This window comes from Hymenobacter sediminicola, assembly GCF_014250515.1.
In the GTDB taxonomy this organism is placed as follows: Bacteria; Bacteroidota; Bacteroidia; order Cytophagales; family Hymenobacteraceae; genus Hymenobacter; species Hymenobacter sediminicola.
Genome location: NZ_CP060202.1, coordinates 2,085,046 through 2,141,521 on the forward strand (window position 1 = coordinate 2,085,046; position 56,476 = coordinate 2,141,521).

The 56,476-nt window shown below is 58.0% G+C and carries 54 protein-coding genes and 1 pseudogene (2 of these 55 running past the window's edge); 26 read left to right on the forward strand and 29 right to left on the reverse strand.

The annotated features are described in order from the left end of the window. Positions 1-171, forward strand: partial view of a MiaE family protein gene (locus tag H4317_RS08815; protein WP_185889751.1) — the end only. The gene continues 438 nt to the left of window position 1, outside the view; 171 of the gene's 609 nt are visible here — the last part of the coding sequence; the start codon falls outside the window, past its left edge; its stop codon occupies positions 169-171. Positions 172-251: 80 nt separating this feature from the next. After that, positions 252-713: a hypothetical protein gene (locus H4317_RS08820; protein WP_185889752.1), complete on the forward strand. Its 462-nt coding sequence runs from the start codon at positions 252-254 to the stop codon at positions 711-713. Between the two features lie 21 nt (positions 714-734). Here H4317_RS08820 and H4317_RS08825 read toward each other — a convergent pair whose 3' ends face one another. After that, entirely contained in the window at positions 735-2,564 is a 1,830-nt protein-coding gene (locus H4317_RS08825) for a glycoside hydrolase family 2 protein (protein WP_185889753.1), read from the reverse strand. A gap of 212 nt (positions 2,565-2,776) precedes the next feature. Continuing rightward, complete coding sequence (locus tag H4317_RS08830) at positions 2,777-4,060, reverse strand: asparagine synthetase B (protein ID WP_185889754.1); 1,284 nt, start codon at positions 4,058-4,060, stop codon at positions 2,777-2,779. A gap of 245 nt (positions 4,061-4,305) precedes the next feature. Here H4317_RS08830 and H4317_RS08835 point away from each other — a divergent pair, with 245 nt between their 5' ends. Both H4317_RS08835 and H4317_RS08840 read left to right on the forward strand, forming a co-directional pair. Then, on the forward strand, positions 4,306-5,544 hold the full coding sequence (locus H4317_RS08835) for an ABC transporter permease (RefSeq protein ID WP_185889755.1): 1,239 nt from the start codon (positions 4,306-4,308) through the stop codon (positions 5,542-5,544). 817 nt (positions 5,545-6,361) lie between these two features. Continuing rightward, entirely contained in the window at positions 6,362-6,991 is a 630-nt protein-coding gene (locus tag H4317_RS08840) for a hypothetical protein (RefSeq protein WP_185889756.1), read from the forward strand. Between the two features lie 100 nt (positions 6,992-7,091). Here H4317_RS08840 and mtaB read toward each other — a convergent pair whose 3' ends face one another. From mtaB to H4317_RS08855, 3 genes are all read right to left on the reverse strand, one after another. Further along, on the reverse strand, positions 7,092-8,432 hold the full coding sequence (gene mtaB / locus H4317_RS08845) for a tRNA (N(6)-L-threonylcarbamoyladenosine(37)-C(2))-methylthiotransferase MtaB (protein ID WP_185889757.1): 1,341 nt from the start codon (positions 8,430-8,432) through the stop codon (positions 7,092-7,094). Positions 8,433-8,522: 90 nt separating this feature from the next. Further along, positions 8,523-8,882: a hypothetical protein gene (locus H4317_RS08850; RefSeq protein WP_185889758.1), complete on the reverse strand. Its 360-nt coding sequence runs from the start codon at positions 8,880-8,882 to the stop codon at positions 8,523-8,525. 30 nt (positions 8,883-8,912) lie between these two features. Further along, positions 8,913-10,775, reverse strand: coding sequence for an LTA synthase family protein (locus tag H4317_RS08855; RefSeq protein ID WP_185889759.1), 1,863 nt, complete (start codon positions 10,773-10,775; stop codon positions 8,913-8,915). Positions 10,776-11,094: 319 nt separating this feature from the next. Here H4317_RS08855 and H4317_RS08860 point away from each other — a divergent pair, with 319 nt between their 5' ends. After that, positions 11,095-13,284 carry a glutamine synthetase III family protein gene (locus H4317_RS08860; protein WP_185889760.1) on the forward strand — a complete coding sequence of 730 codons (2,190 nt, stop codon included), beginning with the start codon at positions 11,095-11,097 and terminating at the stop codon, positions 13,282-13,284. A 391-nt stretch (positions 13,285-13,675) separates the two neighbouring features. Here H4317_RS08860 and H4317_RS08865 read toward each other — a convergent pair whose 3' ends face one another. Further along, on the reverse strand, positions 13,676-14,083 hold the full coding sequence (locus tag H4317_RS08865; protein ID WP_185889761.1) for a hypothetical protein: 408 nt from the start codon (positions 14,081-14,083) through the stop codon (positions 13,676-13,678). A 347-nt stretch (positions 14,084-14,430) separates the two neighbouring features. On the opposite strand from H4317_RS08865, the gene H4317_RS08870 reads away from it, so the two are divergent. After that, positions 14,431-14,862, forward strand: coding sequence for a hypothetical protein (locus tag H4317_RS08870; protein ID WP_185889762.1), 432 nt, complete (start codon positions 14,431-14,433; stop codon positions 14,860-14,862). Between the two features lie 39 nt (positions 14,863-14,901). Here the strand turns inward: H4317_RS08870 and H4317_RS08875 are convergent, their stop codons facing one another. Both H4317_RS08875 and H4317_RS08880 read right to left on the reverse strand, forming a co-directional pair. After that, entirely contained in the window at positions 14,902-15,273 is a 372-nt protein-coding gene (locus H4317_RS08875; RefSeq protein ID WP_185889763.1) for a hypothetical protein, read from the reverse strand. 100 nt (positions 15,274-15,373) lie between these two features. Beyond that, positions 15,374-15,874 (reverse strand): hypothetical protein, encoded by a 501-nt coding sequence (locus tag H4317_RS08880; RefSeq protein WP_185889764.1) that lies wholly within the window; start codon positions 15,872-15,874, stop codon positions 15,374-15,376. A 147-nt stretch (positions 15,875-16,021) separates the two neighbouring features. Here H4317_RS08880 and H4317_RS08885 point away from each other — a divergent pair, with 147 nt between their 5' ends. Together H4317_RS08885 and H4317_RS08890 are read left to right on the forward strand one after the other, a co-directional pair. After that, positions 16,022-16,999 carry an NAD(P)H-quinone oxidoreductase gene (locus H4317_RS08885; RefSeq protein WP_185889765.1) on the forward strand — a complete coding sequence of 326 codons (978 nt, stop codon included), beginning with the start codon at positions 16,022-16,024 and terminating at the stop codon, positions 16,997-16,999. A gap of 123 nt (positions 17,000-17,122) precedes the next feature. After that, positions 17,123-17,800 carry an NAD(P)H-binding protein gene (locus H4317_RS08890; protein ID WP_185889766.1) on the forward strand — a complete coding sequence of 226 codons (678 nt, stop codon included), beginning with the start codon at positions 17,123-17,125 and terminating at the stop codon, positions 17,798-17,800. A 72-nt stretch (positions 17,801-17,872) separates the two neighbouring features. Here H4317_RS08890 and H4317_RS08895 read toward each other — a convergent pair whose 3' ends face one another. From H4317_RS08895 to H4317_RS08905, 3 genes are all read right to left on the reverse strand, one after another. Further along, complete coding sequence (locus H4317_RS08895; protein WP_185889767.1) at positions 17,873-18,490, reverse strand: thioredoxin family protein; 618 nt, start codon at positions 18,488-18,490, stop codon at positions 17,873-17,875. A 29-nt stretch (positions 18,491-18,519) separates the two neighbouring features. Continuing rightward, positions 18,520-19,005 (reverse strand): TlpA disulfide reductase family protein, encoded by a 486-nt coding sequence (locus tag H4317_RS08900; protein ID WP_185889768.1) that lies wholly within the window; start codon positions 19,003-19,005, stop codon positions 18,520-18,522. Between the two features lie 87 nt (positions 19,006-19,092). Next, positions 19,093-20,292 carry a lactonase family protein gene (locus H4317_RS08905; protein WP_185889986.1) on the reverse strand — a complete coding sequence of 400 codons (1,200 nt, stop codon included), beginning with the start codon at positions 20,290-20,292 and terminating at the stop codon, positions 19,093-19,095. 162 nt (positions 20,293-20,454) lie between these two features. On the opposite strand from H4317_RS08905, the gene ispG reads away from it, so the two are divergent. Both ispG and H4317_RS08915 read left to right on the forward strand, forming a co-directional pair. Continuing rightward, positions 20,455-22,440: a (E)-4-hydroxy-3-methylbut-2-enyl-diphosphate synthase gene (gene ispG, locus H4317_RS08910; RefSeq protein WP_185889769.1), complete on the forward strand. Its 1,986-nt coding sequence runs from the start codon at positions 20,455-20,457 to the stop codon at positions 22,438-22,440. 279 nt (positions 22,441-22,719) lie between these two features. After that, positions 22,720-23,259, forward strand: a complete 540-nt coding sequence (locus H4317_RS08915; RefSeq protein WP_185889770.1) for a hypothetical protein — start codon at positions 22,720-22,722, stop codon at positions 23,257-23,259. 74 nt (positions 23,260-23,333) lie between these two features. On the opposite strand, the gene H4317_RS08920 is transcribed toward H4317_RS08915, so the two are convergent. Continuing rightward, positions 23,334-25,391, reverse strand: coding sequence for a HelD family protein (locus tag H4317_RS08920; protein WP_260625868.1), 2,058 nt, complete (start codon positions 25,389-25,391; stop codon positions 23,334-23,336). 140 nt (positions 25,392-25,531) lie between these two features. On the opposite strand from H4317_RS08920, the gene H4317_RS08925 reads away from it, so the two are divergent. Then, positions 25,532-26,194, forward strand: coding sequence for a Rossmann-fold NAD(P)-binding domain-containing protein (locus H4317_RS08925; RefSeq protein ID WP_185889771.1), 663 nt, complete (start codon positions 25,532-25,534; stop codon positions 26,192-26,194). Positions 26,195-26,222: 28 nt separating this feature from the next. Here the strand turns inward: H4317_RS08925 and H4317_RS08930 are convergent, their stop codons facing one another. Then, a complete protein-coding gene (locus H4317_RS08930) occupies positions 26,223-26,681 on the reverse strand; it encodes a nuclear transport factor 2 family protein (protein WP_185889772.1) in 459 nt (152 codons plus the stop codon). Between the two features lie 240 nt (positions 26,682-26,921). Between H4317_RS08930 and H4317_RS08935 the strand changes: the two genes are divergently transcribed. The 6 genes from H4317_RS08935 to H4317_RS08960 all read left to right on the forward strand — a co-directional run bounded on the left by H4317_RS08935 (position 26,922) and on the right by H4317_RS08960 (position 30,959). Continuing rightward, complete coding sequence (locus H4317_RS08935) at positions 26,922-27,095, forward strand: DUF6728 family protein (protein ID WP_185889773.1); 174 nt, start codon at positions 26,922-26,924, stop codon at positions 27,093-27,095. Positions 27,096-27,105: 10 nt separating this feature from the next. Beyond that, a complete protein-coding gene (locus tag H4317_RS08940) occupies positions 27,106-27,462 on the forward strand; it encodes an MmcQ/YjbR family DNA-binding protein (RefSeq protein ID WP_185889774.1) in 357 nt (118 codons plus the stop codon). Between the two features lie 168 nt (positions 27,463-27,630). Then, on the forward strand, positions 27,631-28,008 hold the full coding sequence (locus H4317_RS08945; RefSeq protein WP_185889775.1) for a hypothetical protein: 378 nt from the start codon (positions 27,631-27,633) through the stop codon (positions 28,006-28,008). After that, entirely contained in the window at positions 28,005-29,624 is a 1,620-nt protein-coding gene (locus H4317_RS08950; protein WP_185889776.1) for an FAD-binding protein, read from the forward strand. Before H4317_RS08945 ends, H4317_RS08950 begins: the two co-directional genes overlap by 4 nt. A gap of 205 nt (positions 29,625-29,829) precedes the next feature. Then, positions 29,830-30,234: an Rrf2 family transcriptional regulator gene (locus H4317_RS08955; protein ID WP_221899192.1), complete on the forward strand. Its 405-nt coding sequence runs from the start codon at positions 29,830-29,832 to the stop codon at positions 30,232-30,234. A gap of 74 nt (positions 30,235-30,308) precedes the next feature. Beyond that, complete coding sequence (locus H4317_RS08960) at positions 30,309-30,959, forward strand: NAD(P)-dependent oxidoreductase (protein WP_185889778.1); 651 nt, start codon at positions 30,309-30,311, stop codon at positions 30,957-30,959. 313 nt (positions 30,960-31,272) lie between these two features. On the opposite strand, the gene H4317_RS08965 is transcribed toward H4317_RS08960, so the two are convergent. Next, the gene (locus H4317_RS08965) at positions 31,273-34,221 is read right to left on the reverse strand and encodes a leucine--tRNA ligase (RefSeq protein WP_185889779.1); all 2,949 of its coding nucleotides are present in this window, start codon (positions 34,219-34,221) and stop codon (positions 31,273-31,275) included. Positions 34,222-34,478: 257 nt separating this feature from the next. Here H4317_RS08965 and H4317_RS08970 point away from each other — a divergent pair, with 257 nt between their 5' ends. After that, entirely contained in the window at positions 34,479-36,032 is a 1,554-nt protein-coding gene (locus H4317_RS08970) for a DUF4139 domain-containing protein (RefSeq protein ID WP_185889780.1), read from the forward strand. Here H4317_RS08970 and H4317_RS08975 read toward each other — a convergent pair. Together H4317_RS08975 and H4317_RS08980 are read right to left on the reverse strand one after the other, a co-directional pair. Next, on the reverse strand, positions 36,012-36,731 hold the full coding sequence (locus H4317_RS08975) for a spheroidene monooxygenase (RefSeq protein WP_260625869.1): 720 nt from the start codon (positions 36,729-36,731) through the stop codon (positions 36,012-36,014). The two genes, H4317_RS08970 and H4317_RS08975, sit on opposite strands and share 21 nt — an antisense overlap. Positions 36,732-36,930: 199 nt before the next feature. Beyond that, complete coding sequence (locus H4317_RS08980) at positions 36,931-37,443, reverse strand: pyridoxamine 5'-phosphate oxidase family protein (protein ID WP_185889781.1); 513 nt, start codon at positions 37,441-37,443, stop codon at positions 36,931-36,933. A 149-nt stretch (positions 37,444-37,592) separates the two neighbouring features. On the opposite strand from H4317_RS08980, the gene H4317_RS08985 reads away from it, so the two are divergent. From H4317_RS08985 to H4317_RS19370, 4 genes and pseudogenes are all read left to right on the forward strand, one after another. After that, the gene (locus H4317_RS08985; RefSeq protein ID WP_185889782.1) at positions 37,593-38,207 is read left to right on the forward strand and encodes an acyl carrier protein phosphodiesterase; all 615 of its coding nucleotides are present in this window, start codon (positions 37,593-37,595) and stop codon (positions 38,205-38,207) included. Between the two features lie 185 nt (positions 38,208-38,392). Next, the gene (locus H4317_RS08990) at positions 38,393-39,388 is read left to right on the forward strand and encodes an aldo/keto reductase (protein ID WP_185889783.1); all 996 of its coding nucleotides are present in this window, start codon (positions 38,393-38,395) and stop codon (positions 39,386-39,388) included. Between the two features lie 309 nt (positions 39,389-39,697). Next, a complete protein-coding gene (locus H4317_RS08995; RefSeq protein WP_185889784.1) occupies positions 39,698-40,609 on the forward strand; it encodes a helix-turn-helix domain-containing protein in 912 nt (303 codons plus the stop codon). A 267-nt stretch (positions 40,610-40,876) separates the two neighbouring features. Beyond that, positions 40,877-41,869: pseudogene (locus H4317_RS19370) on the forward strand (aldo/keto reductase). Between the two features lie 197 nt (positions 41,870-42,066). On the opposite strand, the gene H4317_RS09005 reads toward H4317_RS19370, so the two are convergent. The 12 genes from H4317_RS09005 to H4317_RS09060 all read right to left on the reverse strand — a co-directional run bounded on the left by H4317_RS09005 (position 42,067) and on the right by H4317_RS09060 (position 51,584). Further along, positions 42,067-42,582 (reverse strand): FKBP-type peptidyl-prolyl cis-trans isomerase, encoded by a 516-nt coding sequence (locus tag H4317_RS09005; RefSeq protein WP_185889785.1) that lies wholly within the window; start codon positions 42,580-42,582, stop codon positions 42,067-42,069. A 186-nt stretch (positions 42,583-42,768) separates the two neighbouring features. Continuing rightward, positions 42,769-44,748 (reverse strand): AAA domain-containing protein, encoded by a 1,980-nt coding sequence (locus tag H4317_RS09010; protein WP_185889786.1) that lies wholly within the window; start codon positions 44,746-44,748, stop codon positions 42,769-42,771. A gap of 87 nt (positions 44,749-44,835) precedes the next feature. Beyond that, complete coding sequence (locus H4317_RS09015; RefSeq protein ID WP_185889787.1) at positions 44,836-45,381, reverse strand: hypothetical protein; 546 nt, start codon at positions 45,379-45,381, stop codon at positions 44,836-44,838. A 141-nt stretch (positions 45,382-45,522) separates the two neighbouring features. Next, positions 45,523-46,011, reverse strand: coding sequence for a cupin domain-containing protein (locus tag H4317_RS09020; RefSeq protein ID WP_185889788.1), 489 nt, complete (start codon positions 46,009-46,011; stop codon positions 45,523-45,525). A gap of 53 nt (positions 46,012-46,064) precedes the next feature. Next, the gene (locus H4317_RS09025) at positions 46,065-46,436 is read right to left on the reverse strand and encodes a VOC family protein (protein ID WP_185889789.1); all 372 of its coding nucleotides are present in this window, start codon (positions 46,434-46,436) and stop codon (positions 46,065-46,067) included. A gap of 145 nt (positions 46,437-46,581) precedes the next feature. Beyond that, positions 46,582-47,442: an SDR family oxidoreductase gene (locus H4317_RS09030; protein ID WP_185889790.1), complete on the reverse strand. Its 861-nt coding sequence runs from the start codon at positions 47,440-47,442 to the stop codon at positions 46,582-46,584. Between the two features lie 316 nt (positions 47,443-47,758). Then, a complete protein-coding gene (locus H4317_RS09035) occupies positions 47,759-48,628 on the reverse strand; it encodes a helix-turn-helix domain-containing protein (protein ID WP_185889791.1) in 870 nt (289 codons plus the stop codon). Positions 48,629-48,857: 229 nt separating this feature from the next. Further along, positions 48,858-49,289 (reverse strand): DUF1810 domain-containing protein, encoded by a 432-nt coding sequence (locus tag H4317_RS09040; protein ID WP_185889792.1) that lies wholly within the window; start codon positions 49,287-49,289, stop codon positions 48,858-48,860. 223 nt (positions 49,290-49,512) lie between these two features. Then, the gene (locus tag H4317_RS09045; RefSeq protein WP_185889793.1) at positions 49,513-49,872 is read right to left on the reverse strand and encodes an Imm51 family immunity protein; all 360 of its coding nucleotides are present in this window, start codon (positions 49,870-49,872) and stop codon (positions 49,513-49,515) included. Between the two features lie 32 nt (positions 49,873-49,904). Then, entirely contained in the window at positions 49,905-50,594 is a 690-nt protein-coding gene (locus tag H4317_RS09050) for a 2'-5' RNA ligase family protein (RefSeq protein WP_185889794.1), read from the reverse strand. A gap of 19 nt (positions 50,595-50,613) precedes the next feature. Beyond that, the gene (locus tag H4317_RS09055) at positions 50,614-50,964 is read right to left on the reverse strand and encodes a hypothetical protein (RefSeq protein ID WP_185889795.1); all 351 of its coding nucleotides are present in this window, start codon (positions 50,962-50,964) and stop codon (positions 50,614-50,616) included. Between the two features lie 17 nt (positions 50,965-50,981). Next, complete coding sequence (locus H4317_RS09060; protein ID WP_185889796.1) at positions 50,982-51,584, reverse strand: hypothetical protein; 603 nt, start codon at positions 51,582-51,584, stop codon at positions 50,982-50,984. A gap of 56 nt (positions 51,585-51,640) precedes the next feature. Here H4317_RS09060 and H4317_RS09065 point away from each other — a divergent pair, with 56 nt between their 5' ends. Then, positions 51,641-52,144: a hypothetical protein gene (locus tag H4317_RS09065; RefSeq protein ID WP_185889797.1), complete on the forward strand. Its 504-nt coding sequence runs from the start codon at positions 51,641-51,643 to the stop codon at positions 52,142-52,144. Positions 52,145-52,192: 48 nt separating this feature from the next. On the opposite strand, the gene H4317_RS09070 is transcribed toward H4317_RS09065, so the two are convergent. After that, positions 52,193-54,493: an efflux RND transporter permease subunit gene (locus tag H4317_RS09070; RefSeq protein WP_185889798.1), complete on the reverse strand. Its 2,301-nt coding sequence runs from the start codon at positions 54,491-54,493 to the stop codon at positions 52,193-52,195. A gap of 173 nt (positions 54,494-54,666) precedes the next feature. Between H4317_RS09070 and H4317_RS09075 the strand changes: the two genes are divergently transcribed. From H4317_RS09075 to H4317_RS09085, 3 genes are all read left to right on the forward strand, one after another. After that, a complete protein-coding gene (locus H4317_RS09075; RefSeq protein ID WP_185889799.1) occupies positions 54,667-54,906 on the forward strand; it encodes a hypothetical protein in 240 nt (79 codons plus the stop codon). Between the two features lie 108 nt (positions 54,907-55,014). Further along, positions 55,015-56,130 (forward strand): type I restriction endonuclease, encoded by a 1,116-nt coding sequence (locus H4317_RS09080; protein ID WP_185889800.1) that lies wholly within the window; start codon positions 55,015-55,017, stop codon positions 56,128-56,130. A 121-nt stretch (positions 56,131-56,251) separates the two neighbouring features. Beyond that, positions 56,252-56,476: the beginning of a thymidylate synthase gene (locus H4317_RS09085; RefSeq protein WP_185889801.1), read on the forward strand. 570 nt of this gene lie beyond the right edge of the window; 225 of the gene's 795 nt are visible here — the first part of the coding sequence; the start codon lies at positions 56,252-56,254; its stop codon lies off the right edge, out of view.

Sequence of the window (56,476 nt, forward strand, 5' to 3'; positions counted from 1 at the left end):
AAGTTCTACTATGAGCTAATGGTATCCGAAGCCGGCCATTTTGTGAGCTATGTGGAGCTGGCCAAGGAATACTGCGACCCCAAAGAGGTAGAGGTGCGGCTGCAGGAGCTACTAAAGATTGAGGGTGAAATAGTAACCAGCTTGCCCGTCCGCGACGACCGGATGCATTAATTCTCACTGGCCCACTTATGTTTGCCTTTGCCGTTGCTGGGCGTTGCGCTATATTGGACGTGTTTTATCTTTCCTGACGCATGAAGAAAGTAGTGTTGAGTGCTTGGTTGCTGCTACCAAGCCTGGCTTTTGCGCAAACCAGCTCCCCCGAAGCCACGCTTAATTTCTGTGGCGTCAACCTGACCGTTCCGGCTGGTTGCACGCCGGAATCAAAATATGAGCTCCGCTGCGACAACTACCAGCTGGGCTGGCTCTATCTCGACCGGGGCCAGTTGCTGCCGGTAGTGGAAGACCTGGTGCGTACGGAGAAGAAAAAACACAAACCCGCCGAACAGCAGGTGTTCGACGGGTTTATTCTGGATATGCCGGCGAAGGGCTACCGGCTCAGCTACGCAACGGAAACCGGCCTGGCGTACCAACTCATTTTCTACGGGACTGCCAAAGGCCAGCCCGTTGTGGTGCAACTGACATTAGGCTTCGACCCTGAAAAAACTGCTGATCTGCCGGAAGTAGCCCGCCAGATTGTGCATCTTTCAAAGTAGCCCAGCCCTAGGCCGCACCCTTTACGGTTCTATTCGGGAGCGTAAGAGCCCAGCCGGCACATCAAGGGCGCCGGTATACGGGTCAATCAGGCCATTACGCTCATCTTCGATGTTGGTGGCTTGCGTGTAGACGTCGCCGGCAATGGAACGTTTGCGGAGCTCTTGCTTGAAGAGGCGAATATTCTCGGCACGGGTGGCTGAGTCCTGGGGGCCGCCGTAGTCGGGGAAGCCGAAGCCGCCCCACTCGCTGACGATAAGCGGCACTTGGCGGCGGTAGAAAAATGGGTCGCCGACGACGAGTGGAAAGGCGGCGGTGCCTTCCATTTCACCCATCACCAGCCGGTCAAGCAGTTCTCTCCACCGGTTCAGGTCAGGAGTGTAAAGGTGAGCCGTCAATAGGTCTGACTTTAGGCGACCGAGCCAGGAAATATGGTGCCAGCCATCATTATCCACCACCAGAAACTGCGGATAGGCTATCTGCATGTAATGGTACATATCGACGATGTACTGGCGGGTTTCGGGGTTGGTAGCAATGTCCTGGGCACCCCAATCCTCGTTGTAGAGGCTCCAGATGACAACAGAAGGATGGGTGCCAATCAGCGCAACCATGCGCAGAAGCTCCTCGCGGTGGTTCTGGCGGCTGCGAGGGGTAGAGCTGTGTGGGCTCGGTACTTCCACCCAAAGTAGCAGGCCCAACTCGTCAGCTAGGTTATAAATGCGCGGATCGACCCCGGCAATATGCACCCGTACGAGGTTGCACCCCAGCTCCTTCATGGCGTGCATGTGCTTCTGCATCTCATCGTAGGTAGCGCGGCCGGGCTGGTAGAGGATGCCGTCGAGGTAGATACGCTGGTTGTTGAGGTACACGTAGGCTCCACGGGCTTCTATTTTGCGCAAGCCAAAGTGCGACTCAATCTGGGCCACGTAGCCTTCCGCATCAATCAGCTGTGCTACCAGCCGGTATAGCCGCGGCTCTTCCGGCGACCATAGCTGCGCGCCGGGTACTTCCATTGCTACGCGTTGTTCCCGTTGGCCGGCCTCCAGGCGTAGCGGGAAATCGGAGGAAGCCAGTGGCTCGGTAGCTGCTGGGTCGCGGTCAAATACCTGTAGCCGTATCACGTAGGCGCCCGGGTCATGAATGCGGAGTGTCAGGTTGAAACGCACCAGTTGGTCTTCTACCAGGCTGACTATTCCGACACGGGAGCGAAGGCGGTTGCGCTCTACCATTTCCAGCCACACGCTGCGCACGGCCCCGGTATAGGTCTGGTACCAGATGCCCCCACGCTTGTACACATGCGACTCCTGCTTGCCGCGCGGCGTTTCGGCATCCATCGTATCGGCAATGCGCACCGTGAGGCGGTTGACGGCCTGTAGGCTTTCTTCGCGCAACTCGTACGAGAAGGATGTGTAGCCGCCGTAATGAATGTCTTCACCTTCGATGGTGCGCAGCTGGCGGCCATTGAGCCACACGCGGGTTTCGTAGCCGCAGGCCCCAAACGTAAGTTGCAGCATCGACCGAATCTGCTCCACGTCGCGCTCCGGGCGCGTAAACTCCCGCTCGTACCACACTACCACCTTGTCGTGCCAGGTGCCGGGCTGGCCTTTGGCTTCCGCTATGTGTGCCTCTACGGCTCCCGGCCATTGGGCCGTATACTCATAGCTGTGGCCCAGATGCCAGCCGTCGCGCAGTCCGCTATCCGTCGTGTCGATGGCAAAATTCCATTCCCCATCCAGCAACTGGTAGTTGTTCATCCGAAGCACGGCCCGGGGCAGCGGATTGTCCAGTGACGCCGGCTGAAAATCTTCTTCTTGGCTCTCAGAAAGACCGTAGTTGGGATGATCAAAGCTCATAAGCAGTATGCATGGGGTGAAATTTGGCCCTTACGGGGATGCATCCGCACTAACGGCCTGCGCGCAGTCTGCGTTGCGACGTTGCCCAAAAGCTCCCATGGCGCCACCCACTACCTAGCAGCCAAAAAGCAGCCAGCCGAAACCCCACTGAGGTTTCGGCTGGCTCTACTAGGCACACTTCAAACTGCCTGCTCGTTCAGTATTAGTCAGGATCAGGTTTTCTGCTTCTTCTTTTTGGCCGCCGGAAACAGCACATTGTTGAGAATCAGGCGGTAGCCGGGGGAGTTGGGGTGCAGGGCCAGGTCGGTGGGCTCTTCTTCCACCAAGTGTTGGTAGTCTTCGGGGTCGTGGCCGCCATAGAAAGTCCAGGTGCCTTTGCCTAGTGTGCCGTGCATGTAGCGGATTTCGCCGGAAGCCTTGTTGTCACCCATCACCACCACATCCGATTTCACGAGGCTCTTGCGGAAGGCCGTGGTTTGGCCCATAAAGCCCTTGATGGTCTTCTCGTGGTCCTGGGTAAGCATGGTGGGCACCGGGTCGTACTTGGCCGAGAAGGTGAAGAGTTGGAAATAGTCGTTGTCCTCGTACACGCCGCGTTCCTGGGGCTGCATGTCAATGTTGCTATACTCGTACTGGTACGGGTCGCGCACGAGCTGGAAGTCCTTGAAGGCCAAGGTTCGGTTGAAGTTGAGCTTGGACTGAGCAGCCGGGTCGGCCGGGTCGCCGTCGTACATGCTTTCCACCATGTCTACGCCCAGCCCGGCCAGCGCAATATCGTAAGTGTCGGTGGCCGAGCACATAGCAAACTGGAAGCCGCCGCCCGCAATAAACTCCTGCATTTTCACCACCACGGCCGCTTTCATCTGGCTTACCTTCGTGAAGCCGTGGCGTTTGGCTGCCGCTTCGGAGTCGCGCTGTTGCTGCTGGTACCAGGGCCGGTTGCGGTAGGAGGCGAAGAACTTACCGTATTCGCCCGTGAAATCTTCGTGGTGCAGGTGCAGCCAGTCGTACTTGGGCAGCTTGCCGTCCAGTACGTCATCATCGTAGATTTCGTCGTACGGAATTTCGGCGTAGCCCAGTACCAGCGTCACGGCGTCGTCCCAGGGTTGCTTGCCTTTGGGGGTGTACACCGCAATTTTGGGCACCTTCTCCAGCTTCATCACATCCATATTGGCGTTGGGGTCGGCTATTTCCGACAGGATGCTGGTGTATTGCGCCCCCGAAATCACCTGGTACGTGACACCGCGTACGGCCATTTCATTCTCTACGCCGGGCGCTACTTCGCAGGCGAAAGAGCCGCCGCGGTAGTTCAGCAGCCATTCTACCTCAATCTGCTTGCCCAGCAGCCAATACGCAATGCCGTAGGCTTTTAGGTGCTCCTTCTGGGTGTTATCCATCGGGATAAGCACATGATTGGCCCAGGCACCCAGCGGGGCCAGCCAGGCCAGCAGCAGGAGCACCAGCAGGGTGCGGTAGGTAAGCAAGGTATTTTTCATCGGACGCGTAAGGGCAAGAAGATAGGCGCTGTCCCCGCAACGGGCAAGGTAGGCTTCTTGGTTCGGGCAGGAGCGGAAATAACAGCGCTGGCGGGCGTGACGGCAAATTTTGCCAGGGCCGGTAAGGGAAAGATAACGCCTTTTGCCCGGAGGCTGCATATACGGCCGCACTAGGGCCGGTGCGCTACCGTGCGGTGGCCGCAAAGCCACCGCAATTCCTTAGCTTAGCCACAATTTTTCGATGTATGGATCTGCTGGAAAACATCAGGGAAGCTTTTCGCTCCATTAAGAGCAATCTGCTGCGCACCGTTCTGACGGCGCTCATTGTGAGCATCGGAATTATGGCGCTGGTCGGAATCCTCACGGCCATCGACGCCATGAAGTATTCGCTGAACCAGACCTTTGCCAGTCTGGGGGCCAATTCCTTTGAAATGAAGGCGAAAGGCTACACCAACCGATTCCGGCGAGGCGGAGTGCAAGGGCGCGTGTATCCGCCCATTAGCCTGCTGCAAGCCAAAAAGTACAAGCAAACCCTCGGCGACGAGGCGCAGGTAGGGGTTTCGGCCTTTATATCGGGTGCCACGGAAGTGAAAGGCAACGGCCAGAAAACCAACCCCAATATCCAGGTAGTTGCCGGCGACGAAAATTACCTGCAGATCCAGAGCTATAACCTGGGAACGGGCCGCACGTTTTCGCCGCTGGAGCTAGACAATGGCACCAACGTAGCCATCATTGGTTCGGAAATTCAGGAAAAGCTGTACCCCTCCGAAAGTCCGCTTAGCAAGTACGTGTATTTGCTGGGGCGGCGGTTTTTGGTGGTAGGCGTGCTGGAAAAAAGTGGTAGTAGCGGCCAGGGTGGCGGCGCCGACCGGATGGTGCTTATTCCGCTGGAAACCGGCAACCAGATGCCCCGGCAGCGTGCCCTCACCTTCGACGTGAAAACCGCTACCACTCGTCCTGGCGAGTTGAACTACCTCACGGGCCAAGCTACCGGCATCATGCGCGCCGTGCGCCACGACCAGCTTGGGCAGGAAGACAGCTTTGAGGTAGAGCGTTCCGACTCCATGGCTGCCAAGCTCGATGAGCTTTCGGGCGGGCTGAAAGTGGGCGGCTTTCTGGTCGGCTTCGTAACGCTGCTGGGCGCCAGTATTGCCCTGATGAACATTATGATGGTGTCGGTAACAGAGCGGACCCGCGAAATCGGCATCCGGAAGGCACTAGGCGCTACCTCGCTCCAAATCCGGCAGCAGTTCCTCATCGAAGCCATTGTAATCTGTGTGCTGGGTGGCTTGCTCGGCATTCTGCTGGGCGTAGGTGGTGGCAACCTGCTCACGCTGTTCATGGACCAGGGCGCCTTCATTGTGCCGTGGCTCTGGATGTCGATGGGATTGGTAATCTGCATCACGGTGGGGCTGGCCTCGGGCTACTATCCGGCCAGCAAAGCCGCCGCCCTCGACCCTATCGAAAGCCTGCGCTACGAGTAGGAACGGTACGGTTGTACCTGCCATGTGCAACAGGTTTGGCGGCATCGGGCTTATACACCGCACTAAAAAGGAGTCCTGCCACGTACGGCAGGACTCCTTTTTTAGTGTACAGTTAGTTGAACTTGGTGATGAGTGGGAGAGGAGGTGCCACCGCCGACCTATCAATCTGGGTATGCGCTTTTATCGATGAAATCAGTCTGCTTACTAGGCCAGTTCACAGGTGAGTAGAGTAACGATACGACCTGAAAACCGCTCCAACCCGGCCCGCCCTGGCACCCGGGGTAGAGCGTGTGAAGTACTGATAAGTCGGTAGAAATTGGTGTTAGGTATTGAGTTGTAGAGCAACGGCCGGAGTCTAGCAGAACCAGTTGCTCACTATCTCATGCTGATCAGCAAACCAGCTACTCTCTATTTGTCATGGTTTAGTAATGGATTTATCAGCGCCTATAAGTTGGCGCTTCCTCAAACTGTTACTCGGCGTCTTCGGTATGAAAGGGTAGGGGCTGCCAACTCGGCGCCTATCTCAGGGGTCTCTCCGGCCACTTAGAACGGCAACAGCTTAGGATACTATTTCGGCCCAGTATAACGCATGAGAAGATAGTGAAGGATAGAGCTGCGACGTATCGGAGTTGCACTGCGTGCCGATGAATTGCTGTGCTTCTACTCAGGAGACAAAGCGCGTGATGATCCAGCATTTCTACTCAACGACTGGTTATGATTTTAGCAGCCTAATGCAGTGCCGTAGCGGCATAGAAAAGTGTGAGAGTAGAGTGTAATTGTTTATATACATTTGTATAATAAAAATCCATTTGGACTCATGGCACAATCAGCAACAGTAGGGCAGCGCTTTGTACAGCTTATTTCTCATTTGGGTATAAGTAAAAACGCATTTGCTAACTCCTTAGATAAGACAGCAACAGTTGTCCAACACCTTGTAGAAGAGAGAAATAAACCTGGATTTGACCTTTTATGTAAGGTGTTTGAAGTATATCCAAATGTATCAAAAGAGTGGCTGATACAGGGATATGGGCCAATGCTTATTTCCGAGGTTGAAACGCCTGCTACGGCGCAACCAGTTGGCTCTGCCACTCCGGCCGCCCATGCTACGCCGCAAGCTGTTGCGCCTGCTGCGACAAAATCCGTGTCCAAACAAGATGAGCCAGCAGATATAGTGACTACCGTTCCTCAGCCGGTATTGGCTTCGGGTAACGAGGGAGCCGGTGAAGTGCCTGCACCTGTTACTGCATCTGCTACTACTGTGCCCTCTGTACCGCCCACATCAGTTGTGGTGGCTGCTCCAGCACCGGAGGCCGCGTGGCAGACTGCTCTCTACACGCAGCAGATGGCTCATCAGCTAGCTATGGCCGAACTTCGCAACCAACATCTGCAGGACCAGCAGCGCCTCATGCAACAAATGCTGGACCTCATGCAACGCAAGCTAGGCTGATATGAGCTGAGCCGCATCCATAAAGACCACTTCTACCGAAAACGCCCCTCAAATACGTACGTGAGGGGCGTTTTCGGTAGAAGAAGTGCCTAAAACGGCGCTAATGCTGGAACACTTCAATTCCTATTTCCTCCGCTTCCATCAGATTCTGCGGAGTTACGGCGGAGAGACGCAGACGCTTCAGTTCTCCGACCAGCAGAGGATCGTATTTAGCCGTTACGCGGATATAATTAGGAGTAAAGCCTTCCATCTGGCCGTTGGTCACATCATCTTCGAAGAGCACGGCTGTTTCCAGGCCTACGTGCTGCTCATAGAAATGCCGCTTTTTCTTCTCCGAAAGACCTCGCAACTGGGTAGTCCGCTCGTGGCGGTGGCGGTCCTGCACGCGGCCCGGCAGGGTTGGGGCCAGCGTGTTTTCGCGCTCCGAGTACGGGAATACGTGCAGATAGCTCACGTCTAGCTCATTTAGAAACTGGTAGGTGGTCAGAAATTCTTCCTCCGTTTCGCCCGGGAAACCCACAATAACGTCAACTCCGATGCAGGCGTGCGGCATAACCTCCTTGATCAGCTGCACCCGTTCCACGTACAGCTCGCGCCGGTAGCGGCGGCGCATCAGGCCCAGAATCTTGTTGGAGCCCGACTGCAGCGGAATGTGGAAATGCGGCATAAACCGCTTCGAGCGAGCTACGAACCGAATAATCTCATCCGACAGCAGGTTGGGCTCGCAACTGCTGATGCGAAACCGCTCGATGCCTTCTACTTCGTCAAGCGCCTGTACCAAATCATAGAAAGTTTCCTTCCGCTCGCGCTCCGGCCCTTGCAGGCCAAAGTCGCCGAGGTTTACCCCCGTCAGCACAATTTCTTTCACGCCTGTTTCGGCCAGCTTCTGTACGCGTTCCACTACGCTCTGCACAGAGTCGGAGCGGCTGTTGCCGCGCGCCAAGGGAATGGTGCAAAACGAGCAGGAATAGTCGCAGCCATCCTGCACCTTCAGGAACGTGCGGGTCCGGTCGCCGTAGCTGTGCGCGGCATGAAACTCCGTGGCTTCCGAAATAGGCGAGGCGAATACCTGACCCGGTTGCCCGGCGGCGGGCTTCTGAAAGCTCGCCAGCGTTTCTACCAACTGAAATTTTTCGGCGGCTCCCAGCACGGCATGTACGCCGGGTATTTCCGCAATTTCCTGGGGCTTGAGCTGGGCATAGCATCCCACAATGGCCACAAATGCTTCCGGGTTGTGTTTTAGGGCCTCTTTCACCACCTTCCGGCACTTCCGGTCGGCGTGGTCCGTGACGGAGCAAGTATTGATGATGTAGATATCAGCCGCGTCCTCGAAAGAGGTTTTTACGAAGCCGTGCTCCTCAAACTGCCGGCCAATGGCCGACGTTTCGGAGAAGTTGAGCTTGCAGCCCAGCGTATAAAAGGCAACTTTTCTCGTTTCCATAAGCAAGGGCGCAAAGATACGGCGAAGCCGGGGTTTCCCATATGTCAGCCCAAGAAAGCCCTGACAATCATAGGTTCAGACTGCCGGTGCCTACGCAGGTAGCCGTTGCTGCACTAAGGCCATCAGGCTCGCCAGATCTGCTTGGTTCAGCTCAGCCGGTGTAAGAAACTGCTCCCAGTTGCCGCCGGCATTTCGCAGGAAGGCGGCCGGCAACGGCCACTGGGTCAGTTCGGGGTACTGCGTGCGCAGCTCGTCGCGGTGCAGAAAAATAGGGGTGACGGGCAACTGCCGTAGAAAAGCCGCCCACTCCGGCCGCATGGTAAAGGCGCCGTACGTGAGGGCGCACAAAGAGCAGGAATAGGTGGCCGGAGAGAGGGTTTTGTGGAGCGTGTCCAGTACTCCGTTCAGTACGCCGGCGTTGGCATTGTACACGAAAAGCAACTCTCTCATGAAACTCGAAACAGCACCGATGCTAGATGTTTATTTGGCCAGGTAATCTTCCATGCTGAGCTGCTCATAAGCCTGCCCTTGGCGCAACTGCTTGTCTGGTACACCCGGGGTACGGCTGGTTTCGCGGCGCGAGATATTGTCGAAGGTAAGCGTGCCAGCTGGCGTCACGAAACCGAATCCATCGGTGTAGCAATAGAAGGCCGATGGCTCCTGCACGGGGCGCAGCAAGTCACGGCTCCAGCGGTAGGCCGTGGTGGGCAGCCGGAGCTGGGCCAGCAGTGTGGCCGCAATATCGGTTTGGGAGCCGAGGGTGGAAAGGACTCGGCCACGGACTTCGGGCCGGAGGGCGCCACCGGCCAGCACCAGCGGAATCTGGAATTTGGCGGGTTCTTCCGCCTCATTGAAACCGGGCAGCGTGTGGCCATGGTCGGCTACCAGCACTAGCAGCGTGTTATCGTACCAAGGCTGACGCCGGGCCTCCTGCAGAAAGCGTCCCAGTGCCCAGTCGGTATAATACACGGAGTTGCGGAACAACGCTGTTTCGTCGGAGCCCCGGAATTTGCGCGGAATGGGTATCTCAAACGGCTCATGGCTGCTCAGCGTGAAAGCAGTAGTGAAAAATGGTTGCCGCTGTGTGCGCAGGTCTGCCAGCACCCTATCAAACAATATATGGTCGTGGGCACCCCATTTTGAGTTTTGCTGGCTTTTCGGGAAGTCAGACCGCTCCGTGAGTTGTTCATAACCCGCCGTCATGAGGTAGCTTTTCATGTTGGCAAAAGCCAGCTCGCCTCCATAATAGTAGTGCGAGCTATAGCCCGCTTGTTTCAGCGACTGGCACAAGTGCGGCAGCCGCTCGGTTTTGCGCGGAAACTTAATGATGCTGCTTGGAGTGGGCTGGCTGGGGTAGCCCGAAAGCAGTGCCACTAGCCCTTTCTGGCTCCGGTCGCCGGCCGCATAGAGGTTACTGAAGAGTACTCCGGTGCGGGCCAGGCTGTCGAGGTTGGGCGTAACGCCAGCCTCGCCGCCGGTGCAGCCCACAAATTTGGACGTGAAGCTCTCCAGAATAATGAATACCACATTAGGCCGGGGAGTACGCAGAAGGCTGGTGAAGGCCGTCGGAGCGAGAGTATCAGTATAGGTATAGAGGGGGCGTACGAGGTTGCGGCTAACACTATCAGTCAGGAAATGGTAGCGGCTGGCGTCCGTGCCACTCAGTGTCAGGGCATTCACCACGTTCCAGGGCAGATTCACGGCTGCATGGTTCGCGAATGGCTGATTGGAGAAATACACGTCGCTCTGATTCACCGGAATCTGCTGCACCCCACCGCGCAGCGGTACAATCAGCAGCGCTGCGTAAAGCAAACTCACCAGCGCCGCCCGGCCCCTGCTAAAGCCCGCCGGGAGCAGGGGCAGCGTGCCCACTACCTTAGTATATAGGAGATACCCCAAAGCCAGCAAGCCTATGAAAGCGCCCAGCAACAGCAACAGCGGGGCGCTACCTGCTGAGGCCGCCATTTCGGCCGGCGAGTTGAGGTACTGCAGAGGAGTAGTATCCAGGCGAAACCCCCAGGTCCGGTACAGCTCCAAGTCAATGGTAGTTAGGAACGCTACGACAACGCCCACAACGGCTGTGTAAAACCGCACCAACCGGTCGAGGCCGAAGCGGCTGCCCAGTAGGCTGCCACCCAGTACTAGCACAAACGGAACCAGACTGATGTATGCGGCTGCAGAGGCATCCAGCCGCAGGCCATATCCCGCTATGCCAGCTACAGTGCCGACAGACAGCAAGGCTGTTTTGCTGAAATGATACAGCAAAAACAGTCCTTTAGATGCCAGGAAGAAGAGCAGCCAAAACAGGTAGTAGCGCGGCTGAAACGCGAAGCGGTTTCTCACCTAGCAAAGGTAGGGGCAGTTTAGTGTGATTGCGCTTTCGGTTAAGCTTTTGAAACTACAGTCTCACTGCGGGTACTAGTGACTACTTACTTATCACATCGGTCTGCTGTTCCCTGTTTATACAAAAGGGGGTGTGCTTTCAAAACGGATAGTATTTCGAATAAATACTCTATTTTAGCAAGGGGTGTTACATTAAATAGGTGTAAAGACAATAAAACGGCCTTAGTTGTGAAGGGGGTATTTGGAAATTACAGAAACACCGTTGATCTTTGCGAGCAGCAAACCTACCCAACCTCAAAATCCCCCGCTTACCTCTTTCATGGCAATTCTCCGCTTTAAAGCACTTGAACTGGTTGACCAGCGCCAGCCAATCACAGTTGAGAGCAACGGTGAACGTCGCTCTGACAGCTTCGGCAAGAACGTCTTCAACCTGGATGCAATGCGGGCCACTATGCCCGGCGAGTATTTCAAGAAGCTGCAAAGCGCCATCAAACTGGGCAGCCCGGTAGAGCGTAGCGTGGCTGATGCCGTAGCTTCGGCGATGAAAACTTGGGCCATGGCTAAAGGTGCAACGCACTATACGCACTGGTTTCAGCCGCTGACCGGCGCTACTGCCGAGAAGCACGATTCGTTCTTTGACTTGAATTCGGACGGTCGTCCGATTGAGAATTTCAAAGGTTCCGCGTTGGTGCAGCAGGAGCCGGATGCTTCTTCGTTCCCGAACGGCGGTATCCGCAACACGTTTGAGGCCCGCGGCTACACTGCCTGGGACCCTACTTCGCCAGCATTCATCATCGAAACGGCAGGTGCTAAAACGCTCTGCATTCCCACAATTTTCGTGGCGTATACGGGGGAGGCTCTCGACTACAAGGCCCCCCTGCTGAAGTCGCTGGCTTCGCTGGAGAAAGCCGCTGTGGATGTGTGCCAGTACTTCGATAAGGATGTGAACCGCGTGAACACCACGCTGGGCATCGAGCAGGAGTACTTCCTCGTCGACCGTGCCCTGTACAATGCGCGCCCTGACCTGGTAATGACCGGCCGCACCCTGTTTGGGCACGCGCCAGCCAAAGGCCAGCAGCTTGATGACCATTACTTTGGCTCTATTCCGACTCGCGTACACGCCTACATGCTGGAGTACGAGGAGGAAGCCAACAAGCTGGGTATTCCACTGCGTACGCGCCACAACGAAGTAGCGCCGCACCAGTTCGAGTGCGCTCCTACCTTCGAAGACGCCAACCTCGCCGTCGACCACAACCAGCTCCTGATGGACATCATGGAGCGAGTTGCCGACAAGCACAATTTCAAAGTGCTGCTGCACGAAAAGCCGTTTGCCGGCGTGAATGGTTCGGGCAAGCACAACAACTGGGCAATGAGCACCGACACGGGCGTTAACCTGCTCGCGCCGGGCCGTCGCCCCAAAGAGAACCTACAGTTCCTAGCCTTCTTTATCACCACCATTAAGGCTGTGGACCGCTACGCCGATTTGCTGCGCTCCAGCATTGCTTCGGCCAGCAACGACCACCGCCTTGGTGCCAACGAAGCGCCGCCGGCTATCATGTCGGTGTTCGTGGGCTCAATGCTGAACTCGGTACTGGATGAACTGGAGCGCACCGCTAAAGTGCCTCTCGACAAAGGCGACAACATCTACCTCAAGCTCGGCATCGATAAGATTCCGGCTATCCTGCTCGACAATACGGACCGTAACCGCACGTCGCCGTTTGCCTTCACCGGCAACAAGTTCGAGTTCCGGGCGGTAGGGTCATCGGCTAACTGTTCGTCGGCCATGACTACGCTCAACACTATTGTAGCTGAGCAGCTGATTGACTTCAAAACTTCCGTCGATGCACTCATTGAGCAGGGCAAGAAAAAGGAGGTAGCCATTGTAGAAGTGCTCCGCGAGTACGTTATCAGCTCCAAGAAAATCCGTTTTGAGGGCAATGGCTACTCAGACGAATGGAAAGACGAAGCCGAGAAGCGTGGGCTGTCGAACATCCCTACTACGCCCCAGGCGCTGGACGCCATGGTTGAGCAGGAAGCTTCCTCCTTGTTTGAGCGGCACCATATTTTCTCGCACGTCGAGCTGCACGCCCGCCACGATATTCTGCTGGAAGACTACATCAAAAAGATTCAGATTGAAAGCCGCGTGATGGGTGATTTGGCCATCAACCACATCATTCCTACGGCCGTAGCTTACCAGACCAAGCTCATTAACAACGTGCGCGGCCTGCGAGAACTGGGCCTCGATGATGAGAGCTCAGAAGTGACGGTAAATACCATCAAAGCTATTTCGCGCCACATTTCAACTATCAAAACCCAGGTAGATGGAATGGTGAATAGCCGCAAAGTGGCCAACAAGATTGAAGACACGCGCGAGCGGGCCATTGCCTACTGCGACACTGTCAAAACGCATTTCGATACCATTCGCCGCTCCGTTGACAAACTGGAGCTGATGGTAGCCGATGAGGACTGGCCTTTGGTGAAGTACCGCGAACTTTTGTTCCGGCACTAAGCCAAGGACAGAATCGGGCCGGAGTTGGGTGGGAATTTTCTCCGTGCATCGATTTCAGAAAAGCCGTTTCCGGGTGGGAGCGGTTTTTTTTGTGCCCTGCCTACACGCTGGCACAACACAACGGCCTTATATGCTATATAGCAGGCCGTTTTGTTGTACCAGCTGTGTAGCTAGCCTTCTGTCAGGCCATAACGCTTGGTTCTGCGGCTCTTTTCTCGTAGAGTATGGAATTGCCAGACCCATGTAGAAAATAGGGCTGTTCAGGATAACTAACGTTTTTCTTTCAATTATTAGCCGACTGAAACAGGAAGGGGCTTCTACACAGCGTAGAAGCCCCTTCCTGTTTCAGTCGGCTATAACCCATCACTGCCCGCCAAGGGCGCTACTGCACTTATGAAGTTCTGGACAGTTGCTGGGGCAGTTCGTCAAGCTGGCTGTGTTGCAGAAACTGGTTCTCATCCTGCCAGAAGGCTCGGCATTCGTTCCGTAGGTTTTTCAGTAGGTCTTCCTGCCGCCGGAGGGCGCGCCACTCACCCATGCCAAGCTGTTCGCAGAGCTTGTAGAAGGTGTCGCCTTGGCCTTTGTGGCCTTTCACTTCTACCAGGCAGCTCAGAATAGGGCGGCCGGCTGCATACTCAGCCATCGAAATGTCGGCTAAGAGTTCTTTCAGACGGCTCTTTTCGTGAGAATTATCTAAGTTCAACCCTAAGTCGGCTTCCTGAATCAGATTGAGGTAACTGGTAGTACCTACCTGGTGCCGAGCAAAGAGAATCAGGTGTTTTCTAATCCGGTCAAACATGGTGGCTGAGTTGGTTAACGGGGCGGAAAAATGGTAAAAAACATACATGCTGGCCCTGGAAATAGGGAGCAGTGTGTAGTAGTTTCCCAAAACCGTACCAACCTGGTCTAATCAGCGCACAGGGCTTGTTAATGCATATTCTTTTTCGGGTATACTTCGGATAGGGTCGCCAGAGAAGAAAAGGATAATGCGAGAACGGCTTATAGTAAATATGAATAAAAGATGATGCGCATTGGCCTGTGATGTTTCGGCACAGGGCAATACAACCCGCAACACCGCTTAATATCTTCACCGAGCTAGTATGCGCGCACTGAAGCGCACATCCAGCAGGAATATCAGCATCAGCTATGACAAGTAAATTGTCCAGTAAAGGAGAAACAGCACAAGATTCGCTGGAGGTAAGCAGCACCACACTGACGCCTGCCAGACGCCGACGCCGGCTGGAAGGCGCAGTAGTGACTACGGCAACGAAGCTGCTGCCGCTAGTAGAGTTGCTTGATGCCATCCAGCCGCACGTCACGAATGAGTCGGTGTTTCATACACGGCGGATGAAAATAACAGCCCAGATGGCGCTGGCTTATGCCCAGCTAAAAACCGAGCGGCCAAAGCGAAAGAAATTGGCTCTGGCCTTCCGGACAATAGGGGAGCTGGTGCTTGAAGAAACCCGTGACATCAGCCGGGATGAGCTGAAAGAGGCCGCGAAAGAGTTTGTGCTGGCAACAGTCAAAAATGCCCCAGCGCTTATCAGCGCGGCGCATCAGGCCAAATTGCTCTCCTGACCCCTAAAGCAACCTACGAAACAGCTGCACACTGCTTAGTTAAGTAAAAGGAACCAGCGCGGCTAGTAGGGTAGTGGTAGCCTGCCGCCAGCTGGCATAGGGCCAGATGATATTGCCTGCTATGTATGGCTCCGTTTCCAGCTTCACGGCTTCCAGCCAAGCAATAAGCGCTTTTTTGGCTGGCATAGGCCAGTCGGGCTGCGAAACAGTTGGCCACTGTTCATCAGGCCACTGCTGCAGAAAATATTCGGCCTGATCGGCAATACGGGCTAGGCGTGCCGCGGCATAAGGAGCATTGTGCTGAATGTGACGGGCACTCCGATATAGAGTGCGGAGTTCCCGGGTCAGGGGGAGCGTGACCTGCGCAACCTGCGCGGGATTGTGTTCTTCCGGTGTGTTCATCTGGCCCATTTACGATAGGTAAAAAGGCCCCGGATTTACTCAAAAAGGCAAAAAACACTAAAAATTCACAAGGGAATTATCCTGCCAAAAGCTGCGTTTACCCCTGGTTTCAGCTCGGCAGTTGGCGTGGTAATTCTGTGTCATCATCAAGCAGCTCGGCGCTGGTACCATGGTCGGGGGCTAGGCGTTTCCAGACGGCTAGCTTCAACTCGTCGAGGCGACGCAGGCTGTCTTGCACCGTGCTATGGGTTCGGATTTTCTCGAACAGGCCCGTTTTGTGCCCGACCTTCATCATCTGTTCCAGCACGAACGGCAGAATCCAGCCTACCACACTGGAAGCCAGCACTCCACGCAGCCCAATGCGCACCAGCAAGCGGGCCGCCATACGCTCCAGCAGCAAGGCACGAGCAGCAGGAAGGGCCTTATTGGTCAGAAAATCGACCACCAGCTGCTGGTTTCCCTTCTTGATTTCAGCCCGCAATACCTCCTGAATGGCCTCCAGAGCAGACGCTACCGCTTTGCGAAACAGGCGGCCCGTTTGCCAGGCGGCCATACCTGTAAGCTGGCCGGCTGTGCGGAGGAAATGGGGAAGTAGGCTAACTTTTTTCATGGCTGAAGCAAGTACGGAAAACCCCGACAAACAGACGACGGCCGGCCACCTGTACAACTCGCCAGCCCATGGGCTGCGTACAGGGCAGCACACAGCGCTGTCTGCGAGGTGCATTTTCGTATCGTCTGCCATTTGTTCCTGCTCTTTATGAATGCCATTGTAATCACGACCCCCGGCGGCCCTGAGGTGCTACTGCTTCAGGAGCGCCCTCAGCCGGAACCGGCTGCACACGAGGTGCTGGTTCGGGTGCATGCGGCTGGCATCAACCGCCCCGATGTGCTGATGCGGCAGGGAAAGTACGCCGGAGCCGGAGAGGTAGCCGGCTCGATTCCTGGCCTGGAAGTAGCCGGAACAGTAGAAAAATGTGGTTCGGCAGTGAGCCGCTGGCAGCCCGGCGACCGGGTGTGCGCGCTGCTGGCAGCTGGTGGCTATGCCGAGTACGCCACCATAGATGCCCGCCATTGTTTGCCCATTCCCGACGGTGTAAGTTTTGCAGAAGCCGCTGCCTTACCAGAAACAGTATTTACGGTGTGGCACAACGTGTTCCAGCGCGGGCATCTGCAGCCCGGCGAACTGCTACTGGTGCACGGCGGCAGCAGCGGCATCGGCACTACGGCTGTGCAGCTGGCCGTAGCGCGTGGTAGCCGCGTGGCGGCCACCGTAGGCAGTAGTGCTAAGGCCGAAGCGGTGCGGCAGTTGGGTGCTGATCCGGTTATTAACTACAAAGAGCAGGACTTCGAGGAGGCGGTGCGCGCCGCTGGAGGGGCCGATGTGGTGCTGGATATGATAGGTGGCGACTATACCGCCAAAAACCTGCGCCTGCTCCGCGACGATGGCCGCCTAGTGTTCATTAATGCCATGCAGGGGGCTGCGGCTGAGTTTAATGCACTGGACATTATGCGCCGGCGCCTCACCATTACGGGAAGTACCCTGCGGCCGCGCTCTGCAGAGTTTAAGGCCGCGCTGGCCGCTGAAGTGGAGCAGCAGGTGTGGCCCCTGCTTAGCCAGGGAAAATTGCGGCCGCTGCTCTACCGCACATTTCCGTTGGCGGAAGCGGCTGCTGCCCACCAGCTGATGGAAAGCAGCTCCCATATCGGAAAAATAGTGCTGCTAGTACAGCAATAGAATGCTTTAAGCAGGGAGGCGGCGTCTAGTATTCAACGAAACCCTGCCACCTCCGTACAAAAAGACTTTTTCTCTGCTTACTGTGGCAGCTTTGCTGCCACTGCCTTTCTCTGGTTTCGCTCTATGCAAACTGCATTACTTATTGGGGCCACTGGCCTTGTCGGCGACTACTTGCTACGGCAGTTGCTTTCCGATTCGCGTTTCGACCGAATAAAAGTATTCACCCGCCGGCCTACGGGCTACCAGAATCCCGGCAAACTGGAGGAGCATCTGATTGACTTCGACCAGCCCGAGCAGTGGCAGCATCTGCTAACCGGCGACGTCCTTTTCTCAGCGCTTGGTACCACGCTCCGGCAAGCTGGCGGCAATGATGCCCAGTACAAAGTAGACTACACTTATCAATTCCGGGTGGCGGAAGCCGCGGCGCAAAACGGCGTGAAAACGTATGTGCTGGTCTCGTCGGCCGGTGCCGATACAGAGGCGTTTGTGTTCTACTCACGCATGAAAGGCAAGCTGGAGCAGGATATCAAGCGGCTGCCGTTTCAGCGCATCCGTATCCTGCAGCCCGGTATGCTGGCTGGCCACCGCCATGAGCCGCGCCTGGCTGAGCGGCTGGCCCTGCCGCTGGCTGCCCTGGCTGGCTACCTGCCTGGTTTGCAGCAGTACCGCCCCATCCACGGCCGCGAAGTGGCCCAAGCCATGGTCAATGCCGCTCTTGACGAAAAGCCCGGTGTACAGACCGATACGCTGGAAGGTGTTTTCCGGCGCGCAGAAAACGGCTCAAGCAATTCAGCAGTTTAACATACCTCATCCAAACAAAAAGAGCCAGCTCGAAAAGCTGGCTCTTTCTATTTGGGCAACGGCAGGCGTGGCCTAGGCTTTCTTCCATTTGATGGTGCAGCCAATGGCTTTCGTTGAATTAACAGTAGCTGGCTTGCCTGCCATAATATCGGTCATGGCGTTTTCGAGGTACTTGGTCTTTACCAGCTTGGCATCTTCCGAGTTGTCGTCGATGGCCCCAATATAGCTCACCACAAAGTCCGCGCCCTTGCGGCTGAGTACGTACAAGTGCGGAGTGCGGGTGGCACCGTACTGCTTGGCTATTTCCTGCGACTCGTCCTGCAAATAGGGGAAGGCATACTTTTTCTCTTTGGCGCGCTTCTGCATTTCCGCAAAGGCGTCGCCGGGCACCACAGCCGGGTCGTTGGGGTTGATGGCTACCACCGGGTAGCCCTGCGGCGCGTATTTGGTGTTCAGATCCATAATTCGCTGTTCGTAGGCTTTGGCGTAGGGGCAGGTGTTGCAGGTGAATACCACGATGTACCCCTTGGCGGCTTTGTTGTCGGCCAGAGAAACCAGCTTGCCGTCCACGTTTTTCAGCTTGAAATCCGCGGCTTTATCGCCGACCTGATAGCCAGGAGATGCCGTCCGCAGCACGAAGCTGCTCAGGGCCAGCAAGCAGAGAGCCAGAAGAGAAAGGAGCTTTTTCATGAGGATGAGTTAGAGAAAGTGGAAAATGACTACTTCAGAAACTGTTGCAGCGCGGCCGTAAGCTCAGGCTGCGTGAATTCCTTCTCGAATGTTGCGCGCTTCTGGCGCTTGTTGTTAAGCATCAAGGTAAACGGCAGCGCCCCCGACCATTGCGTATCCACCTTGTCCATCCAGGAGTTGGGGTCGGTTTCGTTCAGCAGCACCACCTCTGATTTCAGCCCGCGCTTTGCCACAAACGGCTTCACTTTCTTCTCCAACTGCGACACGTAGTCGGTACTGACCAGAAGTACCTTCACCTTCTGGCCTGCATAAGCGCGGCTAAGCTGCTCGAAATGAGGTAGCTCCTTTACGCAGGGTGCGCACCAGGTGGCCCAGAAGTTAACGACGTAGGTGGTGTCGTTGGGTCGGCTCAGGCGCTTCTGCAGCTCCGGCAGCTTAATGACGGCCACCTGCTGCGCCCGGCCGGGCAGTGCCAGCAACAACGTGGCCAGTGCTAATACGAGGAGTTTGCTCATGAGGTAAAGTAGGCTGCAGTATCAGCTCATAGACAGCCGACTGCAGCGGAAGTTGCCGGAAGCGCCCAAAACCTTAGCCAAATTCGGCTACGCCAGAAAATCAGGGACTACCTGCAGGCACACCGGCGCGGGCACTTCCACCGCCGCGCCTGTTGGAGTTAGTAGGCCGGTTTGGGCGTTGATGAAGTACGTGACGATGTTGTTAGAATTCTGGTTGGCTACCAGCAGAATAGCGCCGGTGGGGTCGATGGCGAAGTTGCGCGGCGTTTTGCCCTGGGTGCCAACATGCTGCACCGGCGTCAGACGACCCGACATAACATCAATGGCAAAAACGACTACACTATCATGGCCGCGGTTGGTGGCGTACACAAACCGGCCGTTCGGGGCCACGTGGATATCGGCGCAGGTATTAGGTCCGCTGAAGTCGGTGGGCCGGGCCGACAGCGTGTGCAGCTCGCGGAAAGTGCCCGCCGTGTTATCGTAGGCCAGCGCCGAAACCGTCGAAGTCAACTCGTTGGTGAGGTAGGCCCAGCGGCCGTTGGGATGAAAGGTGAGGTGGCGCGGCCCGGCCCCAAGCTGCGTGGTGAAAGCAGGAACAGGCAGCGGCACAAGGCTGCCCTGTCGGGCATCGAGCTTGTAGCCGAGCACCTGGTCGGTGCCCAGATCCACGGCAAAGGCAAAGCGGTTGGCTGGGTCCGGAATGATACAGTGGGCGTGGGCCTCATTCTGGCGGTTTTTGTTAGGGCCGGAGCCGCGGTGCTGGTCGGTAGCCGACGCGGGGCGCAGCTTGCCGTTGCTGCTCTCAATCGGGAGCAGGCTTACACTGCCGCCGGCATAGTTTGCTACCAGCGCGGCCCGGTTGGTACGGTCGAGGCTGATATAGCAGGGCCCCGAGGTGCCCGAAGGCTGCTCGTTGAGCCGCGTGAGGCTGCCGGTGCGCCGGTCGATGGAAAAGGCTGTAACAAAACCGCTCTTCGCGCCCTGGTATTCGTTGATTTCGTTGGCGGCGTACAGGTACTGCTGCCTGGAATCGAGAGCCAGAAAGGCCGGATTTTCCCCGCCTTTTTCGGCTCGCAGGCGGGTGAGGGTACCAGTAGCAGGAGAGAGGCGGTAAAGGAAAATGCTGTCGGTTCCGGGCTTGGCGAAGGTGCCAACATACACCAGATAGTCCCGGCTTTTGCGGCCGGCCGCAACCGCCGGCCAGCCGGCGAGTGCCAAGGGCAGAGCAGCCACGGCCACGCACGAGAGCTTTAGAAAATGGCGGCGCGAGAATTTCGGGACGAGCATGCGGACGGCTGGTTGCGGAGTGGAACGTCAGGCAGGCAAGGTAGCCAATTCGGCCGCTCACGCTGAGGGAACTTGCCCGGCAGATTACTGCCGAACGTAGCAGCTACCTTGTACCTTTGCCCGCAACCGCAACTTTCGCCTTTCGCCGCCGGTTTTCCTTCTATGAACAAGACGTATTGCCCCAGCCTCACCGAGTATAAGCGCCGCCTCAGCCGGGAAGTCAAAATCGGCGACCTGCCTATGGGTGGCCTCAACCCCATTCGGGTGCAGAGTATGACCACCGTGGACACCATGGACACGCTGGGCTCGGTGGAGCAGACACTGCGCATGGTAGAAGCCGGCTGCGAGTATGTGCGCATCACGGCGCCCAGCGTGAAGGAGGCCCAGAATCTGCTCGAAATCAAAAAGGAGCTGCGCAAGCGCGGCTGCAATGTGCCCCTGATTGCTGATATCCACTTCACGCCCAACGCCGCCGAGCTGGCTGCCCGCATCGTAGAGAAAGTGCGCGTAAACCCCGGCAACTACGCCGACAAGAAGAAATTCGATTTCATTGAGTACACCGACGTCACGTATCAAGATGAGGTAAACCGCATCCGGGAGCGGTTCCGGCCGCTGGTCCAGATCTGCAAGCAGTATGGCACCGCCATGCGTATCGGCACCAACCACGGCTCCCTCTCCGACCGGATTCTGAGCCGCTACGGCGACACCCCGCTGGGCATGGTGGAGTCGGCGCTGGAATTTTTGCGCCTCTGCGAGGAAGAAAACTACTACGACGTGGTGCTGAGTATGAAGGCCAGCAACACGCAGGTGATGGTGCAGGCCTACCGCCTGCTGGTGCAGAAGCTTGACGAAGAAGGCCTGCAACCCTACCCGTTGCACTTGGGCGTGACGGAAGCCGGTGAGGCGGAAGACGGCCGCATCAAAAGCGCCGTGGGCATCGGCACGCTGCTCGAAGACGGCCTCGGCGACACGGTGCGCGTGAGCTTAACTGAAGCTCCCGAAGCCGAAGCCCCGGTGGCCAAAGCCCTGATTGACCGATATACCACCCGGGCAGCGGAGACGAAGCCAATAACGCCGGTTACTGAGGTGCCCATCGACCCATTCCAGTACCACCGCCGCATCACGCGCGAGGTGCTGAATATGGGCGGGCAGAACGTGCCCCGCGTGATGGTGGACGTATCGCGCCTCTCATCAGTAGAATATGCCGATTTGCGCGCGGTGGGCCATTTGTATTCGGCCTTCCTCGACAAGTTTCAGATGAACGACTTGGGGGCCGACTACCTCTATAGCGGCCAGCGCCCCGTGCCGTTTATGCTGCCCAATGGCCTCAAGGAAGTGGTAGACTACGCCGCCTGGCTCGATGCCGGCCAGCGCTCCGACCATTATCCGGTGCTCACTCAGGCTGAATATGCCGCCACTGGTATCCGTCATTCGGAGCTGAACTTCGTATTCCAGAACCTGGATTCGCTCACGCCCGCTACACTGGCGCAGCTCCGCGACGACGCCACGGCCGTCATTATCCTCTACACCGACAACGCCCATGCCATGCCCGAAATACGCCGCGCGTTTTTCGAGCTGCTGAACCACGGCATCACCAACCCGGTCATCATCAACCGCCAGTACCCAGCCCTCACGCCCGAGCAAACCCAGCTCTACGCTGCTACCGACGTGGGCGGCCTGCTCCTGGATGGCCTCGGCGACGGGGTAGTACTGAGCACCGAGCTGCTGCCGGAGCGGAGTAAGGAAGAGTGGCTCCAGACGCTGGACCAGCTGAATCAGCTCAGTTTCGGCATTCTGCAGGCGGCCCGCACGCGCATGTCCAAAACGGAGTACATCAGCTGCCCCAGCTGCGGCCGGACCCTGTTCGACCTGCAGGAAACCACCGCTATGATCCGCAAGCGCACCGACCACCTCAAGGGCGTGAAAATCGGCATCATGGGCTGCATCGTGAACGGCCCCGGCGAAATGGCCGACGCCGACTACGGCTACGTGGGCGTGGGCAAAGGCAAAATTGCCCTCTACCGCGGCCAGGAAGTCATCAAGAAGTCTGTGCCCGAAGAACAAGCTGTAGACCAGCTCATCGACCTCATGCGCGAAGACGGCCGCTGGGTGGAAAAGGAATTGGTTGAGGAGCCGGTGGTAGGGTAGAACAGATGCTGGACTTTTATTTTATAGATGATGAGCAACCTAGCCCTTACCCGCTTACGCACTTGGAGTATGCTGGTGGACTTGAAGACCATGAATTTAATCAGGCGCAACATGCAGACATCATCGAAGAGGATTTGAGTTTCTTTGATGACTTTCGCTGGTCAAGTTCACAGGTAAAACAGAAGTCAGCTCAGCTTCACAGCATTAAGAGCAAACAGTTTGCTACTCTGCAGAAGATGCTACTAAGGGCCATAGAATTGAATTACGGAGTAATAGCTTTTGGTGATTAAGCAAAGTGTGCCCCTGATGGATAGCGAAAAAATGCGCCACGCCTTGGTGGCCGCAAACCTTGATGTGAAACGCCGCGCTGAGCCGTTGCGAAATGAAAATCTGCTGCTTCTGCAACGCATCGGCGTAGAGCCGGAAGCCCAACAGTTCTTTGCCGAATTCTCTTTTGATGAAGAAGAAGTGGAAATAGGCTCATTCACCTATCAGCAGGCAAACTGCCTTAAGAAAAACCACGATTGGGAGGACGATTTTCAGCGGGCATTGCAAACCAACCTACTACTGGTCGGCAGCGCGCTGAACGGGGATTTGGTCGTTTTGGATTTAATTGATTACCAGGCCGGTATTCTGTTTCATGACCACTTCTGGGAAAATGAGGACGAGGAGCCCAGAAAGTACCTGATTAAGATGCAGTGCTCCTTAGGAGAATTGTACTGGAATTCGTTGAACCTGAAGGACTATCCTATCGATGCCTACGAAGCTGCCGCCTACACGGGCTCTGCGTTTACAGGCTATGCGGAAGACGAGGATTGAAATATTCAGGAATAAATAAACTGCGCTGCTCACTTCTAGAACCACCACAAGACCACCGCGTTGGTAACACCACCTCAACCAACCAAGAACCCAGTCAGCTCCCCCGTGTACGTCAGCGTGAGATGGTGCATGGCCCGGGTGCAGGCCACGTAGAGCATGCTCTTATCAACTTCTGTCTTGTAGGTGCGGGCCGAGGCAAAGGGCACGATAACGGCGTCGAATTCCAGGCCCTTCGCCAAGTGGGCTGTGGTGATAATGCTGCCTTCCTTGAAGGACGTGGACTCATCCGTGAGCAAATGCACGTCGGGAGCCTGTAGGGCTTCGTAAGCCTGCTCAGCCTGAAGGAGGGTTTTGCAGATAATGCCCAGCGAGTGGATGCCGGAGCTTCTGAAGGCCGTAATCAGCTGCTGAATAGTTTCCAACTCCTCGTCGCGGCTATGGCAGCGCCGGATGTCGGGCTCCGGGCCGTGCCGTTCTAGGGGTAGGATGTGAGGGTTGGGCATAAGGCGCTGCGCGAAGGCCGTAATTTCAACGGTGGAGCGGTAGCTGCGGTAGAGCCGCACGATATCGGCCTGCGGAAACACCCGCTCGATAGTCTCGGCGGAGGAAGCGCTGTACGGATTTACGGTCTGGCTGACATCACCCAAGATGGTTTTGCGGCAGTTGAACAACCGCGACAATACAGCGTACTGCACCGGCGTATAGTCCTGCATTTCATCCACCAGCAAGTGCTTGACATGGTCGTAGGCAGTGAGGCCTTCCAGGCGCAGGCGCAGATAAATCAGGGCAAACACGTCGGCGTATTCCAGGCGCTGGCCCATTCGCAGTAGCTCGGGCCGACCAATCCAACGGTAAAAATCCCGGTACAACTCCAGCACGTTGTTCAGCTTGAACATGCGGGGAATGGCTTCGCCAATCGTGGCTTTCTCCCGGCCGGACAGCTTACGCTTGGTAGCGTCCCGCACATACGCCCGCACGTCTTCCGCAACCAGTGCAAACCGTTTCAGGAGTGGTACCCGGTGGTAGCCTTTAAATTTCTGCTGAATCAGCGCGTGCGGCACGAGGGTAGGACCCACGCGCAGCTCCGTCACGTTGAAATAGGTATTCTCGATGTGCAGCAGATACTGATTCAGCTGGCTGAGAAATTCAAACGACGACTTAAACCGGAGCCGCTCTATGAAAGCCGCGTCGTGATGATCCAGCAGCGCCGATACCTGCTCGAAAAAGGTCTGAAACGGGTAGCGGTTGTCGAGCAGGTCGGCGGCCAATTCTTCCATCCCCAGCTCCGGAATATGCTCTTCCCCTAGCTCAGGCAGCACGTTGGAGATGTAGTCGGCGAAGACCTTGTTGGGCGAAATGATGAGGATGTCTTTGGCCGCAATGGTTTCGCGGTAGCGGTACAGCAAAAACGCAATGCGGTGTAGGGCAATGGAGGTTTTGCCGGAGCCAGCCACGCCCTGAATGACCATCACCTGGGCCGTTTCGTTGCGGATGACGGCGTTTTGGTCGCGCTGAATCGTCGCGACGATGTTCTTCATCTTATCGTCCGAGGACTTAGCCAGCTCCCGCTGCAGCACGTCGTCGTGAATGTTCACGTCGCTGTCGAGCATAAACTCCATCCGTCCGTCGCGGATTTTGTATTGGCGCTTCAGGTCAATAGTGCCGTGGATGGTGCCGGATGGCGTGGCATAGGACGCTTCTCCCAGCTCGAAATCATAGAACATGGACGCAATGGGCGCGCGCCAGTCGTAGATCAGGTTCTGGCGCCGCTGCTCGTCGAAGAACGAATGCACGCCGATATAAACGGGCGCAGCCGGTGTATTGCCGCTGGCAAAATCGACGCGGCCGAAGTAGGGCGACTGGCTGAGCTTGAGCAGCTTGCGCTTGCGGGCTACAGCAGCCCCGCCCGTAAAAGCCATCCGGTCGATGGATTGCCCGGCGGCCACCATGTCGGCCTCATCCATGCCAGATTGGTGCTCGTGGATGTACTGCTTTTTCTGGCGAAGCTCGTCGGAAAACTGCCGGACGGAATCATCTACCCGCTTTACTGCCAGCATCAACTGCTCCTTCATTTCCTCCAGATACTCTCGCTCTTCCTGTTCGGTGGCGTTCATCACGTGCGGCTGTTGCATACTATACCGCAAAGATGACTGCAAATTTCGGTCTGGAAGAACCGGGATACTGATTCCGTTGGCGTTACCCATCATGTAGTAGGGTGCGTGACGAGCAATGCCGTGTAAAACATCCGCGTTGCTTATGCGTCTGCTCCACTATGAAACTACGCGTGATATTGACTGGCGCCACCGGCATGGTGGGCGAGGGGGTGCTGCTGGAATGTTTGAACGACCCGGAAGTGGAGCAGGTGTTGAGCATCAGCCGCCGGCCCAGCGGCCGCAGTCACCCCAAGCTGCGGGAAATCCTCCACAAGGATTTTCAGAACCTCACGCCCATTGCTGGTCAGCTGGCGGGGTACAACACGTGCTTTTTCTGCCTGGGCGTGTCGTCGGTGGGGATGAAGGAGCCCGAGTACCGCCGCTTCACCCACGACCTTACGCTGCACTTTGCTCAAACCTTGCTACCCCAGAACCCCGACCTGACGTTCTGCTACGTGTCGGGCGCCGGTACCGATGGCACCCTGAAAAGCGGGCAAATGTGGGCGCGTGTGAAGGGCGAAACTGAAAACGAGTTGCGGCAGATGGGCTTCCAGCAAGCGTACATGTTCCGGCCGGGCTTCCTGAAAGCGACGCCGGGGCAGCAGCATGTGCTGTCGTACTACAAGTATTTCGGCTGGCTGTATCCGGTAGTGCGCGGGCTGAGTCCGAAGTACGCGTCAACGCTGGCGGAGCTGGGGCAGGCCATGCTGCACGTAGCACAACGCGGCTACCCCAAGCCGGTGCTGGAAGTGCCGGATATTGTGGCGGCGGCGAAAGGATAAACGCCGCTCAGGAGGACAGGAAGCAGGACTACTTGCATTTCTCCTTACGCCGCGTGTCGATGATGTGGGCAATTTTCCAGCCTCCGGCCAGCTTCACCAGCTGAAACGAGTTGTAGCCGCAGTGGCTGAAGGTACTGCCGAGGTAGAACTCGTACGGCGTCCAGACGCTGGCCAAGTTGGCATCAATCAGCACCTTATCGAAGCTGATACGCTCGTCCCATGTTTCCTTGTGTGGCGTGCCCACGGCCTTCACAAAGTCCGACGGGTTTTCGGCGAGCAGCTTTGTTTGGCTGTTGCGGGTGCTGAGCGTGTGAAATACCGCACCGGGAGCCAACGTAGAGCGCACCAATGTACTGTCGCCCTTGCGCATACCATCAAAGAAACTCTGCACGGTTTTCTTCACGGCTTCCGTTTCAGTAGTGGAGGTTTGGGCATGGGCGGCCGATGCCGACAGCAGTAGCGCAACAGGCAGGAACAAGTGTTTCATGAGTAGCATTGGTTGGGATGCTAGAGAGACGCGAACCAGCCGCTACTCGTTGCGGGACTCCGGTAGCCTGAGTTGTAGCTCGTCGATTTTTCGGTGTCCTGCTAAGGCGTAGTTTGAGTTTTGTTCGCGGGTAGTTGCGTATAGGTTGCTTTACCGCATTCTGGAAGGCTTTTGCTGCCTTGGATAAATCTTTTCCGGAGCAGCCGTGTTACCTTCACAGACCCGAATCAACCCACTACCATGCGCAAAGACCTGTTCAACCTCGGTCCCGTTTTTGGCTACTTCTTCCGCAAAAACGACCCCGGCCGGCATACCAATTTCAATCTGCGGACCATGCACTTCATCAATAAGCTGAGCATGGCCATGTTCCTGGTAGGGTTTCTGGTGCTGCTCTACCGCTGGTTTATCCGCTAAGTCGAGCCGCATGAACATCGAGGATTTCCGCGACTATTGCCTGCTAAAAGCCGGCGTGACGGAAGAAACCCCCTTCGGCCCCGAAACGCTTGTGTTCAAAGTAGGGGGCAAAGTCTTCGCCCTCACCGACATTGATACGTTCGGTAGCATCAACCTGAAGTGTGACCCGGAGCGGGCCCAGGAGCTGCGCGAACAGCATGACTATGTGCTGCCGGGCTACCACATGAACAAGAAACATTGGAACACCGTGCTAATCGGCACCGGCATTCCGGGCGGCCAGCTGCGTGAGCTGATAGACCATTCCTACGATTTGGTGCGAGCGTCGCTGCCAAGAAAGCTGCGCCAGGAGCTTGCCGAAGCGGAGTAGCAGCGCACATCCTTAGAGAATGAAATAGCACAGCCCCCTTATGCCTGGGGCACAAAAGCCGTTTCGAGAGTGCCAGTTGGTACTCTCGAAGCGGCTTTCTGTTTGGTGTTCTTGCTTGGAGTACTGGATTTTATATATAAATTATGCTATATAAAAACTGCTTCCGCTATGACGCCATTTCAAGCAATAGCCGCACTGGTGCTGGCCGGCGGCCTGTCGGGCTGCATGACCACCCGGATTGCCACCGTCTACGACTGCGACGGAGTCGTGAACGACCCGAACAGCACGCGGCTGGTGACGGCGTATTTCTGGGGGCTAAAGCAACCCACGGACATCAAGCCGCCTTGCGACTCGCGCTCCAACCACCTCAATAGCGTCACGGTAACGAATACGTTCGGGCATTTCCTGCTTTCCCTCGTGACGGTAGGCATCGTGACTAAACAGCGCGTGAGCTGGTGCTGCGCGCCCTATATGCCCGCCGTAGACACGCTAGGAATGGGGCCGGCTGCGCCATCTCAGCCCTCAAGCGCAGTTCGAAAGCCATGAGCCTACCCAACGGAATTGAGGCGCGTCCGATGGCGGAATGGACCAACCGCCACGAAAACTTCACGCAGCGCCTAACGCCCTCCGCTTGCTTCAAGCTGCGCATCCCGAGCCTGCCCACCAGCCAGGAGCAGTATCGCCAGACCACATCCAACTTTCAGTGGCTGATCCGCTACGGCATCGAGCACAACGTGCGGCTGCGGGCGTTGGGTAAAGGCTGGTCGTTTTCGGAAGTGGCCGTCACGGATGGAGGGCTGGTGGATACCATGGCCCTGCGGCAGTCGTTTGCCCTGAAACCCACAATGGTGACGCCCGCTTACCAAACGGCCGGCCGCACCGCCGACAACCTGTTTTTCACGGAGTGCGGCATGAGCATTGTGGGCTTGGAGCAGCAGCTGGAACCCCGCGGCAAGTCGATTCGGGCTTCCGGAGCCAGCAATGGGCAGAGCATTGCGGGGGCGCTATCTACGGGTACGCACGGCGGGGCATTCCGCTTCGGGGCACTGCCCGAAACCGTAGTGGGCCTGCACCTCGTGACCGGGCCCGACCGGCACGTATGGCTGGAGCGCGCCTCGTATCCGGTGGCTTCGGCGAAGTTTACAGACTGGCTGGGTGTAACCGAAGTGCTCCATGAAGACGACCTGTTCAATGCTGCGCTGGTCAGCTTCGGGAGTTTCGGGTTCATCCATGGGGTGCTGCTGGAAGTGGAGCCGTTGTTTCTGCTGGAAGATTTCAGCGCCTACCGTGTGCCATACCGCGAAGGAGTGAAGCAGCTCATGACCCACCTCGACTTGACCGGTCTGCAGCAGTGGCTGCCGCTGCCGCTACAGGACCCTACCCGTCAGGCCTACCACCTCACCATCATCATCAACCCCCACCAATTCGACCCCACGGGCGCCGACCCGGAGCGCGGCGTATATGTGCAACTGCTCTTCAAAACGCCCTACCGAACTGACTATCCGCGCCGGCCCGCGCCCGCGCCGGGCTTCACTTACGGCGACAGTACGCTGGGCCTCATTGAAACCGTGCTCGACCACCTGGGCAGCCTGAGCACGACGCTGGTCCCGGCCCTCGTAAACCGGCTGTATCCGCTGGCTTTTGAGAAAACCAACGGCACGGCGGGCACCATAAGCGAAACCTTCGACAACACCAACATCCGGGGCAAAGCCGCCAGCGCCGCCATCGGCATCGACAACCACGACGTACCCCGCGTACTCACCGAAATTCACCTGCTCAACAAGCAACTGCCGTTTCCCGGAATTCTGGGGTTGCGCTTCGTGAAGGGCACCCGCGCCACGCTCGGCTTCACCCGCTTCCCGGTGACGGCGGTGCTGGAGTTTGATGGGGCAGAGGGCCGGGATACGCGCCGGTTTTTGGAGCAGATATGGGTCCGGCTCGAAACCCTAAACATTGCTTACACGCTGCATTGGGGCAAAATCAATTTTAACCTGACCGAGACCCGGCTCCGCCGCATGTATGGCGAAGCCGCCGTGAACAGCTGGCTCCACAGCCGCCACCACTTGCTCGATGCGCCTACGCGCCGCGTCTTTGCCAATGCTTTCATGGAGCGTTGCGGCCTCGACAAAGAGCCTGTGCCTAGTCCTAGCCCGGTAGCATAACGAAGTGCGTCGCATGCTCAGAGTGGCTTGCGAAACTCAAGCTGCAAAGTATGCGGTAGTTATAAGTGGCAGTCGAATGGATTTTTTACTCATGTTGTAACTGCATTGGTTACAATGCGTATCTTTGTCTTAAATACGCCCAGCCGGTTTGTGTTGGACTTTCTTACTTATGCAGATCAGCAGTCGTTTTTCCGTTGCCGTACACGTGCTTTCCTTGCTGGCGCTGCCGGAGCAGGATGGTGTGCTGCTGACTTCGGAGCGTATGGCAGGCAGCGTAAACACCAATCCGGTAGTGATTCGGCGGATTCTGGGGCAGCTCAAGAAGGCCGGGCTGGTGGAAGTGCGGCCGGCTTCGGGCGGTACGTTCCTGACGCGCCAGCCGGCGGCCATCACGCTGCTGGAAGTGTACCGCGCCGTGGAAGTGGTGGAGGAAGGCCAGCTGTTCAGCGTCCACGATAAGCCCAACCCCGCCTGCCTGGTGGGCCGCCACATTCAGTCGGCGCTGGATGATACGCTGCAGCGCGCCCAAACGGCCCTGGAGCAGGTGCTGGCCCACACCACCCTGCAGCAGGTAACCACCGACATTGCGGCCAAAGCTCTCATTGCCTGATATTTTTTTGCGTCTGATTGTAACCGTATTGGTTACAACAGGTTTCTTTTTCTCTTCACCTTAACCTTTTGCTCATGAAAATTGCCCTCATCGGTGCCACCGGCTTTGTTGGCTCCCGCATTCTGGCTGAAGCCCTGCAACGCGGCCATCATGTAACCGCCCTCGTGCGCGACCCCGCCAAACTCACCCAGACCTCCGACCACCTGACCGTGGTAACCGGCGACATAACCCACATCGACGAAACCGCCCGCCAGCTGGCCGGCCACGACGTGGTCATCAACGCCTTCAGCGCCGGCTGGACCAACCCCAACCTGTATAATGACTTCCTGGAAGGCGCCCGCGCCATCGAGGCGGCTACCGTACAGTCAGGCGTAGCGCGGCTGGTGGCCATCGGCGGGGCTGGCAGCCTCTACATCAACGGCCAGCAGCTGGTCGACGGCCCGGACTTCCCCGCCGACATTAAGCCCGGTGCCCAGGCCGCCCGCGACTACCACAACGAGTTGAAAACCAACGATACCCTCGACTGGACGTTCCTCAGCCCCGCCATCGAAATGCACCCCGGCATCGACACCGGCCGCACCGGCCACTACCGCCTCGGCACCGAAAGTCCGGTCTTCAACGCCGAAGGCCGCAGCATCCTCTCAGGCGAAGACCTGGCCGTAGTAGTCCTCGACGAAGTAGAGCAGCCCAAACACAGCCGCCAGCGGTTTACGGCGGCGTACTAGGGCGTTGCCACTAGACCGTCATTCCGAGTGAAGGCGGAGCCGGAGCCGAGGAATTTCGCGTGCTGACGTTGCCAAAGTAACCGTCATGCTGAGCTTGCCGAAGCATCTCTACCGCTTCGTTTGGGCGGTTTAGTAGCCCAGGGTTTAAACTCTGGGCTATGGAGCGGTTATCGGTATAATCAGGTTGAGTAGCCAGCGGTAGAGATGCTTCGACTGCGCCTCCGGCTTCGCTCAGCATGACGTTCTTAATAAAGAAGAAAAGGCCCGCTGGATGTATCCAACGGGCCTTTTTGCTACTGGCTAACAGCTAAAACTACACCACCACGTTTACCATGCGGCCGGGCACGACGATGAACTTCTTGGGTTCCTTGCCTTCGGCGAAGCGGGACAGGAAGTCGGAGGCGCGCACGGCGGCTTCGATGTCCTGGGCGGTGGCGGTGGCGGGGAACTGCAGCGTCTCGCGCACTTTGCCGTTGATGGCCACGGGGTAGTTCACGGTGTCTTCCACCAGATACTCCTCCCGGAACTCGGGGTACTGGGCGTGGCTGATGCTGCCGGCGGGGTGGCCGAGCTGCTGCCACAGCTCCTCGGCGAGGTGCGGGGCGTAGGGGGAGAGCAGCAGCACCAGCGGCTCCAGGATGGCGCGCTTGTGGCAGTCGAGGGCCGTCAGCTCGTTCACCGTAATCATCAGGGCGCTGACGGTGGTGTTGAACGAGAACTTCTCGATGTCCTCTTCCACCTTGCGGATGGCCTTGTGCAGGGCCTTCAGCTCCTGGGGCGTCGCAGCAGTGTCGGTTACGGCGAAGGTGCCGTCCTGGGGGTGATAGAGGCGCCAGAGCTTCTTGAGGAAGCCCGCCACGCCGCTCATGCCGTTGGTGTTCCAGGGCTTGTACTGCTCCAGCGGCCCAAGGAACATCTCGTACAAACGCAGCGCATCGGCCCCGTACCGCTCAATCAACGTGTCCGGGTTCACCACGTTGTACTTCGACTTCGACATCTTCTCCACTTCCACACCGACCACATATGTGTCGTTGTCTTCGAGGATGAACTCGGCGTTAGCGTACTCCTCGCGCCAGTTGCGGAAGGCTTCGACGTCGAGAACATCGTTCTCCACAATATTCACATCGACGTGGAGAGGAGTAACGTAATCATCAATATTGTTCGTCTTTTTATGGTCATCCATATAGACGCTGACTTGATGACCAGTTTGCTTAGAAAGCTTAGCTGATATCATCTTCATTGCATCAGTCAATCGCACATCATCAAGTCCCTGTAGAGAGTTTTTGAGTGCGCTAGAGATGAAAATGGATGGGGTATGATAGTTCTCAGCCGTAGCATCGCCTATGACGCCACCGGAATCTGCCAACCGGTACACGAAGTTCGAGCGGCCCAGAATCATACCCTGGTTGATGAGCTTCTGGAAGGGCTCGGGGGCCGATACCACGCCGAGGTCTTTCAGGAAAAGGTGCCAGAAGCGGGAGTAGAGCAGGTGGCCCGTAGCATGCTCTGCGCCACCCATATATAAATCAACTTGCTGCCAGTACTGCTCGGCTTCTTCGCCCACAAAACGACCGGTGTTCTGCGGATCCATGTAGCGGAGGTAGTACCAGCTGGAGCCGGCCCAGCCGGGCATGGTGCTCAGCTCGTACTCGTAGAGGCCCTTGTATTTCCAGTCTTTGGCGCGGCCCAGGGGCGGCTCGCCGGTTTCGGTGGGCTTGTACTCGTCGATTTCCGGGAGCACCAGGGGCAGGTCGGCCTCGGCCACGCCATAGGCGGTGCCTTCCTTGTAGTAAATCGGGATGGGCTCGCCCCAGTAGCGCTGGCGGCCGAAGATGGCGTCGCGGATGCGGAAGTTGGTTTTGCCCTTGCCGATGCCGCGCTGCTCCAGCTCCCCGATCAGGGTTTGGGTGGCCTGCTGGTAGTTCTGGCCTTTGATGAGGCCGTGCAGGTAGAGGCCATCCTTGGTGGGGTCGGCCTGCTCGTCAATCTGCTGGGCATCCACTACCTGCGTGATGGGCAGTTGGAAGTGCTTGGCAAACACGTAGTCGCGCTGGTCGCCGGAGGGCACGGCCATTACCGCGCCGGTGCCGTAGCCAGCCAGCACGTAATCGGCAATCCAGATCTGGATGGGCTCGTTGCTGAACGGGTTGAGGGCGTAGGAGCCGGTGAAAGCGCCGGAAACCGTCTTGGTATCGGCCATCCGGTCGCGCTCCGAGCGGCGCTTGGTGGCGTCGATGTAGTCCTGAATTTCGGCCTGCTGCTCCGGCGTGGTCAGCTCCTGCACCAGCTCATGCTCGGGCGCCAGCACCAGGAACGTCGCGCCGTAAATAGTATCCACGCGCGTCGTGTAGACTTTAATCTGCGCCTGTTCGTGGCCCTGCACCGCAAAGGTTACTTCCGCGCCGATGCTTTTGCCAATCCAGTTGCGCTGCATTTCCTTCACGGCGTCGGGCCAGTCGAGGGTGTCGAGGCCCTGGAGGAGGCGGTCGGCGTAGGCGGTGATGCGCAGGTTCCACTGGGGCATCAGGCGGCGCTCCACGGGGAAGCCGCCACGCTCCGAGAGGCCGTCTTTTACTTCGTCATTCGAAAGCACCGTGCCCAGGCCGGGGCACCAGTTTACGTAAGTGTCCTGCTGGTAAGCTAGGCGGTAGGGGTGCACGGCCTGCAGGCGCTGCTTTTCGGTGAACGACTGCCACTGGCCCGCCGTGAAGCTGTGGCGCTCCTCGTCGTCGCCGGCCGCGCGGATACCCTCGCTGCCGTTCTGCTCGAACTTCTCCAGCAGCGTTTTCAGTGGCTCGGCCTTATTGGTATCGAGGTTGTACCAGCTATTGAACAGCTTGAGGAAAATCCACTGCGTCCACTTATAGTAGGCCGGGTCGGAGGTGCGCACCTCACGGCTCCAGTCGTAGCTGAAGCCTAAGGAGTTGAGCTGCCGGATGTAGGTATCGATGTTCTGCTCCGTCGTGATGGCCGGGTGCTGTCCGGTCTGGATTGCGTACTGCTCGGCGGGCAGGCCAAACGAGTCGAAACCCATGGGATGCAGCACGTTGAAGCCGCGTAGGCGCTTGTAGCGCGACACGATATCGGAGGCAATGTAGCCCAGCGGATGGCCCACGTGCAGCCCCGCCCCGCTAGGGTACGGGAACATGTCGAGCACGTAGTATTTGGGCTTGTCGGAGGCGTTATCGGCCTTGAACGTCTGCTGGTCTTTCCAGTGGGCTTGCCACTTTTTCTCAATATCCTGGGGATGGTAGCCGGGCATGGACTTCTACTTGGAGGTTGCTGCTGAACCGGCGAAATTAAGCGGAAATGCCGGGAATGCCGCCTCTTTTCCTGGCTGCCGCCTCGGCAGCGCAACGGCCCTAGCCGCTGTGGTTGCCGAGAAGGATACTGGGTTCTGACCAGTTTTGAGTAGGGCAGAGGATGAAGGCGGCATGATGAGAAGCCAGGATTGTGATGCGGAAGAAAGTTGTGCAATTTGCCCAGCCATGTTCCCGAATGCCTTTTTCTTCGCTTTCTATGTCAAAATATTACTCTCTGCTACTTGCCAGTATGCTGCTAGCCTTGCGTGGTAGAGCGCAAACCGCCCCAACAGTGCGGCCGGCGCTGGTGGCCGCCACGCTATATCTGAACGGCACCACGCTGGAACACCAGGCGCAGGTAACGCTGACGGCTGGCCAGAACCGGCTGGCATTGGAAGGCCTCTCGCCGCTGCTCGACCCCGAATCAGTGGAAATTGAGCTTGGCCCGGGCGCCGAACTGCTCAGCGTAAGCAACGACGAAGAGAATGCCAATCCGGTAGCCCTAAACCAGGCCGCCGCGGACAGCTTAGGGCGTAATATGTCGGAGCAGGCGCGGGTAGAAGCCGACATCAAGGGCTTGGAGCAGGAGCGCACCTTTCTACTGGCCAACCAGACATTGCCGACGGGCACTCAGGCCAATTGGAGCGCTGAAGTGCAGAAAGGTGCTACGCTAATGCGTACTCGCCTGCCTGCTATTCAGCAGGAACTAGGACAGCGGCAGGCTACGCTAGCCCGTCTGCAGCGGCAGGCTGGCCAACTGAGTCCGCGCGCCGCCGCGACGGGGGCCGCCAACCGGCTGGTGGTGCAGGTGCGTGCTACCCGCCCCTTTTCTGCCCCGCTTACAGTGCGATACTACGTGCCAGGCGCGCAACCTTGGAGTCCCGACCTGGCTATCCGCGCCAACGGTAGCGGGCGGGAATTGAAGTTTGTCACGCGCGGGCAGGTGCGCAATCAGTCGGGCCTACCTTGGGCACGGGTGCGGGTGGTACTGTCTAGGCAGGATATTGGCCGCCGGGTGGCGAGGCCGGTGCTGGAGCCTTGGGAACTGCACCGCGACGGGCAGGGTAGCGGTGGTGAGGGCCGAGTGGATAAGTTTGTGGTGAAAGGCACGGCCAAAGGCCGCCCGATGGAAGCCGCCAGCAGCCGCTACGAGGTAGCGGAGCCAGTAACGCTAGCCGCAGGTGGACGGCGCGAGCTGACGCTAAGTAGTGTGGATCTGGCCGCCCGGCCGGAGTATCTGGCCATCCCCCGGCTTTCGGAGCACGTTTTTCTTCAGGCCAAGGTGACCGGCTGGCAGGGACTGCAGCTGCCTGATGCGGCGAAAGTGTATTACCGGGGCGCCTATGTAGGCAGCACCCAACTCGATGGCCGCGCCTTCAACGACTCGCTGGAAGTTGCGCTTGGCCACGATGAGCAGTTGGTAGTGAGCCGGGCCAAGCTGGAGGATTTCAGCGAAAACGTGGCTCTCAGCGACAAGCGCCGGGTGCACCTCACCTACGAGTTGAACGTGCTTAACAATCACCCCACTGCCGTACGGGTGCGGGTGCTGGACGAAGTGCCGATATCCGCGGATAAGGAGATTGTAGTGAAGGTGCTCGATATCAGCGGGGCCCAGCTCGACGAGCGTACCGGCAAGCTTACCTGGCTGCTCACGCTGGCTCCCGGAGCCAGCCAACGGCTGAAGTTCGGCTTTCAGGTCGATTATCCTAAGGACGAGAATGTGGAAATCATCCGGCGTCGCACCCGGATTTCAGCTCCCAAGACGCGGTAGAGCGGCCAGCGTATCGGTTGGGTTGCGGCCGTCCCAGGTGCCTTCGGTGTGCAGCACCCGGAAACGCGCAAACAGTTCCTCGCCGTACCACTGTTCCTGACGCGTGAGGCGGATAACTTCCTTATGCTTTGGGCTGCGGTATGCGTATTCCTGCATGGCTTGGGCTGAGTCCCACAGGCTCACGGTAGCCTGGCGCACTACCGGCAGCTCGCCCAGTCCGATGGCGGCGCATACGCCCGGGGCCTCGGCAATAGTGGCACTCACGGGAGCCACGTAGCGCCAGAAACGCGGCGTTTTCTGCCACCGGATGGAGGCGCGCGTGAGTACCATCACCGGGCCGTCGGCGGCGAGTGGGTTCTCGGATGGGTAATCAAATGGGTTCACGCCGTCCCAGAGGCCGTGCGACTTGAGTGGGGCCAGCCACGCCGTCCAGATTTCCTGGGTGCGCTGCCGGTACTGCTGCCACAGCGGGTGTGCCTCAAAAAACGCCTGCGCGGCTTCCTCCGATTCCCACACCGCCATAAACCCGTAGCGGTATAGGTTGGGCAGCGCCCCGAAACCACCCGCGCCGCTTCCTAGCAGCTTCTGAAACCGCAGCCCCGGCACGCGCTGTAAAGGCCGCTGGGCCGTGCCCATCTGCGCAAACGCCCAGCGCCGTTGGTTGGGAAGCAAGGTGAGTATGGAAAGGGTGGTGAGCAAGAGGCGGATTGAATAATAAAAAATTGGAAGCTGGTAAGATAGAATCCGCTGTGAACGTCATGCTGAGCATGTCCAAGCATAACGGATGATCTGGACGCATCAGCCTAGTGAGTGCTCTGTGCTGGATACCCATACCCCCAAAACAACAAAAAAGGCCCGGAATTGCTTCCGGGCCTTTCTCAAAATCGATAAGCGAAACTTACTTCACTTCTACTTTCGCGTGTTGGTTCACGTCGTCGGTTTTGGTCCGCTCGCCGGTGGCTAGGGCGCGCACATAGGCGTAGGCCTGCGTGATAATATTGCCCGGCGACTCCCAATACTCGCCTTTTTCGATGGTCACTTCAAGGATGTAAATGCTCTCATCCTCTTTGCCTTTCGGGAACCAGGCGCGCATTGGCTCGCTCCACAACTCGTTGATTTTTTTTTGGTCGCGGTAGGCTTTGGCTGAGCCCGACACCGATACATAAATGCTGTCATCGGTATTGGAATAAGCCAGGTTTACTTGCTGGTCCTTCTTCACCTCATACACTTTGGCCGAATTTTTATCGGTGAAAAAGTAGAGGCTGCCGCTGGTATCGGGCTTGATAGTGCCCATGGGGCGGCTGCGCAGGTGGTGCTCCTCGTCGGAAGTGGTGAGCATGGCAATGTGCACATCCTTGATCTTCTCAATCAGCTTGGCGAGGTCGTTGGTTACGGGCGTTTGGTCGGCCATGAGGGTAGGTATTGGATAGGAAAGAATCGGAGAAAGAGCCCTGCGGGATGAAACTCAGCCGGGCCAACATGCTTCAAATACGGTTGTGCAGGGCAGGAGGTTGACTTCCCGCGCCGCATTGCCCACATTTTACCGACCTTCCGCTGCTCATGAACTTCCTCGCCCACTTACTGCTCTCCGGTTCGTCCGCCACCACACCTGACTACGCTGATATAGTGGTGGGCAATTTTGCGGCCGAAGCCGTGCGCGGCCGCGCGACCATGGAAACTTACCCGGCCGCCGTGCAGCGCGGTATCCGCCTGCACCGCTTCATCGACTCGTTTACCGATACTCACCCCGTGGTGCGACGCACCACCGCCCGCCTGCGCGGGGCGGGCTTGGGCAAGTGGGCCGGCGTGGTGTCGGATGTCGGCTTCGACCACCTGCTGGCCCGCGACTTCGCGCAGCATCACCCCTTGGAGCCGCTGCCGCAGTTTGCGCAGCGCCAGTACCAGCTGCTGCACCAGCGCCGCCACGAGCTGCCGGAGCGTTTGCAGGAAATGCTGCACTATATGCGCCAGCACGATTGGCTAACCGGCTACGCCCACCCCGAAGGCCTGCACCGCGCTTTGCTGGGCCTGAGCCGCCGCGTGCCCGCCGCCGCCGTGCTGGCCACCGGGGCCGCCGCGTTTCTGGCGGAGCTGCCGGCCTACGAGGCCGATTTTGCGGAGTTCTGGCCGGAGTTGCGGGCAGGGGTGGAGGGGAATGGAATCGTTGGAAAGTAAGCTGCTGGGCTGTTCTATGTTGCGTAGCCTACCTCACCGGAAGCCTACGCAAATAGACTAAATAGAAAAATACCTGCCCACCCGCGGTTTGTATTGCAGATGCGCGGGTTTGTGTAGCTCCGGCAGGGCGGCGGGATAGGACCTTTGTAACGGAAAATACGTCACCCTTTTACGACTCCGTTACGATGAGCAACCTCAAACGAGTACCCTTGGGCAGCCAGGGTTTGGAAGTGCCGGTAGAAGGCCTGGGGTGCATGGGCATGACCAGCGGTGTAGGCGGCATGAGCGTGTACGGCGAGGCCGACGAGCAGGAAAGCCTGGCTACCCTGCACCGCGCCCTGGAGCTGGGCGTAAACCTGCTGGACACCGCCGACCTCTACGGCCCGCTGCTGAACGAGCAGCTAGTGGGCCGCGCCATTGCCGGCCGCCGGCCGGAAGTCATTCTGGCCACCAAGTTCGGCTTCGAAGTGGATGACAGCGGCACCTTCACCGGCCAGCTCAACGGTCACCCCGCCTACGCCCGCAAGTGCCTGGAACGCTCCCTGCGCAACCTCCGCACCGACTACGTGGACCTCTACTATCTGCACCGCCAGGACCCGCAGGTGCCCATCGAGGACAGCATCGGGGAAATGAGCCGCTTCGTGGAGGAAGGCAAGGTGCGCTACCTGGGCGTGTCGGAAACGCCGGTGGAGGCATTGCGCCGGGCCCATGCCGTGCACCCCATTACGGCCCTGCAAACCGAATATTCGCTGTTCGATAGGGGCGTGGAGGAAACCGGGGTGTTACAGGCGGCCAGGGAGCTGGGCATCGGCTTCGTGGCCTACTCGCCGCTGGGCCGGGGCTTTCTGTCAGGCGACATCAAGAGCCCCGACGATTTCGAGGCCAACGACTCGCGTCGGATTTTCCCGCGCTTTCAGGGCGAGAATTTTTACAAGAACCTGGAGCTAGTGCAGAAGCTCGAAACCCTTGCTGCGGCCAAAGGCGTCACGTCGGCGCAGCTGGCGCTGGCCTGTGTGCTGGCCCAGGGCGTAGTGGCTATTCCGGGCACCAAGCGCCGCAAGTATCTGGAGCAGAACGTAGCCGCCGCCCACCTCACCCTCAGCCCCCAGGAGCTGGCCGAGCTGGAAGCCATTATACCGGTCGGCGGTGCCGTAGGGGCAGCGTATCCGGAAGGTTTCTAGGTTCTGTTTGGATGTAGAGACGCAATATTTTGCGTCTCGTCGTTGCTGACGTTGAAGCTGTGCGGAAGTACGTTCTAAAGCCGCAGGAACGTCATGCTGAGCTTGCCGAAGCATCTCTACCGCTTTGTCTGGATTACTACTGCAACGAAGCGGTAGAGATGCTTCGGCAAGCTCAGTATGATGGTCAATTGACTGTTTACATAGCTTCGTTGTTTCGGCTGCAACTCACCAGCCGTTCAACCACGAGAGGCTAAGGGTCGCGTCTCTACATCGTGCCGGACTATCTTGTTCTTTTCTTGTTCTTCTGTGATGAAACCAGCCGCTCAGCCCTTCCGCCTGCTTGCTTCGGTGAGCGACTTTGCCCAGCATTTTGGGTTTCCGCCGCCGGTGCATCCGTTGCTGTCGGTGATTGATTTGTCGCAGCACCGCAACCCGCCCGTCACGGGGCCGGCATTGCGGCAGCTTTACATCATTACTCTGAAAAAGGGGCTGAAGGGCCGGCTGCAGTACGGGCACCGCACCTACGATTTCAGTGAGGGCGTGCTGGCATTCTACGCCCCCGGCCAGGTGTGCGCCAGCGACCCGTCGGTGGATTTGTCGGAGCTGGAGGGCTGGATGCTGGTGTTTCACCCCGATCTGCTGCTCAAGCACCCGCTGGGCCGGAAGATCTTGGGCTACACCTTCTTCTCCTACCAGGTAAGCGAGGCCCTGCACCTCTCGGCCCGGGAGGAGCAGCTGCTGGAAGGCCTCGTGCACACCATCCGTGCGGAGCACGAGCAGCCGATTGATACCTTCAGCCAAGACGTGCTGGTAGCCCAGCTCGACGTGCTGCTGAGCTACGCCAACCGCTTCTACCACCGGCAGTTCCTCACGCGCCGCACCGCTGAACACGACCTGCTAACCCGCTTCGAGCAGGAGCTGCACGACTATTTCGCTCAAAGCGCCGAGCGGCCCCTGCCCACCGTGCAGCATTTCGCCGACGCTCTGCACGTGTCGCCGGCCTACCTCGGCGACATGCTGCGCACCCTCACTGGCCAGAGTACCCAGCAGCACATCCACCAAACGCTCATCGAGAAAGCCAAACAACTGCTGCTCAGTACGTCGCTATCGGTGAACGAAACGGCCTACCAACTAGGCTTCGAGTATCCGCAGTATTTCACCCGCCTGTTCAAAAGCAAAACCGGCTTCACACCCGCTGCCTTCCGGCTGTCGGTGCAGTAGAGGCGGGTGGATAGGGGCGGAACTGTCATGCTGAGCAAAGGCGCAGCCGCAGTCGAAGCATCTCTACCGCTTCGTTGCCATTGTATTTGATTAGACAGACTTAGAGATACTTCGACTGCGGCTGCGCCTTCGCTCAGCATGATAGTCTGTTTAGATTGTTCACTCCCGCTAACGGCTCCATTTTCTACTTCTTTTCCTATGCAACTGACAGATTTTCGCACCCTAGGCCGCTCCGGCTTAGTGGTGAGCCCGCTGGCGTTGGGCACCATGACGTTCGGCACCCCGCGCTGGGGTTCTTCGGACGAGGAATCGGGCGCCATTTTCCGGGGCTACGTGGAGGCCGGCGGCAATTTTATTGACACGGCCAACGTGTACGCCAAGGGCCGCAGCGAGGAGCTGGTGGGCCGCTATGTGGCCGAAGGCCAGTTGCGCGACCAGCTGGTGCTGGCCACCAAATCGGGGTTTCATAGCGGGCAGCCGGGCAACCCGCACGGCGGTGGCAACGGCCGTAAAAACATCCACCAGGCCCTAGAAGCTTCGTTGCGCCGCCTCCAGACCGACTACGTGGACCTGTACTGGCTGCACGTCTGGGACATGGTGACGCCCGTGGAAGAGGTGTTGCAAACCCTCGGCGACCTGGTGCGGGCCGGCAAAATCCGCTACTTCGCCTTCTCCGATATTCCGGCCTGGTACGCCACCAAGGCCGCCACGCTGGCCGCCGCCCACGGCATTCCCGGCCCCATTGCTCTGCAGCTGGAATACTAGTTGGTGGAGCGGAGCATCGAGCACGAATACGTGCCCGCCGCCCGCGAGTGTGGGCTGGGCATCACGCCCTGGAGCCCGCTGGCGGCCGGATTTCTGGCCGGCAAATACCAGCGCGCCACCGGCCCGGGCGCCAGAGCCCACGGTGAAGGCCGCCTCGCCGGCCCCAATCCGTTTCAGGACAGTAAGTTCACCGAGCGTAACTGGCAGATTCTGGAAGTGCTGCAGGCCGTAGCCGCTGAGCTGGACCGGCCGCCGGCCCAGGTGGCGCTGGCCTGGGCGCTGGCGCAGCCCGGCATTACCTCGCTCATCCTCGGGGCCAGCCAGCTCGCGCAGCTTCATACCAACCTCGCCGCCCTCGACCTGCACCTGACCCCGGCGCACCTGCAACAACTACACGAAGCCAGCGTGCCGGCCCCGGCGTTTCCCTACGCCATTTTCACGCCCGCCATCAACAAAGGCGTTTTCGGGGGCGTTTCCGTGCAGGGTTGGCGGTGAGGGGATGACATTGCATCAATGCACGTCATGCAGAGCGGAGCGAAGCATCTCGCGTGCTGAGGTTGCAATACTATTCCTGCGTCAGCACGCGAGATGCTTCGGCTGCGCCTCTGCATGACGTGCTTTTTTAGTCCCTTTAAACCAAAAAGAGCGACCCTCGCGAGTCGCTCTTCTTGTTTTCAAATAAGGCTGGAAACCTAGTGGTGATGCCCGCCTTCACCGTGTACGTGGCCATGGTCCATTTCTTCCTGGGTGGCTTCGCGTACTTCGGCTACTTTGCCGTCGAAGTGCATCACCATGCCAGCCAGGGGGTGGTTGAAGTCCATTTTCACGGCCGAGTCGCCGATTTCCAGCACCTTACCCTGCATGTGGTGCCCCTGGTTGTCGGCCATGGGCAAGAAGTTGCCGACCTGCAGCATTTCGCCGTCGATCTGGCCATCAATTTCAAATACGTTCTTCGGAATTTCTACCACGGCCTGCTCGTCGTACTCGCCATAAGCCTGCTCGGGAGTGAGCGAGAAAGTGAACGAGTCGCCAGTGCTTTTGCCGCTGAGCTGGCGCTCGAACTCTTCGGGCAAGCCACTCTGGCCAAACAGGAACACCATCGGCGCATCTTCCTCGGCCGATTCTACGAGGACTTTCTCTTGGTTTTCGTCGGTTACGCTCAGGTCGTAGGTGATGGTAACGACTTTGTTTTCGCTGATTTGAGCCATACTGCAAGTGGACGGATACGTCCGGGATGGGTTGTAGGAAAGGTTTAGGGCAGCTAGTTACGGAAATGACCTGTAATTCTGGCCGCTCCAGATGTAGGATACTCCCTCAGCGGGAGGATGGTTCGAGGAAATCAAAATCCTGCTATTCGAACACGAGTTCCGGATAAAAGCCGGTACCGGAAGGATCTACTGCATTTCCCAGGCCGTGCGGTAGGCCCCGATACTTTCCACGTAGTCCAGAAACGCCTTATAGAACGGGTGCGCGCCCAAGGTGCTGGAGTCGCCGACGAGCAGGAGTTTGCGGCGGGCGCGGGTCATGCCCACGTTCATGCGGCGGATGTCACTCAGGAAGCCGATTTCGCCTTGCGGGTTGCTGCGGGTGAGGCTGATGGCAATGATGTCGCGCTCCTGGCCCTGGAACGAGTCTACGGTGCCCACGCTCAGCATGCGGTGCTCCATGAGGCCCACTAGTTCGTCGTTTTCCTCGATGGCGTCCTTGAGGTAGTTGATCTGGGCGCGGTAGGGCGCAATCACGCCGATGGTGAGCAGGTCGGCTTCGTGGTCGGCCTGGTCGTAGGGTTCCAGCAGTTGCGCCAAGCGCTTGAGTAGTAGGTCGGCTTCCTCGGGGTTGGCTGTGGAGCGGCTTTCCTCGATGGTGATTTCCTGGAAGCCGAAGCCGGCCGTATCCAGAAACTCTACGGCCATATCGGGGGCGAAGCGCAGGTCGTAGTCGGGCAAATCGGCGTGGGCCACGGTGGGCGCGGCCACCAGCTTGCCGTCGTAGAACTGCTGGGAGCTGAACTCCATGATCTGCTCGTGCATGCGGTACTGCACCTGCAGCATGCGGGCCGTGTCGGGCTGGCGGCGGATGCACTTCTCGAACAGCGTTTCGCGCAGTCCGTCGCGGGCCGCCTTCTCGCTTTTCACGGTGGGCGGCAGCTGCTGATGGTCGCCGGCCAGCACCACGCGGTTGGCCTTGGTAATCGGAATCCAGCAGCCCGGCTCCAGCGCCTGGGCGGCCTCATCAATGAAAACGGTTTCGTAGGTGAGGTGGCGGATGGCGCGGTTGCCGGCGCCCACCAGCGTGCACGTAATCACCTGCACCTGCTCCAGCAGATCCTCCATGATGTAGCGCTCCAGCTGGTCTGACTCCTGTAGCAAATCGTGGGCCTGCTGCTTAAGCAACCGGCGCTGCTCACGCTCCTCCCAGCCGAAGTGCTTCTTGAATTTGCCGGCCTGCTCGCGGTACTGCTCGGCGGTCTGGCGCAGGCTGCGTAGCTCGGCGTAGCTTTTGTGCGCCATAATCTGGGCATCTAGCGTGTGCTGCAACAGCAAATCCGACACCCGCGAAGGGTTGCCCATCCGGATGACGTTCACGCCGCGCTCGGCCAGCTTCTCAGTCAGCAAGTCCACGGCTGTATTGCTGGGGGCGCACACCAGTACCCGCCGCTCGCGCCGAATAGTTTCCAGGATGGCCTGCACTAGAGTGGTGGTTTTGCCGGTGCCGGGCGGGCCGTGGATGATGGCCACATCCTGAGCCGCCAGCACGTGGCGCACGGCCGAAAGCTGGCTGTCGTTCAGGGGCGAAGGGTAGTAGAGCGTAGCCTCCAATTCGGGCCGGAAGCGGGCCGGTTTGGCGCCCAGCAGCACGTCGCGCAACTCGGCCAGGCGCGAATCGAAGGCGCCCATTACTTTGCCCAGGGCGTACTCCATCTCGCGGTAGCTCACCTCGTCGAAGGTCAGGTCTACGCCCAGCTTGCCCTCGTCCACCCAGTCGGGCAGGTCCTCTTTGGTGGTGGCCAGCAGGATTTTGTTGCGCTTGACGCTGGTGACTACGCCCGAGAGGGTGGGCCGGTCGGAGCCCGAGCGGCCGGGGATGTTGCCGAACAGCGCCGCGTTTTTGCCCACCTGAAACAGGTGCAGTCCGCTGCCGCCCTGTCGCTCCAGCTCAATGACGAGCTTGCCGCCAAAGCCGATGTCCTCCTTCGTGATTTTGACGGGGTACCAGGTGAGGCCCCGCTTCTGGCGCTCGGCAATGCTGGCCTGGGCGCTCTTGATTTTAAATTGTTCGAGGTCCTCCTGCTGCTCGAGCTTCATGAGGGCCTGCACCTTGCGCAACTCCTTTTCGAGGGCGTAAGGTTCGGTATAGGTAGGTTGTTCAGCCAACTTTGGGGGTTCTTGTTCGAATCGTTGGTAACAACGAAATCGGGGAAAAGGTGGCCGAAGGTCGGGAGGAATTTGGGAATGAAACGGCTATGCGGTGGTGGGCAGTTGCTGAGGCAGCCGGCCCTTCCGGTTGCCTAGTATCTGCAGGATTCCGGTCAGCAAACCCAGCAGGCCACCCACGTAGCCGAAGTTATGAATCGAGCCCACGGTTATGAACGCTGCCTTATCCGTCAGGTTTTCGGGAAGCCACCACGAAACTCCAGCTTGGGCCAAGTACATGCGCCCGTAGAAAAAGCCTACAACGCCCGCTAGCATCGTAAGCAGGAAAGCCGAACGTACTGCCTGCAACGTCACCGCAACGAGCCGGGCCCGCTCCACGAAAATCAGGCCCAGTATGCCGAAGATGACGCCAATGAGTAAGCCAAACCACCAGGTAGCCAGAAAGCCGATGATTGCCACAGTGGGACGATGTCCACCAAACCAGTTAGGCTCAAACCCGAACTGCTCGTATTTGAACTTGGTAAAATACTCCGGTGATATGGTGTACGTGACTTGATCATGTATGATACCATACACACCCGCTAGCAGCGTAATCAGGCACACTAAGCCGATACAGGCTCTGACTTTTTTCATAGTGCCGATAATAATAAAGTAATGGCTAAAGAAGTATTGATTCTGTGTCGTGCTTGGCAAAGCATTTCTATGGAGTCGAATGTGTACCAATTGAAGCGGTAGAGATGCTTCGGCAAGCTCAGCATGACGTCCTCTTGAGTGCTACAATACAGCCTTCGTAAACTGCTCCACCAGTTCCGGACACTGCGGGAACTCCTGAGTCAGCGTGGCTCGTTCGGCCAACTCAAAATCAGCGAAATCGAAGCCAGGAGCCACGGTGCAGCTGACCAGTGCGTAGCCGGCGCGGTGCGATAGGTGGGCCGCAAACCACGTATTGGCCGGCACGACGGCCTGCGGCAACTCACCGTTGGCAAAGTCGGAGCCGAGGGTGATGCGGGTGGGCTGGCCGGGCGTCAGCAGGATGATTTCCAGCGGCTGCCCCTGGTGGAAAAACCACAGCTCGTCGGATTTGATGCGGTGGAAGTGCGACTTGTCCTCGTTTTCGAGCAGGTAGTAAATGGCCGTGCTGGTATTGCGGGTCCGGCCTTCCGCCGTTTCGAGAGTGTCGGCGGCGCGGTAGGTTTCGCGGTAGTAGCCGCCCTCAGGGTGGGGCAGCAGCTCCAGGTCACGGATAATGTCTTGGGCAGTCATGAGCGGGTAGAGGCGGCGAAAGGGGCGAAACAGTTTAGGCTGATGATGGTGGGTTATTTGCTTTGGTTGAACTCCCCAATATGCCAGAGTACACCGGCAGGGTCGTGGATAAAGCCTTGCTTGCCCCAGTCCTCGTGGCGGATGGGCAGCACCCGCACTCCGAGGAAGCGGCCGGGCAAATCCAGAGCCGTTACTTCCTGCCAATAGTGCTCTACGTCGGCCACTTCCAGAAACAACATGGTGTTATCTATCCACTCAGGCACGTAGGCATTCTGCAGGTAGAAACTCACGCCTTCCAGCGTAAACAGGGACATAGCCGGCGACAAGACGATTTCGCTAAAGCCCCAAGCCTGGTAGAAGCTACGCGACACGGTAAAGTCTTTCGCGCCGATAAAGGGGCGAAGGGAGCAGATGTGCAAGGCCATAGTGTCTTGTGGAAGGCGAGAAGCGGCGGAAGAATATGATGCGGGCTACTGGGAAGCAATATGGAGCTTATCGGCCACTTCAATTACGCCCAAACGCCAGCAAGCCCGACACAATGGCCGGGCTTGCTACTTACCTGCTGCCATTTTACAGCTTGAAAATGGTCTTCAGACCCTCCCGTAGTGAAGCCGGTGCGCGGCCCAGCGCGTCCGCTAAATCAGGGCTGACGGTTTCTTCCTGCCCATTCTTGATGTCGGTAAGGAAGCCGCTGATACGTTGGATTACTGCTTCGGGCAGGCCCTGGGCGTGGAGCCGGGCTTCGAAGGCCAGCTGCTCGATAGGCGTGTAGGTCACGGGCCGGCCCGATAGTTCGCTCAGGGCCGCGGCTACGTCGGCGAAGGAGTACGTACCGGCTCCGGTGAAGGTGAAGATGCGGTTGTCGCAGCGGCTGTCGGCCAGTACGTTGGCAATGGCCTCGCCCATTTCCTGACGGAGCGCAAAGGCTACCCGACCCAGCCCAGCCGGCAACTGGATGCCCCGCTCGAATACCTGCGGCCCCACAAACTGCGGCAGCGTATCCATGTACAGAATGTTGCGGAACATGATGTAAGGTAAGCCGCTGGCCCGGATGTAGTCTTCTGTCTCAAAGTGGCGTGCCATCAGCTGATTGGTCAGGCTAGTGGGGTCTTTCAGGGCGCGGCTAGTATAAGCCAGGCACCCTACGCCAGCCTTCTTGGCGGCATCTACCACGTTGTAATGCTGCTGCAGGCCGTCGTCGTTGCCGCCGCCAGATACCAGCAGTACTTTAGCAACGCCCTGCATGGCTTGGTTTAGGGTGGCAGGGTCGTTGTAGTCTCCCACGCGGATTTGCACGCCCTGCGCCTGTAGGGTGGTGGCTTTGGCCTCGTCGCGCACCAGGCCAGCTACTTGGCCGGCGTCGGTTGTTTTCAGAAGCTGCTCAATCACAGCTGACCCAATATGGCCAGTAGCACCCGTTATCAGAATCATACGAGAGGGGAAGTAGGTAAGAAAAAGGGACCCGTACCGACAAGGATTTGTCAGCAGCTGCCTTCCAAAACTGGTAGGAAGCAGGTGCTGCAAAGGTGGCCTGCCCACGGCCCCGTCGCCAGAGCGAAAGGGCGGGAAGGTTAGGCAAAAAGTCGGGAAGGAATAGGGCCGGCAGATAAGTCTTCGGAAAGGCCGTCATGCTTCATCTGCGGTTCGCGCTGCCGAGCCGTCGCTACCTTCAGCTAACCCAATCGTTACAATGACGCGGTAGAAACGCCCCGGCAAGCTCAGTGCGACTGGCCTTGCTATCAACCAGTTATCCTGCTTGCTTGTAGGCTGTAGGCGAGAGGCCGAGGCTGTTACGGAAGAAGCGGCTGAACGCCGACTGGTCGGCGAAGTGCAGCAGGTCGGCGACTTGGGCTACGGTGAGCTGCCCGTTTTGCAGCAGCGCCTTCGCTTCCAGCATCACAGCCTCCTCAATCCACTCGCCAGCGGTTTTGCCGGTTGCTTGCTTCACGGTTTCGGTGAGGTGCTTGGGCGTGATGCACAGGCGGCCGGCATAGAACTGCACGCTCCGTTCGGTGGTGCAGTGTGCATTTACCAAATGCTTAAACTCGGCCGTGACCTGTTGGCTGCGGGTTTGGGTAGCTTGCAGCGCCGCGCGTTGCTGGTCATAAAGGCCCACCACTTCATACAGCAGGCTGTTGATGAGGCTTTTGATTACCTGGTGGCGGTAGGGGTGCGGGGCCTGAAACTTCTGCTGCAACAGCCGCATCGACGCCGTGATGCTGTCCGCCTCGGCCGTCGTAAGCGGCAATACGTGCCGGGTCGCGTTTTCCAGAAACTGAAAGTTGTCGACGGGAATGTGGTTGCGGGTGGTAATAAACTCGGGCGTGAAGAAAACCGACAGGCTGTCGTGGTCAGGTGAGAAGGACGTCCACTCTTTGATGATGTGGGGCGTGATGAGCATCAGGCTGCCGGGCTCGATGCGGTAGGTTTCCAAATTCGCCTTGAGTTCCGCCGTGCCGCGCAGGCAAATCCCGATTTTGTAGTAGTTGCCCCGGTACGGTACGCCCAGCGGCGGGCCGGCTGAATGCGTATGCTCGTCCAGAAAGAATACCTCCACTGGCTCCTGCTCGGGGCGGGCGAAACTCTGCAGCCGGTAAGTAGGAATCAGGTTGCTCATGGATGGCTTGGGAATATATAGGCCTCTGGGCCAGACTGATTAGCGAGTCAGTAGGTAAAGAAATATAGCCGCCGGATTCAGCTACCGGTTTGGTTAAGCCCTTGTTTTTTCTGTAGCAGGGGCGTATACTTTCTCCCGAAGTCCTGCTAAAAACGGCGCGCTGAGCGAATGATTGCCGTGCTTCTCAGCGCCCTTTAACCCAGCTAGTGCCCTAGTTTACGGCGCTATGCTACGGGTTCTGGCGCAAAATCTGCAGCGTTTTGGCGTCCGATTCGTTGCCGAAATACATAGTCAGCACCTGCTGGAACACCGGGCTGGCGCCCTCCAAAGCTGCAAACAACGTCATCGACGACTTTAGCTTCACGTCATCAGGGCTACCCATCACGCGGGTGGCGTCATGGCTGTTTAGTGCCAGCAGGGCTGCGCTGATTTCCGCCAACCGCGCCCCCAGCACTGGATGTTGCAGAAACGCTTCCGCCTCTTGCTGGCTCCGGATGGCGTAAAACCGGGACGTTTCGCTGAAGCCAAGCCCCTGAATCTGAGGGAATATGTACCACATCCAATGACTGCGTTTGCGCCCCGCCCGGATTTCGGCCAGGGCCGTGGCATAGTCGTGCTGCTGGGCATCGAGGAAGCGCTGTAGGTTGGGCTGCTGGGGCATTGTAGCGAGATAAGTTATCAAGTAAGTATCCGTCAGATACTGCTGATATACGTAGCGGCTGCGCTATCAGTCACTGTTGGGAGCCACCGAAAGGAATGGCTACACCAGCAATTTGCCATCCTGTATAACTGCTGCTACGCCCCTTCAAAACCGGGCAAGTGTGCAGCCGAAGCAGGGAGTGTTATTTCTGAGGCATTGTGATGGTGCTGCCAAAGCTCGCTCCTTACTCAAAAAAGTCGTCTGGGTCGGTTTGGCTTAGGTACTTGTTCAGGCTGCCCAGGTCGCCGAAAATAGGCTGAATAAGGGCCAGGAATTGTTCGGTGGCACCGGGGCCGTCGGTGTACGCTCCGAAAACTTCGCCCTGGCCCAGCAGCTCCACGTGGTCGAGGAGAGCGGGGGCGTGTTCTTCCAGAATGGTTTCAATATGCTCGGCCCAACTGGCTCCGCTGCCACTGAAGCCGTATTTCTCGAACACGTTGTAATAGTCGTCCATGTTGGAGAGGTTCACCAGCAGGCGCTGCTGGCGGCCGGGCGTGGCCTGGTCTTCGAGGTCGGAAACCTGAAACGGATAAGTGGTAGACATGGGCAGGAAATAACAAGGTGGCAGCAAGGTAGTCAGGGCCGGCCCAACGGGTACGTTCCCAGCAACACAGTAGTGCGGGCACGCTGGTACCAGTCGTTGAACACCAGTTCCACCGCATCTACCGCAAACGTGCCGATAAACTGCTCCTGATACTGGGCCAGCCGGGCTACCAGCATCGGCGCATCGGTGAGCGGGCGCGTGAAACGGATTACGGTGGAATGGGCCGTGTGAATACTGTACCGTGTATCAATGGACTGTTGCAGCCTGGAGGCCCGAAAAAAAGTCCGGGTGGCCTCTCGCAGCTCCTCCAGGCCCTCATCTTCCGGAAAGCCCTGCACCATAATCCCGCCGGGCGAAGCTGTTAGTCCCTCGTAGCGAATCCGGAAGGGCTGCGCCAGCCGGGTAATATCCTGCAAGGCACGCCGGTATGGGGCCGGGTCAATCTGCGCCAGGGTGAAGCCTGGGTAGCAGGAAATGAGGGAGAGAATGGTGAGGTGGATATCGGAAGCGGGGTAGTAGTACTGCGCGGGCTCCAGGTGCCGGAAATCGGCTAGTATGGCTTCGATGACCGTCGTGATGGAGGCCGGGGGCCGGGCCAGCAGCGTGAGGCCCCGCCGGTCGTCCTGCGGCGAGTGGAGCAGCAGGTCCGGGTCGGCCCCTTCGTGCAGCAGCCGGTGCATGGTGGCCTCCCGCATGGCCGCGTAATGTTCGGACAGGTTCATGGTAGCTAAAACCGAGGCTTTATACCGGAAATTCCGCGCTGCACTGGGGGCACTGGTGCAGCACTGTACCCGCGTAATACAGCCGCCGCCACCACGCCGGCCGGGCCAGCGGCGCAGCCCCCTCGGCCCGGCACCGGGGGCATCGTACGGCTTTTGGTGCGGCGCGCTGCTGCTCAAAGGCTTCTACTAGGGCCAGGGCCAGCGGCACGTCGGCTTCCTCAATCAGCAGCTGGTAAAACATACCGTCGCCAAACGGGAAGGAGGGCGGCCCGCAGGTTTTTACCAGCGCATCTACCTCGGCTTCCCGGAGCTGCTGGTACAACGCCACCGCCTCGGTGTAGGTCAGGAACTGAGCGGCGGGCGTGAGCATGACAAGTGGTTGACAGACTATTTCCGCCGCTTAACCGGAGCCGTGCTGAGGCGGCTGCGCAGCTTTAATACATAAAACAGCAGGCCCGCGCACACTACAGCCAGCCCCGCCACCAGCAGCTCGCGGCTGGTGCGGGCCTGGGTAGCTTCGGTGGCGGTAGCCTGGAGGTCCTGCAGCTTCTTTTCGCGCTGCTTGTCGCGCTCCTGCAGGTTGCTGATTTGGTTTTCGAGGTCGTGGAAACGCTCCCGGGTGCTGCTCTGGTCGGTCTGCGCGACGGTAATCTGCTGCTTGGCCTGCTGGTTTTCGGCCACCACAGCGGCGGTTTTGCGCAGGGTGCCGGCCTGTACGGCGCGTACAATTTCAGTGTCTTTGCGAATGATACCCTTCAGGGCATCCACCACTTCCTGCAGGTCTTTTTTGCTGGGCTTGTTGCCGAACAAGCTGTTGCGCTGGGTGTTGGCTGCTTCATATTGTTGCACCATCAGCTGGCGCTCCTGAATCAGGCGGGGCAATGGGTCGGTGGGAGCAGTAGCTAGGGCAGGCGTTTGGGCAAAGGCCGAGCAGGCGAGCAGCACTAGGCTGGCAGTCAGGGGCAGGCGAAAAAAGCGGGAGAGAAGCAAGGCAAAAAAGCTGGTCAGTGAAAGGATATAAATGGCAAATAGTGTATCTCGGAGCTATGAAACGAGTATTCTATCCCTTAAGTCTATGCGCGGTGCTGATGATGACTTCCTGCAAGACCGCCAAAACTGCTACCGGCACCGATGCTAAGCCAAACATCACCGGCTCTATCAATCTTCCGCAAAGTTACTATGACAATGCGCGCCACACTCTAGCCCCGGCTTCTGGAGTAGCTGTAGCCACTGATCCGGAGTATGGCGTAACGCAGAAGAAGCCCGTTTGTGTGGGCGGAAAAATTGATTCGATGACGGATTCGGGTGTCCGTAACCAACAGCGCTACCTAAACGCCCTGCGCGGCCCTGGTGGCGAAGAAATCAGCTACCGGCGGCGCGGCAGCTGCTGTGCCTTCAAAACGCCCAATGGGATTATTGACGGAATGGGCATGCTGGATGTGTACGAAATAACCTGGGCCGGCAGCCCCAAACCCATGCTGGTCTACCTCAATTTCTACGACGACGGCCCGCTGCTGGCTCCGGTGGGCCTGACGCTTGCTAAACCATAATTAGGAACAAGTCAGCCCACAAAGCAGCGGGCCCACTTTTGTATACTTCTACGCCTCCAGCAGCGGCACCGGCTGCCGGATTTCCTTGGGCCGGTGCCGATAGAAAGCCAGAATCAGAATCGGGAGCAAAGTCAGCTCGGCTACCACCCCAAACAGCAGCGTCAGGCCGATGAGCAGGCCCACATAGAACGTGCCGTCGAAGGAGGAAAAGATGAGCGTCGAAAAGCCGCCGACCAGAATCAACGACGTGACGATAACGGCTTTGCCGGCCATCAGGTAGGTTTTGCGCACCGCCTTGAACAGGCTTTTTTCCTTGAGCAGCACCAGCTTCAGCTTGCTGATGAAGTGGATTGTATCATCGACTGCAATGCCGAACGCAATAGTGAAAATGATGCTGGTGCTCACCTTCATGCTCACGCCGGCCGCACCCATCACGCCGGCCACAATCAGGATGGGCACTAGATTCGGGATGAGCACTACCAGCGTCATGCGCAGGCTGCGGAACAGCGCCAGCACAATCAGCGCGACCATCAGAATGTCGATGCTCATGCCCGTAATCATGTTGCGGGTGAGCGTTTCGTTGTTTTTGTCGATAAGGTTGGCCGAGCCGGTGAGACGGGTCTGCAGCACCGTGCTGTCCACGGAAGTGCGCAGAAACCGCCGCAAATCGGCGTTCAGCGCATCGGCCCGGATGCTGCCCACGTCGGGCATGCGGCCCGTCAGGCGGCCTTCCGTGCCATCGGGCAACGCCAGCGCCCGAAACTCCGGCTTCTTGCGAAACAGCTTCACCTTGCGCGTAAGGCGGGCCAGCTCAGTTTCCGAATCGGGGAGGCGGTACTCTTCCAGCAGGCCGCCGTTCAGGGCCTTGCGCACCGATTTGATGATGGTGACGGGCGAGGCCACGAAGTTCAGACCGTACGTTTTCTGCAGATAGCCTTCGATTTTCTCGGTTTGGCGCAGCACGTCCAGGTCATAGATGCTGCGGCCGGCTGCGGGTTTCAGGTCCAGCTCAAAGGGCCGCACACCCGCGAAATTCCGCTCAAAAAACACGAAATCCAGCTTTACCGGGTCGTTTTTAGACAGGTCATCGAGCAGGGCCGAGTTGATGCGGATGCGTGAGGCCGAGGCCACCGACAGCACCAGTACCAGCCCGCTGATGGCCACCACCCAGTGCCGCCGCGCCAGCACCATCCGGAACAGGCGCCCCAGCACGCCGTCCCAGCTGTGGCCGGTTTCGCGCGGAATGCGCAGCTGGGGTTTGCGAAGCAGCAACAGCATGGCCGGCAGCAGCGTGAAGCTGAGCGCAAACGTGAGCAGCACCGCAATGCCCGTAAACAGCCCGAAGTTGTAAATTGGGCGGATGGTGCTGGTCATCAGCGTGAAGAAGCCGATGCTGGTCGTCAGCGCCGACAGCCCCGAGCCGAAGCCCGATTCCTTCAGCGCAATCAGCAGGGAGTCTTTTTTGCTGGCTCCGTAGCCCAGCTCTGTGACGTAGCGCGTGATGATGTGGATGGTATCGGACATGCCCACTACGAACAGCATCACTGGCAGCAGGGCCGTCATCAGGTCAATGCTCACCCCGAAAGCCGACATCACGCCCAGGCCCCACAATATGGAGCCCAGCACCACCACCAGCGGCAGCACCACGCCCCACCACGTCCGGAACGTGAGCCACAGCAGCCCCGTCACGAGTACCACCGAAAGGCTCATAAACACGGCCAGTTCCACTTGCAGCCGATCCACGAACACCGACTGGGCCACCATTTTGCCGGCCATGTGGTACTCGTTTTCCGCGAAGCCCTGCCGCTGCAGCTCGGTACGTACAGCTGTCAGCAGCGAGTCGCCGGGTGGTTTGCTGAGGTTGGGCGAGGTCTGAAACAGGATGGTGGCCGCCCGCGCATCCCGCGAAATCAGGTTGCCGACGAGACCCGGCGTGCGAAACACCAGCGCCGAATCTGTAGCGCGCCGCGCCGGCTCCTGCGGGTGCAGATACGGCACATTGAACACGCCCAGGCCTTCGACTACCGGGTTGGTGGCGTTGGTGGGCGACGATACCTGCGTGACATGCCGCCGGCCCTGGATAAAACGGGTGAGCGAATCGACGCGGGTTAGGAATCGGGGCTCGAAAACCGTCTGGCCAGCCGGTGCTTCCAGGCCCAGCAGCACGTAGTCGTTGTCGTTGCCGAAGCGCCCGGAGTACGCCATGTAGTAGTCCAGGTCCGGGTCGCCGGCGGGGTAGAAGTCGTTGAAGTTGTAGTTGAAACGCAGCTGCGCCACAAAAAACACGGCCAGAGCCGACAGGAGCCCAAGGGCCAGGAGGGTAAAGTGCGCGAGACGTCGGAGGGGCATAAAGGAATGATGGCGGCCACCAAGGGCCGATGCTGGTGCGGCCGGAAGGCCAAGAGAAGTTTCGGGCCGGCAGCGGCCGAAACTTCTGTTACATTTCTTACCTTAGGGGGCGGCGCCAAGCCAACCGCCATTTTCCCGCTTTTGTTTCCTCCAGTTTCATCTTCTTCCTTCTCATGAAAAACGCCCTGCTCGCCCTCGCTCTGTTTGCCTTTGTTGGTTCTGCCTCTGCCCATGAGGGCGACAAAACTGTCAAGAAAGGCAAGTCAAAAGAAGCTTGCTCTACCGAAATGAAAGCCAGCTGCGCCAAGGAAGGCAACACGGCCAGCACGCCTTCGTGCTGCATGAAGAAAGGCGCCAAAACTGCTGCTACTACACCCGCTCCGGCTGCTGCCCCGGCCGTGAAGACGATGTAAGAAAAACGCCAGCATTGTAAAAAGCCCTGCCCTCAAAAGCAGGGCTTTTTTGTGATTATTAAACTATAAGCATACATTTAAAAGACAACGTGAAAACTTAATAATGATATGGAGCTTATCGACCAGTTGACCAATCTTGCTTCAAGGGCACAGAAGCAGATAACCCACATTCAGACCGAAGAGGCCACAAAAAACGCGCTGGTAATGCCGTTTATTAATGCCCTGGGCTATAATGTATTCGACCCCACAGAAGTAGTGCCGGAATTCATTTGTGACATCGGTACCAAGAAGGGCGAGAAGATTGATTATGCCATCATGCGCGACGGTAAGCCTATCATTCTAATTGAATGCAAGCACGTTGGAGGGGACCTGAGTATTAATCATGCCAGCCAGCTGTTCCGCTATTTCCACGTTACGGAAGCTAGGATTGCGGTGCTTACTAACGGAGTGCATTACCGCCTGTTCACGGATCTGGAACAGCCCAACAAGATGGATGAGCGGCCTTTTATGGAGTTCGATCTGTTCAATTTTCAGGAAAATGACGTTGCCGAAATTCGGAAACTGAGCAAGCCCGCATTTAATATCGACGACCTGCTGTTTGCGGCTTACAACTTGAAGTACATGCGGGCCTTCAAAAACTACTTCAACGAGCAGTTTACACAGCCCTCCGCCGACTTTATCACCTTCGTTTCCAAGCAGATTTATGATGGCGTACTCACGCCAAAGCTGAAAGAGCAATTCAGCGTTTTGGTGCACCGCTCGTTTCATCAGTTTCTGAACGACAAAATTACCATGCGGCTGCGCTCGGCTATGGTCGATACCAGCGGCCATAGCCTGTTAGCGCCGGAAGTGCCGCCGGTACCTCTCCCCGAATCTGCTACTGCAACGGTAGCAGAGGCTGTAGAGAAAGGCATTGAAACCACTGTGGAAGAAACCGAAGGCTTCATGATTGTGCGGGCTATTCTTCGCAAGACAGTGCCTGTCAACCGGGTGATTATGCGCGATGTGCAGTCGTATTGTGGTATTCTGCTCGATGACAACAACCGCAAGCCCATTTGTCGGCTACACTTCAACAGCAGCAAAAAATACGTGACGCTGTTCGATGTGGAAGGAGGGGAGCGGGTTGATATTTCCTCGCTTGATGATCTGTATAGCATGGCTTCGCGCATCAGGGCAGCTGTGCAACGCCACGAAACAAAGCCACAGGAAGAAGCTGTAGCCTAGCCACCTTCATAAAAGCAGTAAGAAAAGCCGCCTGTAAACGGGCGGCTTTTTCTATTTTTGACGGCTTCTTATCGCGCTTCAGTCCGCCTATAAGCTCACGCCACATATATTCCGTCCACTCATGCATCAGTACCACGCCCTTCTGCAACACATTCTCGACCAAGGCACCCAGAAAACCGACCGTACCGGCACCGGCACGCTCTCGGTGTTCGGCTACCAGATGCGGTTTGATTTGCAGCAGGGCTTTCCGCTAGTGACCACCAAAAAGGTGCATCTGAAAAGCATCATTCACGAGTTGCTCTGGTTTCTGCGCGGCGACACCAGCAATCAGTCGCTGGAAGATGTG

Bases quoted from the DNA above. Each gene is read 5' to 3' on its own strand.
- H4317_RS08905 (WP_185889986.1), bottom strand. From the start codon at position 20,292: ATGCTCGTCCCGAAATTCTCGCGCCGCCATTTTCTAAAGCTCTCGTGC.
- H4317_RS09030 (WP_185889790.1), bottom strand. From the start codon at position 47,442: ATGATTCTGATAACGGGTGCTACTGGCCATATTGGGTCAGCTGTGATT.
- H4317_RS08930 (WP_185889772.1), bottom strand. From the start codon at position 26,681: ATGAAACACTTGTTCCTGCCTGTTGCGCTACTGCTGTCGGCATCGGCC.
- H4317_RS08830 (WP_185889754.1), bottom strand. From the start codon at position 4,060: ATGAAAAATACCTTGCTTACCTACCGCACCCTGCTGGTGCTCCTGCTG.
- H4317_RS09035 (WP_185889791.1), bottom strand. From the start codon at position 48,628: ATGAGCAACCTGATTCCTACTTACCGGCTGCAGAGTTTCGCCCGCCCC.
- H4317_RS08945 (WP_185889775.1), top strand. From the start codon at position 27,631: ATGACGCCATTTCAAGCAATAGCCGCACTGGTGCTGGCCGGCGGCCTG.
- H4317_RS09005 (WP_185889785.1), bottom strand. From the start codon at position 42,582: ATGGCTCAAATCAGCGAAAACAAAGTCGTTACCATCACCTACGACCTG.
- H4317_RS09080 (WP_185889800.1), top strand. From the start codon at position 55,015: ATGGAGCTTATCGACCAGTTGACCAATCTTGCTTCAAGGGCACAGAAG.
- H4317_RS08835 (WP_185889755.1), top strand. From the start codon at position 4,306: ATGGATCTGCTGGAAAACATCAGGGAAGCTTTTCGCTCCATTAAGAGC.
- H4317_RS08940 (WP_185889774.1), top strand. From the start codon at position 27,106: ATGAACATCGAGGATTTCCGCGACTATTGCCTGCTAAAAGCCGGCGTG.
- H4317_RS09070 (WP_185889798.1), bottom strand. From the start codon at position 54,493: ATGCCCCTCCGACGTCTCGCGCACTTTACCCTCCTGGCCCTTGGGCTC.
- H4317_RS08990 (WP_185889783.1), top strand. From the start codon at position 38,393: ATGAGCAACCTCAAACGAGTACCCTTGGGCAGCCAGGGTTTGGAAGTG.
- H4317_RS09015 (WP_185889787.1), bottom strand. From the start codon at position 45,381: ATGAAAAAAGTCAGAGCCTGTATCGGCTTAGTGTGCCTGATTACGCTG.
- H4317_RS08820 (WP_185889752.1), top strand. From the start codon at position 252: ATGAAGAAAGTAGTGTTGAGTGCTTGGTTGCTGCTACCAAGCCTGGCT.
- H4317_RS08850 (WP_185889758.1), bottom strand. From the start codon at position 8,882: ATGAGAGAGTTGCTTTTCGTGTACAATGCCAACGCCGGCGTACTGAAC.
- H4317_RS08890 (WP_185889766.1), top strand. From the start codon at position 17,123: ATGCAAACTGCATTACTTATTGGGGCCACTGGCCTTGTCGGCGACTAC.
- H4317_RS08925 (WP_185889771.1), top strand. From the start codon at position 25,532: ATGAAACTACGCGTGATATTGACTGGCGCCACCGGCATGGTGGGCGAG.
- H4317_RS09075 (WP_185889799.1), top strand. From the start codon at position 54,667: ATGAAAAACGCCCTGCTCGCCCTCGCTCTGTTTGCCTTTGTTGGTTCT.
- H4317_RS08860 (WP_185889760.1), top strand. From the start codon at position 11,095: ATGGCAATTCTCCGCTTTAAAGCACTTGAACTGGTTGACCAGCGCCAG.
- ispG (WP_185889769.1), top strand. From the start codon at position 20,455: ATGAACAAGACGTATTGCCCCAGCCTCACCGAGTATAAGCGCCGCCTC.
- H4317_RS08960 (WP_185889778.1), top strand. From the start codon at position 30,309: ATGAAAATTGCCCTCATCGGTGCCACCGGCTTTGTTGGCTCCCGCATT.
- H4317_RS08840 (WP_185889756.1), top strand. From the start codon at position 6,362: ATGGCACAATCAGCAACAGTAGGGCAGCGCTTTGTACAGCTTATTTCT.
- H4317_RS08875 (WP_185889763.1), bottom strand. From the start codon at position 15,273: ATGGGCCAGATGAACACACCGGAAGAACACAATCCCGCGCAGGTTGCG.
- H4317_RS08950 (WP_185889776.1), top strand. From the start codon at position 28,005: ATGAGCCTACCCAACGGAATTGAGGCGCGTCCGATGGCGGAATGGACC.
- H4317_RS08935 (WP_185889773.1), top strand. From the start codon at position 26,922: ATGCGCAAAGACCTGTTCAACCTCGGTCCCGTTTTTGGCTACTTCTTC.
- H4317_RS08865 (WP_185889761.1), bottom strand. From the start codon at position 14,083: ATGTTTGACCGGATTAGAAAACACCTGATTCTCTTTGCTCGGCACCAG.
- H4317_RS08870 (WP_185889762.1), top strand. From the start codon at position 14,431: ATGACAAGTAAATTGTCCAGTAAAGGAGAAACAGCACAAGATTCGCTG.
- mtaB (WP_185889757.1), bottom strand. From the start codon at position 8,432: ATGGAAACGAGAAAAGTTGCCTTTTATACGCTGGGCTGCAAGCTCAAC.
- H4317_RS08825 (WP_185889753.1), bottom strand. From the start codon at position 2,564: ATGAGCTTTGATCATCCCAACTACGGTCTTTCTGAGAGCCAAGAAGAA.
- H4317_RS09050 (WP_185889794.1), bottom strand. From the start codon at position 50,594: ATGAACCTGTCCGAACATTACGCGGCCATGCGGGAGGCCACCATGCAC.
- H4317_RS08985 (WP_185889782.1), top strand. From the start codon at position 37,593: ATGAACTTCCTCGCCCACTTACTGCTCTCCGGTTCGTCCGCCACCACA.
- H4317_RS08885 (WP_185889765.1), top strand. From the start codon at position 16,022: ATGAATGCCATTGTAATCACGACCCCCGGCGGCCCTGAGGTGCTACTG.
- H4317_RS09045 (WP_185889793.1), bottom strand. From the start codon at position 49,872: ATGTCTACCACTTATCCGTTTCAGGTTTCCGACCTCGAAGACCAGGCC.
- H4317_RS08980 (WP_185889781.1), bottom strand. From the start codon at position 37,443: ATGGCCGACCAAACGCCCGTAACCAACGACCTCGCCAAGCTGATTGAG.
- H4317_RS08970 (WP_185889780.1), top strand. From the start codon at position 34,479: ATGTCAAAATATTACTCTCTGCTACTTGCCAGTATGCTGCTAGCCTTG.
- H4317_RS08995 (WP_185889784.1), top strand. From the start codon at position 39,698: ATGAAACCAGCCGCTCAGCCCTTCCGCCTGCTTGCTTCGGTGAGCGAC.
- H4317_RS08920 (WP_260625868.1), bottom strand. From the start codon at position 25,391: ATGCAACAGCCGCACGTGATGAACGCCACCGAACAGGAAGAGCGAGAG.
- H4317_RS08895 (WP_185889767.1), bottom strand. From the start codon at position 18,490: ATGAAAAAGCTCCTTTCTCTTCTGGCTCTCTGCTTGCTGGCCCTGAGC.
- H4317_RS09040 (WP_185889792.1), bottom strand. From the start codon at position 49,289: ATGCCCCAGCAGCCCAACCTACAGCGCTTCCTCGATGCCCAGCAGCAC.
- H4317_RS08880 (WP_185889764.1), bottom strand. From the start codon at position 15,874: ATGAAAAAAGTTAGCCTACTTCCCCATTTCCTCCGCACAGCCGGCCAG.
- H4317_RS08965 (WP_185889779.1), bottom strand. From the start codon at position 34,221: ATGCCCGGCTACCATCCCCAGGATATTGAGAAAAAGTGGCAAGCCCAC.
- H4317_RS08900 (WP_185889768.1), bottom strand. From the start codon at position 19,005: ATGAGCAAACTCCTCGTATTAGCACTGGCCACGTTGTTGCTGGCACTG.
- H4317_RS09025 (WP_185889789.1), bottom strand. From the start codon at position 46,436: ATGGCCTTGCACATCTGCTCCCTTCGCCCCTTTATCGGCGCGAAAGAC.
- H4317_RS09065 (WP_185889797.1), top strand. From the start codon at position 51,641: ATGAAACGAGTATTCTATCCCTTAAGTCTATGCGCGGTGCTGATGATG.
- H4317_RS09055 (WP_185889795.1), bottom strand. From the start codon at position 50,964: ATGCTCACGCCCGCCGCTCAGTTCCTGACCTACACCGAGGCGGTGGCG.
- H4317_RS09020 (WP_185889788.1), bottom strand. From the start codon at position 46,011: ATGACTGCCCAAGACATTATCCGTGACCTGGAGCTGCTGCCCCACCCT.